Source organism: Pseudomonas sp. TE12508, from assembly GCF_056279485.1.
The window spans coordinates 1-57,671 of the sequence record NZ_JBWCCN010000028.1 but is presented as its reverse complement, the minus strand read 5'-3'; the positions used below and the strand labels follow the sequence as shown (position 1 = coordinate 57,671).

49 protein-coding genes and 1 pseudogene (1 of these 50 running past the window's edge) are annotated in these 57,671 nt (G+C 59.7%); 17 read left to right on the top strand and 33 right to left on the bottom strand.

Annotated features, from left to right (window positions below; all coding sequences use genetic code 11):
* On the top strand, positions 1–573 hold the 3' portion of the coding sequence (locus tag ACZ9IM_RS28940) for a DUF4197 domain-containing protein (protein WP_476225717.1). Its footprint begins 117 nt before the window's first position; 573 of the gene's 690 nt are visible here — the last part of the coding sequence; its start codon lies off the left edge, out of view; its stop codon occupies positions 571–573.
* A 108-nt stretch (positions 574–681) separates the two neighbouring features.
* On the opposite strand, the gene ACZ9IM_RS28935 is transcribed toward ACZ9IM_RS28940, so the two are convergent.
* From ACZ9IM_RS28935 to ACZ9IM_RS28925, 3 genes are all read right to left on the bottom strand, one after another.
* On the bottom strand, positions 682–2,028 hold the full coding sequence (locus ACZ9IM_RS28935; protein WP_192344202.1) for a Fic family protein: 1,347 nt from the start codon (positions 2,026–2,028) through the stop codon (positions 682–684).
* Between the two features lie 175 nt (positions 2,029–2,203).
* Positions 2,204–5,275, bottom strand: a complete 3,072-nt coding sequence (locus ACZ9IM_RS28930) for an efflux RND transporter permease subunit (protein ID WP_476225716.1) — start codon at positions 5,273–5,275, stop codon at positions 2,204–2,206.
* 6 nt (positions 5,276–5,281) lie between these two features.
* A complete protein-coding gene (locus tag ACZ9IM_RS28925) occupies positions 5,282–6,382 on the bottom strand; it encodes an efflux RND transporter periplasmic adaptor subunit (protein WP_427625700.1) in 1,101 nt (366 codons plus the stop codon).
* Positions 6,383–6,475: 93 nt separating this feature from the next.
* Between ACZ9IM_RS28925 and ACZ9IM_RS28920 the strand changes: the two genes are divergently transcribed.
* Positions 6,476–7,120: a TetR/AcrR family transcriptional regulator gene (locus ACZ9IM_RS28920; RefSeq protein ID WP_427625699.1), complete on the top strand. Its 645-nt coding sequence runs from the start codon at positions 6,476–6,478 to the stop codon at positions 7,118–7,120.
* A 120-nt stretch (positions 7,121–7,240) separates the two neighbouring features.
* Here the strand turns inward: ACZ9IM_RS28920 and ACZ9IM_RS28915 are convergent, their stop codons facing one another.
* Positions 7,241–8,023: a class I SAM-dependent methyltransferase gene (locus tag ACZ9IM_RS28915; RefSeq protein ID WP_008012270.1), complete on the bottom strand. Its 783-nt coding sequence runs from the start codon at positions 8,021–8,023 to the stop codon at positions 7,241–7,243.
* Between the two features lie 93 nt (positions 8,024–8,116).
* Here ACZ9IM_RS28915 and ACZ9IM_RS28910 point away from each other — a divergent pair, with 93 nt between their 5' ends.
* A complete protein-coding gene (locus tag ACZ9IM_RS28910; RefSeq protein WP_476225715.1) occupies positions 8,117–8,737 on the top strand; it encodes an energy transducer TonB in 621 nt (206 codons plus the stop codon).
* A gap of 3 nt (positions 8,738–8,740) precedes the next feature.
* Here ACZ9IM_RS28910 and ACZ9IM_RS28905 read toward each other — a convergent pair whose 3' ends face one another.
* From ACZ9IM_RS28905 to ppc, 7 genes are all read right to left on the bottom strand, one after another.
* Complete coding sequence (locus tag ACZ9IM_RS28905) at positions 8,741–9,436, bottom strand: extensin-like domain-containing protein (protein WP_476225714.1); 696 nt, start codon at positions 9,434–9,436, stop codon at positions 8,741–8,743.
* Positions 9,437–9,438: 2 nt separating this feature from the next.
* Positions 9,439–10,260 (bottom strand): isocitrate lyase/PEP mutase family protein, encoded by an 822-nt coding sequence (locus ACZ9IM_RS28900; RefSeq protein ID WP_427625697.1) that lies wholly within the window; start codon positions 10,258–10,260, stop codon positions 9,439–9,441.
* A gap of 190 nt (positions 10,261–10,450) precedes the next feature.
* Entirely contained in the window at positions 10,451–11,311 is an 861-nt protein-coding gene (locus ACZ9IM_RS28895; RefSeq protein WP_476225721.1) for a DUF72 domain-containing protein, read from the bottom strand.
* Positions 11,308–11,613, bottom strand: coding sequence for a hypothetical protein (locus tag ACZ9IM_RS28890; protein ID WP_427625696.1), 306 nt, complete (start codon positions 11,611–11,613; stop codon positions 11,308–11,310). Before ACZ9IM_RS28890 ends, ACZ9IM_RS28895 begins: the two co-directional genes overlap by 4 nt.
* 298 nt (positions 11,614–11,911) lie before the next feature.
* A complete protein-coding gene (gene tsaB / locus ACZ9IM_RS28885; protein ID WP_476225713.1) occupies positions 11,912–12,586 on the bottom strand; it encodes a tRNA (adenosine(37)-N6)-threonylcarbamoyltransferase complex dimerization subunit type 1 TsaB in 675 nt (224 codons plus the stop codon).
* A gap of 94 nt (positions 12,587–12,680) precedes the next feature.
* Positions 12,681–13,328 (bottom strand): adenylate kinase, encoded by a 648-nt coding sequence (adk, locus tag ACZ9IM_RS28880; protein WP_007906266.1) that lies wholly within the window; start codon positions 13,326–13,328, stop codon positions 12,681–12,683.
* 289 nt (positions 13,329–13,617) lie between these two features.
* On the bottom strand, positions 13,618–16,248 hold the full coding sequence (gene ppc / locus ACZ9IM_RS28875; RefSeq protein ID WP_476225712.1) for a phosphoenolpyruvate carboxylase: 2,631 nt from the start codon (positions 16,246–16,248) through the stop codon (positions 13,618–13,620).
* Positions 16,249–16,483: 235 nt separating this feature from the next.
* Here ppc and ACZ9IM_RS28870 point away from each other — a divergent pair, with 235 nt between their 5' ends.
* From ACZ9IM_RS28870 to lptF, 3 genes are all read left to right on the top strand, one after another.
* The gene (locus ACZ9IM_RS28870; protein ID WP_476225711.1) at positions 16,484–16,828 is read left to right on the top strand and encodes a pilin assembly protein; all 345 of its coding nucleotides are present in this window, start codon (positions 16,484–16,486) and stop codon (positions 16,826–16,828) included.
* A gap of 364 nt (positions 16,829–17,192) precedes the next feature.
* A complete protein-coding gene (locus ACZ9IM_RS28865) occupies positions 17,193–17,606 on the top strand; it encodes a DUF4398 domain-containing protein (RefSeq protein WP_476225710.1) in 414 nt (137 codons plus the stop codon).
* A gap of 56 nt (positions 17,607–17,662) precedes the next feature.
* On the top strand, positions 17,663–18,451 hold the full coding sequence (gene lptF, locus ACZ9IM_RS28860) for a lipotoxin F family OmpA-related lipoprotein LptF (RefSeq protein ID WP_427625693.1): 789 nt from the start codon (positions 17,663–17,665) through the stop codon (positions 18,449–18,451).
* Between the two features lie 252 nt (positions 18,452–18,703).
* Here lptF and ACZ9IM_RS28855 read toward each other — a convergent pair whose 3' ends face one another.
* The 16 genes from ACZ9IM_RS28855 to ACZ9IM_RS28780 all read right to left on the bottom strand — a co-directional run bounded on the left by ACZ9IM_RS28855 (position 18,704) and on the right by ACZ9IM_RS28780 (position 38,790).
* Entirely contained in the window at positions 18,704–19,033 is a 330-nt protein-coding gene (locus ACZ9IM_RS28855) for a PA3694 family proteiin (RefSeq protein WP_007897662.1), read from the bottom strand.
* Positions 19,030–19,944 (bottom strand): alpha/beta hydrolase, encoded by a 915-nt coding sequence (locus ACZ9IM_RS28850; RefSeq protein ID WP_476225709.1) that lies wholly within the window; start codon positions 19,942–19,944, stop codon positions 19,030–19,032. Before ACZ9IM_RS28850 ends, ACZ9IM_RS28855 begins: the two co-directional genes overlap by 4 nt.
* A 150-nt stretch (positions 19,945–20,094) precedes the next feature.
* A complete protein-coding gene (locus tag ACZ9IM_RS28845) occupies positions 20,095–21,372 on the bottom strand; it encodes a flavohemoglobin expression-modulating QEGLA motif protein (protein ID WP_007897658.1) in 1,278 nt (425 codons plus the stop codon).
* Positions 21,373–21,408: 36 nt separating this feature from the next.
* On the bottom strand, positions 21,409–21,963 hold the full coding sequence (locus ACZ9IM_RS28840; protein WP_008070395.1) for a hypothetical protein: 555 nt from the start codon (positions 21,961–21,963) through the stop codon (positions 21,409–21,411).
* Positions 21,964–22,123: 160 nt separating this feature from the next.
* On the bottom strand, positions 22,124–22,840 hold the full coding sequence (locus ACZ9IM_RS28835) for a TetR/AcrR family transcriptional regulator (protein WP_253549942.1): 717 nt from the start codon (positions 22,838–22,840) through the stop codon (positions 22,124–22,126).
* 103 nt (positions 22,841–22,943) lie between these two features.
* Positions 22,944–24,446 (bottom strand): lysine--tRNA ligase, encoded by a 1,503-nt coding sequence (gene lysS / locus ACZ9IM_RS28830; RefSeq protein WP_008070398.1) that lies wholly within the window; start codon positions 24,444–24,446, stop codon positions 22,944–22,946.
* 111 nt (positions 24,447–24,557) lie between these two features.
* Positions 24,558–25,653 (bottom strand): peptide chain release factor 2 gene (gene prfB / locus ACZ9IM_RS28825; protein WP_095920368.1). Its coding sequence is split into 2 segments (ribosomal slippage): positions 24,558–25,580 and positions 25,582–25,653, totalling 1,095 coding nucleotides; the frame shifts between segments, so codons are not numbered across the junction.
* A gap of 261 nt (positions 25,654–25,914) precedes the next feature.
* Positions 25,915–26,916, bottom strand: coding sequence for a response regulator (locus ACZ9IM_RS28820; RefSeq protein WP_008070399.1), 1,002 nt, complete (start codon positions 26,914–26,916; stop codon positions 25,915–25,917).
* 48 nt (positions 26,917–26,964) lie between these two features.
* Positions 26,965–27,975: a chemotaxis-specific protein-glutamate methyltransferase CheB gene (gene cheB, locus ACZ9IM_RS28815; protein WP_476225708.1), complete on the bottom strand. Its 1,011-nt coding sequence runs from the start codon at positions 27,973–27,975 to the stop codon at positions 26,965–26,967.
* Positions 27,972–30,260, bottom strand: a complete 2,289-nt coding sequence (locus ACZ9IM_RS28810) for a response regulator (protein ID WP_476225707.1) — start codon at positions 30,258–30,260, stop codon at positions 27,972–27,974. Before ACZ9IM_RS28810 ends, cheB begins: the two co-directional genes overlap by 4 nt.
* Positions 30,257–30,940 (bottom strand): chemotaxis protein CheW, encoded by a 684-nt coding sequence (locus ACZ9IM_RS28805; RefSeq protein WP_476225706.1) that lies wholly within the window; start codon positions 30,938–30,940, stop codon positions 30,257–30,259. Before ACZ9IM_RS28805 ends, ACZ9IM_RS28810 begins: the two co-directional genes overlap by 4 nt.
* On the bottom strand, positions 30,937–32,223 hold the full coding sequence (locus tag ACZ9IM_RS28800; protein WP_476225705.1) for a CheR family methyltransferase: 1,287 nt from the start codon (positions 32,221–32,223) through the stop codon (positions 30,937–30,939). Before ACZ9IM_RS28800 ends, ACZ9IM_RS28805 begins: the two co-directional genes overlap by 4 nt.
* Positions 32,220–32,756, bottom strand: a complete 537-nt coding sequence (locus tag ACZ9IM_RS28795) for a chemotaxis protein CheW (protein WP_427625685.1) — start codon at positions 32,754–32,756, stop codon at positions 32,220–32,222. The genes ACZ9IM_RS28800 and ACZ9IM_RS28795 overlap by 4 nt, the downstream gene beginning before the upstream one ends.
* Positions 32,756–34,378 carry a methyl-accepting chemotaxis protein gene (locus tag ACZ9IM_RS28790; protein ID WP_476225704.1) on the bottom strand — a complete coding sequence of 541 codons (1,623 nt, stop codon included), beginning with the start codon at positions 34,376–34,378 and terminating at the stop codon, positions 32,756–32,758. The genes ACZ9IM_RS28795 and ACZ9IM_RS28790 overlap by 1 nt, the downstream gene beginning before the upstream one ends.
* Positions 34,379–34,656: 278 nt before the next feature.
* The gene (locus ACZ9IM_RS28785) at positions 34,657–35,379 is read right to left on the bottom strand and encodes a tellurite resistance TerB family protein (protein WP_476225703.1); all 723 of its coding nucleotides are present in this window, start codon (positions 35,377–35,379) and stop codon (positions 34,657–34,659) included.
* A gap of 213 nt (positions 35,380–35,592) precedes the next feature.
* Positions 35,593–38,790 carry a hypothetical protein gene (locus ACZ9IM_RS28780; RefSeq protein ID WP_476225722.1) on the bottom strand — a complete coding sequence of 1,066 codons (3,198 nt, stop codon included), beginning with the start codon at positions 38,788–38,790 and terminating at the stop codon, positions 35,593–35,595.
* A 222-nt stretch (positions 38,791–39,012) separates the two neighbouring features.
* On the opposite strand from ACZ9IM_RS28780, the gene ACZ9IM_RS28775 reads away from it, so the two are divergent.
* The 8 genes from ACZ9IM_RS28775 (at position 39,013) to ACZ9IM_RS28740 (ending at position 48,318) form a co-directional block, all read left to right on the top strand.
* Entirely contained in the window at positions 39,013–39,927 is a 915-nt protein-coding gene (locus ACZ9IM_RS28775) for a LysR family transcriptional regulator (protein ID WP_476225702.1), read from the top strand.
* A 129-nt stretch (positions 39,928–40,056) separates the two neighbouring features.
* Positions 40,057–41,514 carry a gamma-aminobutyraldehyde dehydrogenase gene (locus ACZ9IM_RS28770; protein WP_476225701.1) on the top strand — a complete coding sequence of 486 codons (1,458 nt, stop codon included), beginning with the start codon at positions 40,057–40,059 and terminating at the stop codon, positions 41,512–41,514.
* 90 nt (positions 41,515–41,604) lie between these two features.
* Positions 41,605–42,756 (top strand): putative ABC transporter substrate-binding protein YdcS, encoded by a 1,152-nt coding sequence (ydcS, locus tag ACZ9IM_RS28765; RefSeq protein WP_476225700.1) that lies wholly within the window; start codon positions 41,605–41,607, stop codon positions 42,754–42,756.
* Between the two features lie 190 nt (positions 42,757–42,946).
* Complete coding sequence (locus ACZ9IM_RS28760) at positions 42,947–43,984, top strand: ABC transporter ATP-binding protein (protein WP_476225699.1); 1,038 nt, start codon at positions 42,947–42,949, stop codon at positions 43,982–43,984.
* Position 43,985: 1 nt separating this feature from the next.
* Positions 43,986–44,933 carry an ABC transporter permease gene (locus ACZ9IM_RS28755; protein WP_063342605.1) on the top strand — a complete coding sequence of 316 codons (948 nt, stop codon included), beginning with the start codon at positions 43,986–43,988 and terminating at the stop codon, positions 44,931–44,933.
* Complete coding sequence (locus ACZ9IM_RS28750; protein ID WP_123498071.1) at positions 44,923–45,747, top strand: ABC transporter permease; 825 nt, start codon at positions 44,923–44,925, stop codon at positions 45,745–45,747. Before ACZ9IM_RS28755 ends, ACZ9IM_RS28750 begins: the two co-directional genes overlap by 11 nt.
* Before the next feature lie 175 nt (positions 45,748–45,922).
* Entirely contained in the window at positions 45,923–47,347 is a 1,425-nt protein-coding gene (locus tag ACZ9IM_RS28745; RefSeq protein WP_063342604.1) for a gamma-aminobutyraldehyde dehydrogenase, read from the top strand.
* Positions 47,348–47,811: 464 nt separating this feature from the next.
* Positions 47,812–48,318, top strand: coding sequence for a BRO-N domain-containing protein (locus ACZ9IM_RS28740; protein ID WP_123498063.1), 507 nt, complete (start codon positions 47,812–47,814; stop codon positions 48,316–48,318).
* Positions 48,319–48,389: 71 nt separating this feature from the next.
* On the opposite strand, the gene ACZ9IM_RS28735 is transcribed toward ACZ9IM_RS28740, so the two are convergent.
* Positions 48,390–48,575 carry a hypothetical protein gene (locus ACZ9IM_RS28735; RefSeq protein WP_123498061.1) on the bottom strand — a complete coding sequence of 62 codons (186 nt, stop codon included), beginning with the start codon at positions 48,573–48,575 and terminating at the stop codon, positions 48,390–48,392.
* Between the two features lie 412 nt (positions 48,576–48,987).
* On the opposite strand from ACZ9IM_RS28735, the gene ACZ9IM_RS28730 reads away from it, so the two are divergent.
* The gene (locus ACZ9IM_RS28730; protein WP_427625676.1) at positions 48,988–50,613 is read left to right on the top strand and encodes a glucan biosynthesis protein D; all 1,626 of its coding nucleotides are present in this window, start codon (positions 48,988–48,990) and stop codon (positions 50,611–50,613) included.
* Between the two features lie 210 nt (positions 50,614–50,823).
* Here ACZ9IM_RS28730 and ACZ9IM_RS28725 read toward each other — a convergent pair whose 3' ends face one another.
* The 3 genes from ACZ9IM_RS28725 to ACZ9IM_RS28715 all read right to left on the bottom strand — a co-directional run bounded on the left by ACZ9IM_RS28725 (position 50,824) and on the right by ACZ9IM_RS28715 (position 54,604).
* Positions 50,824–51,930, bottom strand: a complete 1,107-nt coding sequence (locus tag ACZ9IM_RS28725; protein WP_427625675.1) for an NADH:flavin oxidoreductase/NADH oxidase — start codon at positions 51,928–51,930, stop codon at positions 50,824–50,826.
* 358 nt (positions 51,931–52,288) lie between these two features.
* On the bottom strand, positions 52,289–53,998 hold the full coding sequence (gene recJ, locus ACZ9IM_RS28720; RefSeq protein ID WP_427625674.1) for a single-stranded-DNA-specific exonuclease RecJ: 1,710 nt from the start codon (positions 53,996–53,998) through the stop codon (positions 52,289–52,291).
* Positions 53,999–54,061: 63 nt separating this feature from the next.
* Entirely contained in the window at positions 54,062–54,604 is a 543-nt protein-coding gene (locus ACZ9IM_RS28715) for a YaeQ family protein (protein WP_095631726.1), read from the bottom strand.
* A gap of 146 nt (positions 54,605–54,750) precedes the next feature.
* On the opposite strand from ACZ9IM_RS28715, the gene ACZ9IM_RS28710 reads away from it, so the two are divergent.
* Positions 54,751–55,950, top strand: coding sequence for a CaiB/BaiF CoA transferase family protein (locus ACZ9IM_RS28710; protein WP_427625673.1), 1,200 nt, complete (start codon positions 54,751–54,753; stop codon positions 55,948–55,950).
* On the top strand, positions 55,931–56,857 hold the full coding sequence (locus ACZ9IM_RS28705; RefSeq protein WP_427625672.1) for a TIGR02285 family protein: 927 nt from the start codon (positions 55,931–55,933) through the stop codon (positions 56,855–56,857). The genes ACZ9IM_RS28710 and ACZ9IM_RS28705 overlap by 20 nt, the downstream gene beginning before the upstream one ends.
* Positions 56,858–57,027: 170 nt before the next feature.
* Here the strand turns inward: ACZ9IM_RS28705 and ACZ9IM_RS28700 are convergent, their stop codons facing one another.
* Together ACZ9IM_RS28700 and ACZ9IM_RS28695 are read right to left on the bottom strand one after the other, a co-directional pair.
* On the bottom strand, positions 57,028–57,315 hold the full coding sequence (locus ACZ9IM_RS28700) for a DUF3509 domain-containing protein (protein ID WP_007897606.1): 288 nt from the start codon (positions 57,313–57,315) through the stop codon (positions 57,028–57,030).
* 134 nt (positions 57,316–57,449) lie between these two features.
* Positions 57,450–57,671, bottom strand: a pseudogene (locus ACZ9IM_RS28695) (hypothetical protein); the annotation flags it as partial.

Below are 57,671 nucleotides of genomic sequence, written 5' to 3'. Positions count from 1 at the left end.
GACGCTCTGACCCAAGGCGCGCAACTGGCCGTTAAACAACTCGGCACACCCGGCGGCTTCAGCAACAACCCGGACGTGAAGATCGAACTGCCGGGTAAGCTGGGTAAAGTCGCCAAGAAAATGAAACAGTTCGGCATGGGCGATCAGGTCGATCAACTGGAAACCAGTATGAACAAAGCGGCTGAAACGGCCGTGACACAGGCTCAGCCGATTCTGGTGGATGCGGTGAAGAAGATGACCGTGGAAGATGCCAAGGGGATCCTCAGCGGCGGCAAGGACTCGGCGACTCAGTACCTGAGCAAAACCAGCCGCGAGCAGATTCGCACCAAATTCCTGCCAATCGTCAAACAAGCCACCGACCAGGTCGGCCTGGCCCAGCAATACAACTCGTTCGCCGGGCAGGCGGCGACCCTGGGCGTGCTGGATGCGAAAAACGCCAACATCGAAAGCTACGTAACCGAGCAGGCGTTGAACGGTTTGTTCGAGATGATTGGCAAGCAGGAACAAACCATTCGCCAGAACCCTGCGGCGGCGGCGACCAGTTTGGCGAAGAAGGTATTTGGTACGCTCTAAGCCTCAACTCCGATCCTGTAGGAGCGAGCTTGCTCGCGATTGCGGTGTGTCAGCCACAGTATGTCGACTGACACGGACTCATCGCGAGCAATCTCACGCCCCCGGGAATCAGACCGCGGACGCTGCCCGCAGGAAGAACACCCACTCGCGCCCCATCCTCCTTTTCTCGAACACCATCAACTCGACCAAACCATTCAGAGTGGCTGACGCGGTGTTGTAAGAGCAGTTCAGATTCTCCTTCACATTGACCGCCGTGAACTCCTTGGCCATGCCACTCTTGGCCACTTGGTATACGGCTCGCTGTTTCTCGGTCAATCGGTCGAAAAAACCAGACTCCAGCAGCCATCGATCAAAGCTTTCGGTATAGGCCAGGCTTTTTCGATAAGCCTCGGTAAAAGCGCTGACAGCCCGGGAGATGACTGAACACTGGAAATCGATGAAGTAGGTCAGGTCCAGATCATCGGCCTCGGTATTCAGATACGAGCGCCCGTATTTCACCGGCGCATTGCGCAGCAACAAGCTGATCGCGATGTAGCGAAAGGCCGAGAAGTCATTCTTGAACATGAACCAGTAAAACAGTGCCCGTGCGACCCGGCCGTTGCCATCGCGAAAAGGATGCTCATAGCCCAGTGCAAAATGCAGCGCGATTCCTTTGATCAATGGATGAAGGTAATCCACTTGACCGGGATCGTCGTGAGACTGGTTGATCCACTTCGACAGCACCTGCAATCGCGACACGAGCCCCGCTGCGGGAGGCGGCGTATGCACGGTATTACCTTCGCCATCCTGCACCACCACGTCATCGTTGACCCTGAAGGCACCCGGTGAATATTGCGGGTCATCGATACCTTCGACGCCGACACGATGCATCGCCGCGATCAGCTCGACGCTCAAGGGCTCATATCGCTTTTCCCAGGCGAAGTTCATCATCTTGTAGTTACCGATGACCATCCTCTCATCCGGCGTACGCGGCAGGCGCTTGCGCTTGAGCATGTCCTTGGCCACCCGGGTGGTGGTTGCCGCGCCTTCGAGCTGGCTGCTGCTGATGGCTTCGTCTTCGATCAGATCGTTGAGCAGATAGCTGAAATGCGCTCGTTCGCCGATCTGGCCAGTCATGTATTCCAGCGCTGCCGTCGTCGCTTGTCGATCGACGGCCGAAACAGCTTTCTGGGCCAATGGGGTCAGCACAAATTGGCCCCATTGAATGGGCTCGCCCAATGGCAAAATGCTGGAATACTGTGCGGTCCGGGCTTTCTTGACCAAGGCCCAGCACAGGTTCGCATCCAGTCCAGGCGCCCAGCGGTAGCGCAACTCATCGAAAGGAAGGTAGCGGCCCTGATCGTCCAGCGGCTTGAGCAGTGCGAGGTAGTCCGAGAGGCGTTCCTTGTGGGGTGACTGCCCCAACAGATCGAACACCGGGTCGGATCTGCCCCTGAGCATGGGCGGTTTTTTCATTATCGGTGTCTCAAAAACTCACGAAGTTGAGTCTTGAGTACAACAGCGCACCTACGTTGACTCAATATCAGACGGATCTGAAATATGTGTAGGAGCTTGGACCGCCTTCGCGGGCGAGCCTCGCTCCTACAATGGAGTGACCATGGTCGGCCCGAAGGCCGCCAGGATCAAACAATCACACCGGCTCTTGCTTGACCCTGAACCAAGCCGCATACAACGCCGGCAAAAACAGCAACGTCAACGCCGTCGCCACAATCAGCCCGCCCATGATCGCCACCGCCATCGGCCCGAAAAACACACTGCGTGACAATGGAATCATCGCCAACACCGCCGCCAACGCCGTCAGCACAATCGGTCGGAACCGTCGCACCGTCGCCTCGATAATCGCCTGCCAAGGCTTAAGCCCGGCAGCGATATCCTGCTCAATCTGATCCACCAGAATCACCGAGTTACGCATGATCATCCCGGACAAGGCGATGGTCCCGAGCATCGCCACAAAACCGAACGGCTGGCGGAACACCATCAGAAACAGCGTCACACCAATCAGCCCCAGTGGCGCCGTCAGAAACACCATCACCGTGCGCGAGAAACTGCGCAGTTGCAGCATCAGCAACGTCAGCACCACCACGATAAACAGCGGCACACCGGCCTTCACCGAGTTCTGCCCGCGAGCCGAGTCTTCCACCGTACCACCGACGTCCAGCAGATAGCCGTCTGGCAGCTCGGCGCGAATCGGATCGAGGGTCGGCATGATTTGCTGCACCAGCGTCGCCGGCTGTTCCTTGCCGTAGATATCGGCGCGAACCGTCACGTTCGGCAGGCGATTACGATGCCAGATGATGCCTTCTTCGAAGCCGTATTCCAGCGTCGCGATCTGCGACAGGGCCACGCTGCGACCGTTGTCGGTCGGCACGGCCAGACTTGGCAGCAACGCCAACTCGGTGCGCTCATGCACCGTGCCGCGCAGCAGGATCTCGATCAACTCATTGTCTTCGCGGTACTGGCTGACGCTGGCACCGGTCAGCGAGCTTCGCAGAAAACCCGAGAGGTTCGTCGTGCTCACACCCAGCGCTCGTGCACGGTCCTGATCGACGTTCAGGTAAACGACTTTGCTCGGCTCTTCCCAGTCCAGATGCACGTTGGCCACGTGTGGGTTCTCGCGAACCTTGGCCGCGACTTTACGGGCCAATGCGCGGACTTCCTCGATGTGCTCACCGGTGACCCGAAACTGCACCGGATAGCCAACCGGTGGGCCGTTCTCCAGCCGTGTAACCCGCGAGCGCAGCGCCGGGAATTGTTCGTTTAGGGTTTCAATCAGCCAGGTGCGCAGGGTTTCGCGGTCCTCGATGGTTTTGGCCAGGACGACAAACTGGGCGAAGCTCGCTGCCGGAAGTTGCTGATCCAGCGGCAGGTAGAAACGCGGCGAACCGGTGCCGACGTAAGCCACGTAGTTGTCGATCCCGGCGTGATCCTTGAGCAGGCCTTCGAGGCGTTTGACCTCCTCGGCGGTGTTACTCAGGGAGGCACCTTCGGCAAGCTTCAGATCGACCATCAACTCCAGTCGCCCCGAAGCCGGGAAGAACTGCTGTGGCACGAAACGGAACAGCACCACTGACGCGACGAACATCACGATGGTCAGGACGATCACCGTTTTGCGCCGGCGCACGCACCACTCCACCAGCCGTCTGACGCGCTGATAGAACGGCGTGCCATAGGGGTCGGGTTGGCCGTCGCCGGTGCCATGTTTGGCGGCGTGAATTTTCGCCAGGTCCGGCAGGAGTTTTTCCCCCAGATAAGGCACAAAGACCACGGCGGCAACCCACGACGCCAACAGCGCGATGGTCACCACCTGGAAAATCGAGCGGGTGTATTCGCCGGTGCCCGATTGTGCGGTGGCTATTGGCAGGAAACCGGCAGCGGTGATCAGCGTCCCGGTGAGCATCGGGAACGCGGTGCTGGTCCAGGCATAGCTGGCGGCTTTGACCCGGTCGAAGCCCTGCTCCATTTTGATCGCCATCATTTCCACGGCGATGATCGCGTCGTCCACCAGCAACCCCAGCGCCAGTACCAGCGCGCCAAGGGAAATCTTGTGCAGGCCTATCCCTAAGTAATACATGCAGGCGAACGTCATCGCCAACACCAGCGGAATCGCCAGCGCTACGACCATGCCGGTGCGTACACCGAGGGAGAAGAAACTCACCAGCAACACAATTGCCAGCGCCTCCACCAGTACCTGAACAAACTCGCCGACACCGGTTTTCACCGCGGCGGGTTGATCGGACACCTTGCGCAGTTGCATGCCAGCCGGGAGGTTTTTCTGGATCCGGGCGAATTCGACTTCCAGCGCTTTGCCCAGAATCAGAATGTCGCCACCGCTTTTCATGGCCACGGCCAGGCCGATGGCGTCTTCAGCCATGAAGCGCATGCGCGGTGCCGGTGGATCGTTGAAGCCACGACGAACGTTCGCTACATCGCCGATGCGGAACGTGCGATCACCGACCCGGATCGGGAAGTTCTTGATCTCGTCTACCGTCTGAAAATTCCCCGAAACCCGTAGCTGCAAACGCTCGCTGGTGGTTTCGAAGAAACCTGCGTTGGACATCGCGTTCTGCTCTTCAAGCGCCTGCTGCACCGCCGCCAACGGCAACCCGAGGGTGGCCAGTTTGACGTTGGACAGTTCGATCCAGATCTTCTCGTCCTGCAGCCCGAGCAGATCGACCTTGCCCACATCCTTGACCCGTTGCAGCTGAATCTGGATACGGTCGGCGTAGTCCTTGAGCACCGCGTAATCAAAACCTTCGCCGGTCAGGGCGTAAATGTTGCCGAAGGTGGTGCCGAACTCATCGTTGAAGAAGGGTCCCTGGATGCCCGGCGGCAGGGTGTGGCGAATGTCGCTGATCTTCTTGCGGACCTGATACCAGAGGTCCGGGATTTCCACCGAATGCATGGAATCCCGCGCCATGAACGTGACCTGAGATTCGCCCGGGCGGGAGAACGAAGCGATCCGTTCATACTCGCCGGTTTCCATCAGTTTCTTTTCAATACGCTCGGTAACCTGGCGCGATACTTCCTCGGCCGTGGCCCCCGGCCAGTTGGTGCGAATCACCATGGCTTTGAAGGTAAACGGCGGGTCTTCACTTTGGCCCAGCTTGGTGTAGGACAACGCGCCGACGACGGCCAGCAAGAGCATCAGAAACAGTACGATCTGGCGGTTACGCAGCGCCCATTCGGAAAGATTGAAACCCATCGGGGATTACTCCTTGTGCGCCAGATTGACCACACGGTTGGAGCGATCCACCGGGCGTACTTGCTGCCCGTCGTGAAGCACATGAACACCGGCCGCCACCACCCAGTCGCTGGCGTTCAGGCCTTCAAGCACCGGCACGGTTTTCTCACCGAATGCACCGACCCGCACCGGAGCTTTCTTCAGGGTGTTGTTGGCGCCGACCACCCACACATAAGTGGCACCGTTTTCCGCAGTGACCGCCGACAGCGGCACCGACAACGACACCACATCGGCAGTCTGGATGAACACCCGGGCGCTCTGGCCAAGTTCGGCGGGAACCTTGCCAGCGGTAAAAGCGATACGGGCGGCGAAAGTGCGGGATTTCGGGTCGGCCGCAGGTGACAACTCACGGATGCGTCCGGGGAAACGTTGATCGGGTTGGGTCCAGAGTTCCACCGAGACCGGCTGGCCGACCTTGAAGCGACCGAAACTCTGCTCCGGCAGGCTGATCAACACTTCGCGCTCGCCATCGGTGGCGAGGGTAAACACGGTTTGCCCGGCCGCCACCACTTGCCCGACTTCAACCGCACGTTTGGCCACCACCCCATCCTGCGGCGCGCGCAGCACCGCGTAACTGGCCTGATTGGTCGATACATTGAATTCGGCTTTGATTTGCTTGAGGCGTGCTTCACCGGAGCGGTAGAGGTTTTCCGCATTGTCGTATTGCGAACGGCTGACCATCTGCCGCTCCATCAGGGTCTTGTAGCGATCACGCTCGGCGCGCACCAGGCTCAGGTTGGCTTCTGCGGCCGCGACCTGGGCACGGGTGGCTTCCAGTTGCAGGCGCACGTCCTGAGGATCCAGTTCCGCCAAGGGTTGATCAGCCTTGACCCGCTGGCCTTCCTCGACCAGTCGTCGGCTGACTTTGCCGCCAATGCGAAAGGCCAGATCTGGCTCATAGCGCGCGCGGACTTCACCGGGATAACTTTCCATGGCCTGGGCCGAGGGCTCTGGCTGTACGACCATGGCCGGGCGGACGGTGACTTGAGGCGCCTCTTCATGGCCACACGCAGACAATAAAAAAGCCAGACTGACCGGCAATGCGAGGGACAAGGCATAGCGGAACATGGTGAAGGACCTTTCGCTAATGGTGCTTTGAATAATTATACTGACCAGTATGTTATTAATAGCAAACTCACCAGTCCAGTATTAAAGCGAAGAATGTCTAACAATCTTTCAACACCCAGTGGTCCGGGTCGCCCCAAGGATCTGGCCAAGCGCCAGGCAATCCTCGACGCGGCGAAAATTCTGTTTCTGAGTAAGGGTTACGCCAATACCAGCATGGATGCCGTGGCGACCGAGGCCGGCGTGTCGAAGCTGACGGTCTACAGCCATTTCAACGACAAGGAGACGCTGTTCTCCGCCGCCGTGGTGGCCAAGTGCGAGGAGCAATTGCCACCGCTGTTTTTTGAATTGCCGGACGGCATTGCGGTGGAAACCGTGCTGCTGAACATCGCACGCGGCTTTCATCAGCTGATCAACAGCGATGAATCGGTGAACCTGCATCGACTGATGATGACGCTGGGTAGCCAGGACCCAAAACTCTCACTGATTTTCTTCCAGGCCGGGCCAGAACGCGTACTTCACGGCATGGAGGGGTTGCTGAACAAGGTCAATCAGAGCGGCGCATTGAGCATCGATAAACCGCGCAATGCCGCCGAGCATTTCTTTTGCCTGCTCAAGGGCGCGGGGAATTTCCGCTTGCTGTACGGCTGCGGCGAGCCGGTGACCGGGGATGCGGCCGAGGCCCATGTGCGGGAAGTGGTGGGGCTGTTTATGCGGGCTTATCGGCCGGAGTCGGCCTGATGATCGTTCCCACGCTCTGCGTGGGAATGCAGCCCGGGACGCTCCGCGTCCCTTTCGAAGCGGACGCAGAGCGTCCATTGAGGCATTCCCACGCAGAGCATGGGAACGATCAGTATCGAATCAGGGTTTGAGCGCTTTCTTCGGATAAATGTCATACCGGCTGGACTTGCCATCCAGCGCATGACTCGGCTTCGGCCCGTCGATGCACGGCGCCTTGCGTGGGCGTTTGACTACCACCCGGTGACTGGCCAGGGCCAATGCCGCTTCGAGCAATGCCGGCGCATCCGGGTCATCGCCGACCAGCGGCCGGAACAGGCGCATTTCCTTCTTCACCAGCGCGGTTTTCTCGCGATGGGGAAACATCGGGTCGAGGTAAATCACCTGCGGTGGCTCGCCTTCCCAGTTGCGCATCACCTCGATCGAATTGCCCTTGAGCAAACGCATCCGCGCCACGATCGGTGCCACGTCGAAATCTTCCGCGCCGCGCGCCAGGCCATCTTCAAGCAAGGCGCCGATCAGCGGCTGGCGCTCGATCAGGCTCATCTCACAGCCCAGGCTAGCCAGCACGAACGCATCCTTGCCCAACCCGGCCGTGGCGTCCAGCACGCGCGGACGCACGCCTTGGGCGACACCGACCGCTTTGGCGATCATCTGACCGCTGCCACCGCCGTACAACCGACGATGGGCCGCACCGCCCTCGACGAAGTCCACCCTCACCGGTCCCGGAGCGTCCGGCCCGAGTTGCTGCAGCTGCAACCCCTGCTCGCCCACCTGCAAGGCAAACTCGCCGTCATCCACCTGCAACGGCAACCCCAGGCGCTCGGCCCATTGTTCGGCCTGTGGCTGAAAGGTCGTGCCCAAGGCCTCGACATGGATGCGGCAGGCCGCAGGTTGCTCAATCATGGGAAAACACGCTCAAAAAATTAATGATCGGCAAAAACGGCCGATAACCAAACTATCGAGCATTTTGCCAGAGCTGAGCGTCGACCGAGAGAAATGTCAGACATTCAACGCACATCGATAGGTTACATCTCGCCCCACGGCGATTTTGGCCTGCGAAATTCCCAAGCACTGAGCGGCGTCAGTCACCTGTGGCAGGATTTTTTTGCCCAGGCCCTGGCCGATCAGTCGGGCGATGTCGTGCCGGAGTCTCTCAACTTTCCGCCGGTTGATCTCGATAGCCCGGTCGAACCGACCGTTGGCAGTGAGCTGCTGGCGCACATCGTTTCCCAGCGCGAATGTGATGTGATCGAAACACCCGTCCGCCCGCCAGAGCCACTGTTTCTGCCGATTGCCGAGTTCGAAATGGACCTGGCCGACAAACCTTCCCCGCCGTTCCCGCCGGAAGAAATCGTCGCGCAACAGAAACAACAGGACTTCGAAAGCGGCTGGGTACGCCCGATCGTGCTCACTGCCGGTCAACCGCTGCCAGAGCCTGGCATCGCACCGCAACCGCGTCTGCTGCACTTGCCGATCGCCGAGTTCGAGCTCGACTTGCTGGACAAACCGTTCCCGCCTTTCTCGCCCGAAGAGCTGGTGGAACAACAGAAACAATTGGATTTCGATAACGGTTGGGCACGTCCGATCGTTCTGCAGAACCTGCGCATCGCCGCATAACCCTCAGCGGCACCGCCACCACGGCCCGACATCCACATGAAAGTGGTTGCGATGGGCGGCGTTGTAGTCCGGGCTCAACACCACACTGAACATATCGCAGGCGCCGTCGCGGACCTGACGCAGAAATCTCGCGTCCTGGTTATCCTTCGGCCAATCCCTGAGCACGCTGATCGATCGGCCGTCCGCCAGCCGGAATCCGCTGATATCCAGCGCATCGGCCGTGGCATGCTGGCTGCGCCTGCCGTTTTCGCGGTTGTAGACGTTGCGACAGGCGAAACTGCCGAGATGGTCGACCCGTTTCACCGCCTGCCCGTAGACCGCCTGAGCCGCCGGTTGCAGGGCGTGGCGCTCAAACAAGGCGAACGCTACCGCCAGGCTGCAACTGGCGAGGAAACTGCTGCTCAGCGCCGCCTCGCCACCTTGCACACGCAAGGTGTTGGTCAACGGGCAAGTCGCGTCCGGGCTATCGACCTGACGGGCCACCCGCAAGCCTGAGCCGCTCAGGACCTGGTCGCATAACTGCGGATCATTGCGCAGACGCATCAATTTGTAGCGGGTCAGCAGGTTCGGTTCGGCCTTCACGTCCAGCGGCGCCCACGGGTTCCATTGCGGGGGAATGGAAACCCAGCCGCGCCAGACGCTCAACCCGGCGACGCCGATGATCAACAGTACCAGCAACAGCCCCCACCGAAACCGCATCGTCAGCCTTTGAACAATTGATTGGCCTTCTGGAACGGCATCGAGCGGGAGGTAAAACCGAAGGTCCCGTGTTGCTGGATTTCCTCGGCTGCGCGGAAGAACTCGCCATACGCCGCCAAGGCCAGGGCCGAACCAACGCTGATGCGTTTGACGCCCATTTCACTCAACTGCTCGACCGTCAGTTTGAGCCCGCCGGACATCAACACATTGACCGGCTTCGGCTCCACGGCACGGACCACTGCCAAGACCTCTTCAGCGCTGCGCAAGCCCGGTGCGTAAAGCACATCGGCCCCCGCCTCGGCGAATGCCTGCAAGCGGCGAATGGTGTCGTCGAGGTCAGGATTGCCGTGCAGAAAGTTCTCGGCACGCGCCGTCAGCACGAAGGGAAAAGGCAAACTGCGAGCCACCGCGACAGCCGCTTCGATACGCGCCACGGCATGCTCGAAGCAGTAGATCGGACCGTCCTCACGCCCGGTGGCATCTTCGATCGAACCACCAACGGCACCAGCCTTTGCCGCACGCACAATACTTTGGGCGCAGTCGTTGGGGGCGTCGGCAAAACCGTTTTCGAGATCCACCGCCACCGGCAGATCAGTGGCTGAAACAATCGCTTCAACGTTCGCCAAGGTCTCGTCGAGCGTCAGCCCACCGTCGGGACGTCCCCGGGAAAAGGCGTAACCGGCACTGGTGGTTGCCAGCGCCTCGAAGCCAAGGCTGGCGAGCATTTTCGCCGAGCCGGCGTCCCAAGGGTTGGGAATGACAAAAGCGCCCTCGCGTTCGTGCAGTGCTTTGAACGCCTGGGCTCGAAGGGTTTGCGCATCCATTGGCAGGCTCCTGGAAAGAGGAAACGAAGCTAATACCAGTCAGTTAAGCGCAATCCCTGTGGGAGCGGGCTTGCTCGCGAAAGCGGAGTGTCAGACGACAACAATGTTGATTGTGCCGCCGTCTTCGCGAGCAAGCCCGCTCCCACAGGTTTCGCATCTCAGCTGACTGGCATCAGGGAACGAGGCCGCTTCAGAGCAAGCCAAGTTGCTCGGCGGCGGGCTCTCTGTATAGCTCAGGCAGCGGCGGCAAGCCAGGCAAACGCAGCATCAGTTGTGCGTGAAAACGTTGGGCGAGTTTTGCCGCCAGCAGGTTATCGGCGGTGTGCAGGAAGATATAGGGCGTGCGGCCCTCTTCGATCCAGGCAGCGATTTTCTCGACCCACGGCACCAGGAATGGATCGTTGGCTTCAAGCACAGGATGGCCGATGAAACGCACCTGTGGGAACTGAGTAAACGCAGCAGGGCGAGGCGGTACCCTGGGCTTTTTCGATTGGGCGTGGAGCACCGAAGGATCGGTCGAGGTGCAGCTGAACAGCGCTCGCGGATCAAGGCAGATACGCTCGACACCACGGTCCAGCAACAGGCGATTGAGCATCCGCTCGGCATCGCCCTTGGCGAAGAACTCATCGTGTCGCACTTCGACCGCCAAGGGCCGATCCACCGCGTCAATAAAACCGGCCAACTCGGACAAACGTTGCGGGGTGAAGCTTTTGGACAATTGCAGCCAGAGGGGAGAAACCCGTTCACCCAGGGGGCTGAGCAATTGCAGGAAGGTTTCGGCGGCGGTCAATTGTTCGCGCAGGTCACCGCTATGGCTGATGTCGCCGGGGAACTTGGCGGTGAAGCGAAAGTGTTCGGGCATGGTTTCGGCCCAGCGCTGCACAGTGGCGGCAGACGGGCTCGCGTAGAAGGTCGTATTGCCTTCCACGGCGTTGAACACTTGAGCATAAAGATTGAGAAACTCGGCAGGCCTGGCGTCTTGCGGATACAAGTAATCGCGCCAGGCGTTTTCACTCCAGGACGGGCAGCCGAGGTAGTAAGGCAGCATCAGATGTACAGGTCGAGACCCAGTACATCCGCATCCCAATCGACAAAAGTGGCGGTGCTCAGGTAACTGGCCAGTGCCATCGCCACACTTTTGCTCATGGCGCGGTGATAAATCATGTCTTGTTGGCGGGCGGGCAGATTGCTCAGGCGTTGTGCGGAAGCTTTGGCGGCGCGGGCGGCCAATTGCTCTTCGGTAGGGAATTCCAGCTCGCCGTCGATATCGACGGAGTCATCCTCGGACACATGGCCTTTGCGAGGCTTGCGCTTGATGGGGTAGGACTGAGAGGAAAGGCCGTCTATACGCATGAGTACATGTCCGGTATCAATGATGGCAGCTTAGTGGCACATGGCCCACTTCGCAAACTGCCGAGTGATAACTAGAACACAGAAAAGTGAAAAGGTTTAAAAGCGCGGGTTAGAAAGTGACGATTGGCTAGAGATGAAATGCTGATTGTGGCGAGGGGGCTTGCCCCCGTTCGGCTGCGAAGCAGTTGCAAAACCAGCCAATGCGGTGTGTCAGGGGAATGTGGTGGTGGTTTTTGGGGTCGCTTCGCGACCCAACGGGGGCAAGCCCCCTCGCCACAGAAGGCCCCATCAACCGGGATTAACGCGCTTTCGGCGTCGCGACTTTATCGCGCAAATACACCGGCTGCGCCTGATCGGCCACGATCGCTTCACCGCGTTCCCAGGCAAAGCGCGCCAGGGTCAGCAGGTCTTCGGCGTGGGGCAGCATGCCCGCGTCCTGCCCGCTCAGGTTGACGGCAATGCGCTCGGAATACCCCCAACCGGTGCCTGCGCCGAACCACTCGCCGCTGGCATCGGCCGGCAACGTAGCGGCTTGCGGTGGCAGTACTGCTTCGTTGCCCACCAACCGCATCTCCCCCGCCGTTTCGCGGTAGCACCCCCAATACACCTCATCCATGCGCGCATCGATTGCCGCCGCGACCTGGCTAACGCCATGTTCGCGATAAGCCCGCTGGGCGAGTACGGCGAGATTGGAGACCGGCAACACCGGGCGATCCAGCGCAAACGCCAGCCCCTGCACCACGCCGATGGCGATCCGCACACCGGTGAACGCGCCCGGACCACGGCCGAACGCAATGGCATCGACCGCTTGCAGCGTGGTCCCGGCATCGGCCAGCAGTTGCTGGATCATCGGCAGCAGCTTCTGCGCATGCAGGCGCGGGATCACCTCGTAATGACTCGTGACTTTACCGTCATGCAGCAAAGCAACGGAGCAAGCTTCAGTCGCGGTGTCCAGGGCCAGCAAGGTGCTCATCGATGTTTCCGTAAGAGAGGTCAGAAAAAAGTGCGTCAGTATAAACAACTACGGCCCGCAAGCGGGCCGTAGAAGATGAAGCCGATCAGACTTTTCAGCTCAGTGCTTCAAGCACCTTGCCGGTGATCACTTCAACCGAGCCAACACCCGGAATATGGCTGTATTTCGGCTTGCCCTGCGCAGAGGCCAGCCCCTGGTAGAACTCTACCAGTGGTTTGGTCTGGGAGTGGTAGACCGACAGGCGATGACGCACGGTTTCTTCGGTGTCGTCCTTGCGCTGCACCAGCTCTTCGCCAGTGATGTCGTCTTTGCCGGCGATTTTTGGCGGGTTGTAGACGGTGTGGTACACGCGGCCGCTGGCCTCGTGAACGCGACGACCGGCGATACGCTGAACGATTTCTTCGTCATCGACGGCGATTTCGACCACGTTGTCCAGTTCCACACCCGCTTCTACCAGCGCTTCAGCTTGCGGAATGGTGCGCGGGAAACCGTCGAACAGGAAACCGTTGGCACAGTCAGGCTGCGCGATACGGTCCTTGACCAGGGCGATGATCAGATCGTCGGAGACCAGACCACCGGCATCCATGATGCCTTTGGCTTTAACACCCAGCTCGGTACCGGCTTTTACAGCAGCACGCAGCATGTCGCCGGTGGAGATTTGCGGAATGCCGAATTTCTCGGTGATGAACTTAGCCTGAGTACCTTTACCGGCCCCGGGAGCTCCCAGCAGAATGACGCGCATCGATGTGCTCCTCAATTTTTTATATAGATAACGTCAGATTCGCCTCTTGGGGCCAATCTCAAAAATAGGATCGCGACCGCCCAAACGGCCAAAGGCTGATCAAGATACACAGCAGGCCCTGCCCACACAAGCCGCCGAAAGTCGGAGAAACCCGCCCCTTACGAGACCCTGCGAAGGGGTAACCCAAGTCGCAACCCCATCATTAACTGTCGCGTGACAGACCTTTTCGACCGCTCGCCAGCAGGCACTCGACGCTCGCGCCGGGTGCCTGTCCCCCACGATGAAAACCTTAGCCGGTATTTCGCAAACCGGCGGCAATCCCCGCCACAGACACCAGTAACGCCTGTTCTACCGGGCTGCCCTGGGCCACATCCTGTTGCCGCGAACGTGCCAACAGTTCGGCCTGCAATAGATGCAGCGGGTCGAGGTAAGTGTTGCGCAGGCGGATGAATTCAAGGGTGGCTGGGCTATGTGCCAGTAGCTGCGACTGACCGGTCAACCCCAGGACCACCGCACACGCCTGCGACAATAGGTCGCGTAAATGCGCCCCCAAAGGGAGCAGATCCGGCTCGACCAAGCGCTCATCGTAAGACTGGGCGATGTCGGCGTCGGCCTTGGCCAGCACCATTTCCAGCATATCGATGCGGGTACGGAAGAACGGCCACTGCTCGCGCATCTGCCCCAGCAACTCACCCTCGCCGCGCTCCAGTGCCTTGCTCAATGCCGCTTCCCAGCCAAGCCAGGCCGGCAGCATCAGGCGCGTCTGGGTCCAGCCGAAGATCCAGGGAATGGCGCGCAAGCTTTCAATTCCACCCGCACGGCGCTTGGCCGGGCGGCTGCCCAACGGCAAACGCCCCAATTCCTGTTCCGGGGTGGACTGGCGGAAATATTCGACGAACTGCGGATTCTCCCGCACCACAGCGCGGTAAGCCTTGACGCCGTCGGCGGCCAATTCGTCCATCAAATGGCGCCAGGCAGGCTCAGGGGGTGGCGGTGGTAGCAAGGTCGCCTCCAACACCGCCGCCAGGTACAGATTGAGGTTTTGCTCGGCGATGTCCGGTAGGCCGAATTTGAAACGAATCATTTCCCCTTGCTCAGTGGTGCGGAAACGCCCCGCCACCGACCCCGGCGGCTGCGACAGAATCGCCGCATGCGCCGGACCACCCCCACGGCCCACGGTGCCACCGCGACCGTGGAACAACAGCAGTTCCACTTGCTGTTCGCGACAGATGTCGACCAAACGCTCCTGCGCCCGATACTGCGCCCAGGCTGCCGCTGTAGTGCCGGCGTCCTTGGCCGAGTCGGAATAACCGATCATCACTTCCTGCGGCCCTTGCAGGCGCGAGCGATAGCCCGGCAACAACAAGAGTTTTTCGATCACCGGGCCGGCGTTATCGAGGTCGGCGAGGGTCTCGAACAGCGGCACCACGCGCATCGGCCGCAATACACCGGATTCTTTGAGCAGCAATTGCACGGCCAGCACGTCGGAAGCGGCGCCGGCCATGGAAATCACATACGAACCAAGGGAAGCCCCTGGTGCCGCGGCGATTTCCCGGCAAGTCGCCAGCACTTCGGCTGTGTCGGCAGATGGCTTGAAGTACGCCGGCAGCAAAGGCCGACGATTGTTCAGTTCGCGCATCAGGAAGGCGATGCGCTCCTCTTCGCTCCAGTCCTCATAACGGCCCAGGCCGAGGTAATCGGTGATTTCGGTCATGGCCGCCGTGTGGCGCGACGAGTCCTGTCGCACATCGAGGCGCACCAGAAACAACCCGAACGTCACCGCGCGGCGCAGGCAATCGAGCAACGGGCCGTCGGCAATGACGCCCATGCCGCATTCATGCAGCGAGTGGTAGCACAGCTCCAGCGGGTCCAGCAGGTCGCGGTTGTTTTGCAGCACATCGGCCGACGCTGGCGTGTTTGCCGTCAGGGATGCGTGGGCCCAATTACGGGTCGCGCGCAGGCGTTCACGCAATTGTTTGAGCACTGCGCGGTAAGGCTCGGCGCTGTCGCCGGCCTTGGCTTTCAACTCGTCACTGGCCTGCTGCATCGACAACTCGGCGGCGAGGTGATCGACATCGCGCAGGTACAAATCGGCGGCCATCCAGCGCGCCAGCAGCAACACTTCGCGGGTTACGGCGGCGGTGACGTTGGGGTTGCCGTCGCGGTCGCCGCCCATCCATGAAGCAAAGCGAATCGGTGCGGCTTCCAGTGGCAGGTGCAGGCCGGTGGCGGCGTGCAGGGCCTGATCGGCCTTGCGCAAATAGTTGGGAATCGCCTGCCACAGCGAATGCTCGATCACCGCGAAGCCCCACTTGGCTTCGTCCACCGGTGTCGGACGGGTACGGCGGATTTCTTCGGTGTGCCAGGCTTCGGCGATCAGGCGCTGCAACTTCGTTTTGATCTGCTCGCGCTCGGCGGTGGTCAGGTCGCGATGGTCCTGGGCGGCCAGTTGCGCGGCGATCGCGTCGTACTTCTGGATCAGCGTGCGACGCGCCACTTCGGTGGGGTGCGCGGTCAATACCAGTTCGATTTCCAGCCGGCCCAATTGCCGCGCCAGGGACTCGGCGTCATGGCCCGCAGTCAGCAGGCGAGCGAGCAATTCCGGCAACACCCGTGCCTCGAACGGCGCAGGCTGCGATTCTTCACGGCGATGAATCAGCTGATATTGCTCGGCGATATTGGCCAGGTTGAGGAACTGGTTGAACGCCCGCGCCACCGGCAGCAACTCGTCTTCGCTCAACTGGTTGAGGCTGGCGCTGAGTTCGGCGTCCATCGAACCGCGACGGTCGGCCTTGGCGCCTTTGCGGATCTGCTCGATTTTGTCGAGAAAATCGTCCCCGTACTGTTCACGAATGGTGTTGCCCAACAGCTCACCCAACAGGTGAACGTCCTCGCGCAAGCGTGCATCAATATCGGTCATCAGCAGTTCTCCAGCGAAAATCCGGGCGGCTATGCTTTGATAGTAAAGACGTTGAAATAGAAGCTCTGTTAAAGAGAGTGCCGTCGTAAAGCGCTTCTTACAAGCAGACGACGCCAAGGACTTCAAACACCGAGCGTTACAGCTAATCTCAACCATAAGCCGTACAACGGCGTATCACCGGCCACCGCCGGACACTCACCCGGCCTGCCACGAGCAGGTGCGCAACGAGGTCATCATGAAAATCCGCGAGCTCGCCAAGCATTGGGAAGAAAACGCCAAGGGTCGTCTGACCGACTCTGGCTACGCGATTCATCTGGACGTGGAAGCCGCCGCACGGCTGGCGGCAATTATCGAGATGTACCCCAAGCGGCACCCCGAAGAACTGCTCGGCGAGCTGATCGGCGCTGCGCTGGAAGAGCTCGAAGCGAGCTTTCCATATGTGAAAGGGTCAACGGTGGTGGCCACTGACGAAGAAGGCGATCCGCTGTACGAAGACGTCGGCCCGACCCCGCGCTTTCTCGCCTTGTCCCGGCGTCATTTGCATGATTTGTCGGGCGATAACGACAAGCAGAAACACTGATTCCTGTGGGAGCGAGCCTGCTCGCGATAGCGGTTTAACAGTCAACGTTGATGTTGAATGATATGGCCCCATCGCGAGCAGGCTCGCTCCCACAATTTGATCGCATTCTTCCTGCTGAACGGTGAACTTGCGGGTCACTTAAAGCCCTGTGAATACCCCTGTGCCGCCCGAAAGTTCCCGATGTAGAGCCTTGTCCGCTCGATCAAGTTTTTTCGGGCGATAGGCCATCTTCTCTGAACTTTTGAAAAACACTTTGGGTCAACCCAATAACCACGCCTGGGACGGCCGATTCAAAATGCTCTGGAAATTGTAGGTTGCGGCTCCTTGCCCAGGATGGATTCAGATGTTTTTCAGGAGTTATCCAATGGAGTTGAAGACCATGAAGACCAGCATCGCATCATCCTCGTTCCCCCATCTGCGCGATCTCAAACTGGCGGCCCTGGCCATCGGCGGCAGCTTCGTTCTGGCCGGTTGCGCCGGTAACCCGCCGAGCGAGCAATACGCCGTGACCCAATCCGCCGTGAACAGCGCTGTCAGCGCCGGCGGTACCGAATTCGCCGCTGTGGAAATGAAGGCCGCTCAGGACAAGCTCAAACAAGCCGAAATCGCCATGCACGACAAAAAGTATGACGAAGCCAGAATGCTGGCCGAGCAAGCCGAGTGGGACGCCCGCGTCGCCGAGCGCAAGGCCCAGGCGATGAAAGCCGAACAAGCTGTGAAGGACTCCCAGAAAGGTGTTCAGGAACTGCGTCAGGAAAGTCAGCGCACCGTGCAGTAAGCGCCCATCCCGATTTTCAGACCTGAAACACTTATCGATAGAAAGGACGAACTATTATGCGCAAACAATTGATGATCCCCGCCCTCCTGGCCGCAAGTGTTGCACTGGCTGCCTGCTCCACACCGCCCAACGCGAACCTGGAGCAAGCTCGCACCAACTACACCGGCCTGCAAGCCAACCCGCAAGCCAGCAAAGTCGCAGCGCTGGAAACCAAAGACGCCAGCGAATACCTGGACAAGGCCGACAAGGCTTACCTGGATAGGGAAGACCAGGCCAAGGTCGACCAACTGGCTTACCTGACCAATCAGCGTGTTGAAGTGGCCAAGCAGACCATCGCCCTGCGCACCGCTGAAAACAACCTGAAAAATGCCGCGGCACAACGGGCCCAGGCTCGTCTGGATGCCCGCGACCAGCAGATCAAACAGCTGCAGGACAGTCTGAACGCCAAACAGACCGATCGCGGCACGCTGGTGACGTTTGGTGATGTGCTGTTCGCCACCAACAAGGCGGACCTGAAGTCCAACGGTTTGGTGAATATCAACAAACTGGCGCAGTTCCTTCAGGAAAACCCGGACCGCAAAGTGATTGTCGAGGGTTACACCGACAGCACTGGCTCGGCGTCGTACAACCAGTCGCTGTCCGAGCGTCGCGCGACCTCGGTGCAAGTGGCCCTGATCAAGATGGGTGTAGATCCTGTGCGCATCGTGGCCCAGGGTTATGGCAAGGAATACCCGGTTGCGGAGAACGCCAGCGTCTCGGGCCGTGCGATGAACCGTCGGGTGGAAGTGACCATTTCCAACGACAACCAGCCTGTCGTACCGCGTTCGGCGATCAGCTCGAACTAAATTGAACCTGCGGTAACGCAAAAGCCCCGCCTGAGTTGATCAGGCGGGGCTTTTTATTGGCTGAACACTCGATCTGCGGGTAAACACCCTGTGGCGAGGGGGCTTGCCCCCGTTCGGCTGCGAAGCAGTCGTGAGACCATCCCCCAAGGTATTACCGACAAAACGCGAATGCAGGTTTCAGGGCCGCTTCGCGACCCAACGGGGGCAAGCCCCCTCACCACAAGGGTTCATCGTTGCCGATGGATGCGAGACTTATTGTTCAAGTTTTTGCGGCGTTTCCTCGCCCATGCAGCGCACGGCTTTTTTCTTGCTGTTGATCAGCACGCCGGTCAGGCCTTTCTGGTCGGTGTCGAACAGCACCAGCACGCCATCGATGCACTGGGCCACTTGCGGGGCCGGTTCCAGGGAGACCTTGTAGTCTTCGCCCGGCACGGTCTTGAGCATGGTGAAGTCGCTGAGCAGTAGCGCATCTTCGGGTTTGGCGAAGTGCAGGTAGCCGTACCACCACAGGGCGCCAACGGTGCCGAGGATGCTGCAAATACCGGTGATGATCAGCGGGATGGCGTTACGTTCTTCACTCATTGCGGACTCTCTGGTGGTTCATCTTCAGAATTCGGGGGCGCCGGGTAATTCGGGATTTCACCCAGGCGGCGCAAGCCGTTGAAATGCTGCGGGTCTTCGAGGTAGCGCAGCATGACCTTTTGCCAGACCGGGTCGGCGAAGGTTTGCACATGACCGCCCCGGGTCAGTTGCAGCACTCGCGGCGGCGGCGCAGCTTGATACAGTCGGATGCCGTTGGAAAGGGGCACCAGTTGATCATCAATACTGTGATAGATCAGTTTCGGTACGCCGTTGAGCTGTTTCATGGAATGGATCGCGCTGTCGCCGTCCGGCACCAACCAGGACAACGGCACCTGGAACGGCCAGGTCATCCACGACGTACTCAAGGCGAAACGCCCGACATCACGGTAACTGGCAGGCACGCCATCGAGCACGAAAGCCTTGAGTTGCCGCTGGCGCTCGGGATGTTGGGCCAGGAAATGCACGGCCATCGAACCGCCAAGGCTCTGACCGAGAAGGATCAGTGGCTTGCCCTTGACCTCCGGGGCCTGGTCGAGCCATTTGAACGCGGCATCGATGTCCTGATAGATCGCCGGCAACGCCGGTTTACCTTCGGACCAACCGTACCCGCGATAGTCCACCAGCAACACTTGATAGCCCTGCTCCGGCAACCACCAGCTCCCCCCCAAATGCCACGCCAGGTTGCCGCCGTTGCCGTGCAGATGCAACACCGTGCCTTTGACCTCGAGACCTTTTTTCGCCGGCAACCACCAGCCATGCAGCTTGAGGCCGTCGGCGGTGGTCAGGGTGACGTCGCGGAATTCGAGTTTGGCTTTTGCCGGGGTGAACGGCTGGCCGGGCTCGGGATAGAACAGCAGAGAGTCGCAACCGCCAAGGGCCAGGAGCAGGCAAAAGATGCCGAGGATTCTCATCCGGTGAAGCCTCGCGAAAAATGGGGGATTGGAATACACCCCCCTGTGGGAGCGAGCCTGCTCGCGATGGCGGTGTGTCAGACAACATCGATGTTGAATGTTAAGCCGCTATCGCGAGCAGGCTCGCTCCCACAGGGGATCTCATCATGGTTAGAGGATATTGGAATAATCCGCTTCGATCCGGTCCAGGCTCAGGTGGTTGAGGAAGTTGGAGAAGCACATCCAGGCCGATAGCGCGTTCATGTCGCGGAATTGGTCAGGCAGGTACTTGGGCGGCACCACCAGGCCTTCGTCCACCAACTGGCGCAAGGTCCGCATGTCTTCCAGCGTGGTCTTGCCGCAAAACAATAGCGGTATCTGCTCCAGCTTGCCTTTACGCACGGCCAACTGAATGTAGTTGTAAACCATGATAAAGCCCTTGAGGTAGGACAAGTCTTTGGTAAACGGTAGACCGGTCGGCACCGAGCCACGGAAAACCCGACTGGCGTTGCCGTAGCTTTCGGCCATTTCGAAGCCTTGCTCACAGAAAAATTCGTAAATCTGCAAGAAGTCCGCGCCCTCCTCCACCATATGAATGGCGCGGGTACGGTTAGTCAGTTTGCGCAGGCGGCTCGGGTAGGAGGCGAAGGTGATGATTTCCATCAGGATCGCCAAGCCTTCCTGGGTCACGGTAGACGACGGCGGGCCTTTGGACAGGAAGGTGCAGATCGGCTGATTCAGGCCGTTGAGCGTGGTGCCCACATGCACCAGCCCTTCGTGGACTTCCAGCGCACGCACGTCACGGTCGTTGAACATCGCGTCGGCGCGGATCTTGATGTAGTCGGCGCCGGCCGCCGCATCGGCGACGATCCCGTCGGACTCGAACACCCGAATGGTTTCTTCGTTCTCGCCAAACACCTTGTTCAACCGATGTTGCAGCAGGTCGACGGCTTCCTTGGCGGTAAGGATTTTCGGTTCGTCCTTGAGGTCGCCACGGCCGTCGATGTTGTTCAGGTAATCGGAGAGCATCAGCCCCAGGTCGGCCAGGGTCGGGTCACCCGCGTGGAACGCATCGGACGCCGCGCCATACAATTCCTGGGAAATCAGCCCGAAATCCTCGGTGCCGCGCGCTTCGAGCATGCGCACCACCATCCGGTATTCCTTGCACATGCGGCGCATGATCTGGCCGACCGGATTGAACTGGCCGAGCTGGCGAGTGATGTCGCGCTCGATGTTCTGGAATTCCAGCTTCACTTTGCTGGAATCAAATGCCAGCGGTCGATTGAGGTAATAGTCGCGGTCCACGGCCGGCATTTCCTTGCCCTTGCCTTTGAAGAACCCCTTGCGAATGCTGTCGTCCCACTTGACCGCATCCAGAACGCGAATCGGCGTCTGCGCCAGCACTATGCGATCGGACAAAATGCGTATCGTCTGCTGGTATTCGTCCACCCGAAACTCCTGTAGTAAAACCGTTACGTGCTGGGTTTATTTGGTTTTGGCCAGGCGCTGGTAGCGCACCGCTTCGACGAAAACATCGGAATTGGCCGGGTCATCGAGGTAGGCAAACACCTGATCCAGGCTGTTGTTGATCAACACCCCGTCGCCGTCGTCGGTCCGGAAGCCTTGGCCACTGAGGGCTTCTTGGCCCATGGCCTGTTTGATCTGCTCGAGGTCGAGGTTGTAGACCACCAGTTCGTGCTTATCGTTGAGCTCGAAACCGGTGATGGTGAAGTTTCCGCCGAACTGCGCCGGCACCTTCGCCGACAGGTACCAGCGATTGCCATGGCGCGACACGGTGAAGGGATAGGCTTCACGCTCATGGGGCTTGGCCTTGAAGTAGCTGACCGCCTGATAGCGATTGTCGCCGATGCGCGTCAGTTCCAGGTTCATCGGCTCGCCCCAGGCATTGGTGCTGGTCCACTTGCCGAGCAATCCTTTGGGCGCGGGCTCGCTGGCGGGCAGCGGCTCCTTGAAGGTCACCAGACAGCCACTGAGCAGCAGGATCGACAAGGCGATCACAATGACGCGCCAGGCTTTCATTCAACACTCCCTATCGATACACGACGACTTTTGCGCATTGATCGTTCCCACGCTCTGCGTGGGAATGCATCCGGTGACGCTCTGCGTCACGTCAGTAAGGGACGCGGAGCGTCCCGGGCGGCATTCCCACGCAGAGCGTGGGAACGATCGGAGTACCGGGTTACACCGACGCCAGCACCAAATGCATGTAGCGGTTGAGGATGCCGAGCATTTCCTCTTCGGCTACAGGCTCGGCGTCGTTGAGCAGGCCCTGATATTCCATCCGTCCGATAATAGCAGTCAACACTTTGGCATCCTGTTGTGGCTCACGGGAACCCAATACTTCGAAAAGCTGGCAGGTGCCCTGCAGGAGAATTTGCTGATGGGAGCGCACCAACAAGGCCAGGCGCGGGTTGAGCAAGGCTTCCTGGCGGAAGGCTTGCTCGGCCATCAAGTGCTCGCGGCGATTGATCAATTGCCGATGAACATAGTCAGCCATCAGCCGGGCGATATCGTCCGCCAACTGTGAGCGGGACTCGGCGGTGCCATCGCCGCTGACAACCATCTCGCGCAACAGGCCTTCGTTGCTGGCCCATAACCGGGCCATGAACGCCGCGCTGCGTTCCACGTATTGGGCGAAGGTATCGGTGAGCAGGTCATCGATGTCTTTGAAATAGTAGGTCGTGGCCGACAGCGGCACACCCGCTTCAGCGGCCACAGCACGGTGCCGCACGGCCCGCACACCATCGCGCACAACAATGCGCATCGCTGCGTCGAGAATGTCCTGTCGACGCTGTTCGCTGCCCTGTCGGCTGGCCTTGCGGCCCTGGTACTGAACACTTTCAGCGACCGCAGTGGCGATACCCGCTGCACCTTCTTGAGCCATTGCACGATTCACGACAGGTATTCCTCTCTAAACGTCAAAAGTAACCAATTGATACGTTTGTACCAGACAGGCAATAAAAAGCCGCCTGTTATAGGCGGCTTTTTAATTGAAACACTTACGCTTGTGGCCGCATGTGCGGGAACAGAATCACGTCGCGGATGGACGGTGAGTTGGTCAGCAACATCACCAGACGGTCGATGCCGATCCCTTCACCGGCCGTTGGCGGCATGCCGTACTCCAGCGCGCGAACGAAGTCGGCGTCGTAGTGCATGGCTTCGTCGTCGCCGGCATCCTTGTCGGCCACCTGCGCCATGAAACGCTCGGCCTGGTCTTCGGCGTCGTTCAACTCAGAGTAGGCGTTGGCGATTTCACGGCCACCGATGAACAGTTCGAAACGGTCGGTGACGTTCGGGTTCTCGTCGTTACGACGGGCCAGCGGCGACACTTCGAACGGGTACTGGGTGATGAAGTGCGGCTGCTCCAGCTTGTGCTCGACCAGCTCTTCGAAAATCATTACCTGCAGCTTGCCCAGACCTTCGAAGCCCAGCACCTTGGCGCCGGCCTTCTTGGCGATGGCGCGGGCCTTGTCGATATCGGTCAGGTCGTCAGCGGTCAGCTCAGGGTTGTACTTGAGGATCGAGTCGAATACCGACAGACGCACGAACGGCTCGCCGAAGTGGAACACCTTGTCGCCGTACGGCACGTCGGTGCTGCCCAGAACCAGCTGAGCCAGTTCGCGGAACAGCTCTTCGGTCAGGTCCATGTTGTCTTCGTAGTCGGCGTAAGCCTGGTAGAACTCCAACATGGTGAATTCAGGGTTGTGACGAGTCGAAACGCCTTCGTTACGGAAGTTGCGGTTGATCTCGAAGACTTTCTCGAAACCGCCGACGACCAAACGCTTGAGGTACAGCTCAGGCGCGATACGCAGGAACATTTCCATGTCCAGCGCGTTGTGATGCGTCTCGAACGGCTTGGCCGCCGCGCCGCCTGGAATGGTTTGCAGCATCGGCGTTTCCACTTCCAGGAAGTCACGCTTCATCAGGAAGCTGCGAATGTGCGCAATCACTTGCGAGCGAACGCGGAAGGTCTGGCGCACCTCTTCGTTGACGATCAGGTCGACGTAACGCTGACGGTAGCGCTGCTCGGTGTCGGTCAGGCCGTGGTGCTTGTCCGGCAGCGGGCGCAGGGATTTGGTCAGCAGGCGCACGCTGGTCATTTCAACGTACAGGTCGCCTTTGCCGGAACGCGCCAGGGTGCCTTCGGCGGCAATGATGTCGCCCATGTCCCAGGTTTTCACCGCGGCCAGGGTGTCTTCGGACAGGGTTTTACGGTTGACGTAAACCTGAATGCGACCGGTCATGTCCTGAATCACCATGAACGAGCCACGGTTGAGCATGATGCGACCCGCCACCTTGACCGGGATTGCAGCCTCTGCCAGCTCTTCCTTGGTCTTGTCCGCGTACTGTTTCTGCAAGTCTTCGCAGTAATTGTCGCGGCGGAAGTCGTTGGGGAAGGCATTGCCCTTGGCGCGCTCGGCAGCAAGCTTTTCCTTGCGCAGGGCGATCAGGGAGTTTTCTTCCTGTTGCAGGGCTTGCGGGTCGAGTTGTAGGTCGCTCATGTCTTTAAATATTCCATCACAGGTTCGTTGCCCCCAGCCTTCGGCTGGGGATCGCGGGCAAGCCCGCTCCCACAGGATCGCGGTGAATCAGCTGATCACTGCATGCATGTCTTACAAGCCTTGTTTCAGGCTGGCCACCAGGTATTCGTCGATGTCGCCGTCGAGCACCTTGTCGCAGTCGCTGCGTTCGATGTTGGTACGCAGATCCTTGATCCGCGAGGCATCGAGCACATACGAACGGATCTGGTGACCCCAGCCGATATCCGACTTGGTGTCTTCCAGAGCCTGGGAAGCGGCGTTGCGCTTCTGCACTTCCTGCTCGTACAAGCGCGCCCGCAACATTTTCATCGCGGTGTCTTTGTTCGCATGCTGGGAACGTTCGTTCTGGCAGCTGACCACGGTGTTGGTCGGTACGTGTGTAATCCGTACGGCCGAGTCGGTGGTGTTAACGTGCTGACCACCGGCACCGGAGGAGCGGTAGGTGTCGATGCGCAGGTCCGACGGGTTGATGTCGATTTCGATGTTGTCATCGATTTCCGGCGACACGAACACGGCCGAGAACGAGGTGTGACGACGGTTGCCGGAGTCGAACGGGCTCTTGCGCACCAGACGGTGCACGCCGATTTCGGTACGCAGCCAGCCAAAGGCGTATTCGCCCTTGATGTGCACGGTAGCGCCTTTGATACCGGCGACTTCACCGGCCGACAGCTCCATGATGGTCGCGTCGAAACCGCGTTTATCCGCCCAGCGCAGGTACATGCGCAGCAGGATGTTGGCCCAGTCCTGAGCTTCGGTACCGCCGGAGCCGGCCTGGATGTCCAGGTAGGCGTTGTTGGCGTCCATCTCACCGCTGAACATGCGACGGAATTCGAGTTTTTCCAGGGACTCGCGCAGGCGCTCGACTTCGGCAGCGACGTCATCGACGGCGGCCTGGTCTTCTTCTTCGGCGGACATCAGCAGCAAGTCTTTGGCATCGGCCAGACCGCTGTGCATTTCGTCGAGGGTTTCGACGATCTGAGCCAGCAGCGACCGCTCGCGGCCCAGTTCCTGAGCGTACGACGGGTTGTTCCAGACAGACGGATCTTCAAGCTCGCGATTGACTTCAGTCAGACGCTCATGCTTTTGATCGTAGTCAAAGATACCCCCGAATAGTTTCGGAGCGCTCGGACAGGTCCTTGATACTGTTAAGGATCGGGTTGATTTCCATGGCGGGCAGCACTCGTTGGCGAACTTTTGAAAGCCGGCGAGTATAACGTAATCAAGCTGTCACGGCAGCCCGCCCGGCGGCTTTAGGCGCAACATAAACCAGTGGCGAGGGGGCTTGCCCCCGTTCGGCTGCGAAGCGGTCGTAAAACCTGATTGCTGGGTTTGACTGAAAGAATGCTGGGGCCGCTTCGCGACCCAACGGGGGCAAGCCCCCTCGCCACAGTGTTTATGCCAGTCTTGGGAGCTTCACTTAATCTGAAGACTACTCGATCCCCACTTGATTACGCCCATTGTTCTTCGCCAGATACAGCCCCTTGTCCGCCGCCGAGATCAATTGCCGGCAGTCACTGCCCGGCTGCGGAATCATGGTCGACAGGCCGATGCTGATGGTCAGGCTCGAACCCTCGGTCGGGAAAATGTGCGGGATTTTCAACCCGGCCACGGTCTGGCGCAGTTTTTCCGCCACCATTCGTGCACCGCCCGGCGAAGTGTTGGGCAAGACCAGGACGAACTCTTCGCCGCCGTAACGGGCCGGCAAGTCCGAAGGTCTGGAGCTGGCGTCGCGAATCGCCGTGGCGACTTTGCGCAGTGCTTCATCACCTTCGAGGTGGCCAAAGCTGTCGTTGAAGGACTTGAAGTAGTCGACATCGATCATCAGTAGCGACAATTGAGTCTGGTCCCGCAGCGAACGCCGCCACTCCAGCTCCAGGTATTCGTCGAAATGCCGGCGATTCGACAGCCCGGTCAGGCCGTCGGAGTTCATCAAGCGTTGCAGCACCAGGTTGGTGTCGAGCAACTGCTGCTGGCTGACCCGCAGCGCGCGGTACGCCGCGTCACGTTGCAGCAGGGTCATGTAGGAGCGCGAGTGATAGCGGATACGCGCTACCAGTTCGATGTTGTCCGGCAGTTTGACCAGGTAATCGTTGGCACCGGCGGCAAACGCCGCGCTCTTGATCAGCGGGTCTTCCTTGGTCGACAGGACAATGATCGGAATGTCCTTGGTCGCCGGGTGATTACGGTATTCGCGCACCAGGCTCAGGCCGTCGAGGCCAGGCATGACCAGGTCCTGAAGGATTACGGTCGGCTTGATGCGAATCGCCTGGGCGATCGCCTGGTGCGGGTCGGCACAGAAATGGAAGTCGATGTTTTCTTCGTTCGACAAACCACGCCGCACTGCCTCGCCGATCATCGCCTGATCGTCCACCAACAACACCATGGCGGCGTTTTCATCGGTTTTGAAGTCGTCGAGCTGTAATTCATTCATGTGCGGTCACCTGAGTACTGCCTTGGCCACGATTGCTGCTAATGATAGTCATTTTGAGAAGATCTCCATCAATCGTGGCGCTATCTTGTCCAGTGGGCGAACTTCCACAGCCGCGTCGATGGCCGCGGCCGCTTTCGGCATGCCGTACACCGCACTGCTTTGTTGGTCCTGAGCGATGGTCAGGTAGCCCTGTTGGCGCATGAGTTTAAGCCCCTGCGCGCCGTCGCGCCCCATACCGGTCAGCAGAACGCCCACGGCGTCACCGCTCCAGTAACTGGCCACACTTTCGAAAAACACATCGATCGAAGGTCGATAGATCTCGTTGACCGGTTCGGCGGTGTAGGCGAGCGTGCCGTTTTTCAGCAATCGAATGTGATGGTTGGTGCCCGCCAGCAGAACCACGCCGTTTTGCGGCGGTTCGCCTTCCTGGGCCAGCCGCACGTCCAGGCCACTGGCGCTGGCAAGCCATTCGGCCATGCCAGCGGCGAACACCTGATCCACATGTTGGACCAACACGATGGCCGCCGAAAAATCTCGAGGCAGGCCCTTGAGCAGCACTTCGAGCGCCGCCGGCCCGCCGGCGGATGAACCGATGGCTACCAGGCGCTGGCGCGAGGCCGAATGGCGGTGTGGGCTCGGTGCCGATCGCACCCGATTGCTGTGGTCACCAATCAGCCAGCCAATGTTCATGATCTTGCGCAGCAGCGGTGCGGCGGCTTCCTGAGGATTGCCGCCGCCGATAGCCGGGGTATCGACCACATCCAGCGCGCCGTAGCCCATGGCTTCGAATACCCGGTGTACGTTCTGCTCGCGGTCGACGGTGACAATGACAATCGCGCACGGGGTCTCGGCCATGATCCGCCGGGTCGCTTCCACACCGTCCATCAACGGCATGATCAAATCCATCAGGATCAGATCCGGGGTGTATTCAGTGCAACGTTGCACTGCCTCGGCCCCATTGCCGGCGACCCAGATCACCTCGTGCGCCGGTTCGAACGCCAAAGCGCGGCGCAAGGCCTCTACCGCCATGGGCATGTCGTTGACGATAGCGATTTTCATGCCCGCGCGCCTCCAATGAGCTCAACCACTGCATCCAGCAAAGCGTCATCATGAAAACTCGCTTTGGCTAGATAATAGTCGGCTCCGGCGTCCAGTCCACGGCGGCGGTCTTCTTCGCGGTCCTTGTAGGACACCACCATCACCGGCAGGGATTGCAGACGGTTGTCGCGGCGCACCAAAGACACCAGCTCGATGCCATCCATGCGCGGCATGTCGATGTCGGTGATCAACAGATCGAAGTCCTCCGAACGCAGGGCGTTCCAGCCATCCATGCCGTCCACCGCCACCGCGACGTCATAGCCGCGATTGAGCAGCAGCTTGCGCTGCAACTCACGAACGGTCAGCGAGTCGTCCACCACCAGAATCCGTTTACGCGCCGCTTCGACGGCCTGATTGGCATGCCGGGCAATGCGCTCCAGACGCCCGGTATTGAGCAGTTTGTCCACCGAACGCAGCATGTCTTCGACGTCGACGATCAGCACCACCGAGCCGTCGTCGAGCAAGGCCCCGGCGGAAATGTCCTGCACCTTGCCCAGGCGCTCGTCCAGCGGTAGTACCACCAATGTGCGCTCGCCGACGAAGCGCTCGACTGCCACCCCGTAGATCGCCTCGCGCTCGCGGATGACCACGACTTTGAGGGTTTGCGCGTTGTTCTGGCTCGCCGGGCGATGCAACAGCTGACTGGCGGCAACCAGCCCGACATGCCGGCCTTCGTACCAGAAGTGCTGCCGGCCTTCGACCTGCACGATATCTTCCGGCGCCAGGTCGCACATGCGCTCGATGTGCGCCAGCGGGAAGGCATACGCCTCATCACCGACTTCCACCACCAGGCTGCGCACCACCGACAGCGTCAGCGGCACTTCGAGATGGAAACGACTGCCCGCGCCTGCCGTCTGCTCCAGCACCACGGCACCGCGCAACTGGCGAACCATGTGCTGAACCGCATCCAGCCCCACGCCGCGCCCGGAGACTTCAGTTACGGAGTCGCGCAGGCTGAAACCCGGCAGAAACAGGAACGTCAGCAGCTCCTCTTCGCTCAACTGAGCGGCGGTTTCGGCTGGGGATAACTGCCGTTCGACGATGTTGCGCCGAAGCTTTTCCAGGTCGACGCCGTTGCCGTCATCGCTGAGTTCCAACACCAGCAGACCGGCCTGATGGGACGCTCGCAAACGGATCACGCCTTCTTCCGGTTTGCCGGCCAATAGTCGTTGTTCCCGGGTTTCGATGCCGTGATCCACCGCATTGCGCAGCAGGTGCGTCAGCGGCGCTTCGAGTTTTTCCAATACGTCGCGGTCGACCTGGGTCTTATCGCCCTCGATCTCCAGTCGCACCTGTTTGCCCAGGCTGCGGCCGAGGTCGCGGACCATGCGCACTTGCCCGCTCAGCACGTCGGCGAATGGCCGCATGCGACAGGCCAGCGCCGTGTCGTACAGCACCTGCGCACGCTGGCTGGCGTGCCAGGCGAACTCGTCCAGCTCGGCGTTTTTTTCCACCAGCAATTGCTGAGACTCGGCCAACAATCGGCGGGCATCGCCCAAGGCTTCCTGGGCTTCGAGACTCAAGGCATGGTCCTTGAGATGGACGTTGAGGTTTTCCAGCGCCCGCAGGCCGTTGCTCTGCATGCGTTTGAGGCGCTGCATGGTGGCCAGGTGCGGCTTGAGCCGCTGGGTTTCCACCAGGGATTTACTCGACAGGTCGAGCAGGCTGTTCAAGCGCTCGGCCGTGACGCGCAATACGCGTTCGCCACTTTCGGTGGTGCGTTTAGTCGTGGGCGCTGGCTCGGCGGGCGCTGCCGGGGAGGCTTCGGCGGTGGCCGGCATGGGCGGCTCAACCTTGGGCGTTGGCGGTTCCATCTGAAGCTCTGCCATCGGCGGCGCGATGGGGGCAGTGGCCGCCATATGATCAAGCAGCCGTCCCATCAAGACGACGTAAGCGTCGATATCCGCAGGCGCCGGAGCGTTGCCCGGCGTCGCAATCCGCATCAGCAGATCGGTGCCTTGCAACAGTGCATCAATGTGTTCGGGCCGCAGGTACAGGCGCCCTTCCTGGGCGCTGACCAGGTAATCTTCCATCACATGGGCAACGCTGACCCCGGCATCGACACCGACAATCCGCGCCGCGCCCTTGAGCGAATGGGCGGCGCGCATGCACGACTCAAGGTAATCGGCTTGGGTCGGATCACGCTCAAGCGCCAAAAGACCTGCGCTCAGCACCAGGGTCTGGGCCTCGGCTTCGAGGCTGAACAGTTCCAGCAAAGAGGCGTCACGCATTTGCTCGGGGGTCATGTGAGGCTCCGGGTCACGGCGGATAGCAGCTGCTCTTCATCCAGCCAACGCAGGCTGCGACCTTTGAATTGCAAGACGCCACGGGTGTATCTGGCGCTGGCCTGGGTGCCGGATTGGGACGCCGCATCGAGAATGCGCTCCTCGATGGCGTGAATCCCGTCCACCTCATCCACCGGTACCACCACCGGCCCGCCGTGGGCGGCGATGATCAGCATCCGCGGCATCACCCGCGCGCCGGATGCCACGCCACTGGTGCCGTCGAGCCCCAGCAACTCCACCAGCGACAGGCACGCTACCAAGGCACCGCGCACATTCGCCACGCCGAGCAACGCCCCGGAGCGCTGGTGCGGCAAGGAGTGAATCGCTTGCAACGGCGCCACTTCGACCAGGCTGCGAGTGGCCAGGCCCAACCATTCTTCGCCGAGGCGAAACATCAGCAGCGAGCGGGTTTTCACATCGCTGCCGGCCACCGTGGAAACTTGCTCGCGGTCGTCCTGCTGCAAGGCATAGCGATCGAGCAAGCGCGTGGCGGCAGCCGAATACACCGCACAGTTGCGGCAATGAATGTGCTCGCTCAGCAATGGGCAGGACTTGTCGCCGTGGATACCTATTCGGTTCCAGCAGTCGTCGATGGCCTGGGCATCTTCATGGGTGACGCTCAAGGTGTCGGCGGCGCTCATCGTTTACGCTCACTGTCTGCGGCGCGCTCGCTGCGGGCGGCGCGGGCCTGTAATCGTCGGGCTCCCGCCGTGTCGCCCTGGGACTGGAGCAAGGCGGCCAGGTGCATCAGCGCATCGGGGTGTTGCGGCTCGAGGTACAACGCCTTGCGATAAAAGCCCTGGGCCTCGAGGGCGCTGCCGGCGACATCGCTGAGCAGCCCCAGCCAATAGAACACCTGCGCCACCGGCTCGTGACTGCGCAAAAAACTGTCGCACGCGGCGCGGGCCTCGGCGCTTTTGCCTTCATTGGCCAGCGCGGCGATGTTCGCCAGCAGCGTAGCGGCGTCTGAAGGGGTGGCCGAAGGGGTGGCGGCAACCTGAGGCATCGGCACGACCGTTGCGAAAGGCCGACTGCGCACTGGCGGCGGTGTCACGCTGCGCACCGGTTGTTGCACCGGCAGCGGCAGCGGCGTCGGAGTAGGCACGAAGGTCGCGAGCGGTTCCGGCGCACTTTGACGACTGAAGGCAAACGACTGCGGGATACCAATCGAACGCATGCCGAAACGCCCCAGCAGACTGCCCTCCGCCGGGCCGATAAACAGCACGCCGTCGACGTGGGTCAGGCGCTTGAGCACTTCGAACACTTGCTGCTGGGTCGGCTGATCGAAATAGATCAGCAAATTGCGACAGAACACGAAGTCATAAGGTGGCTCACTGGCCAGCAAGGCCGGATCCAGCAGATTGCCAACCTGCAAACGCACCTGTTCAAGCACGCGCCCGCTGAGGCGATAGTTGTCGTTTTCAGCCGTGAAATGCCGCTCGCGAAAGTCGATGTCCTGGCCGCGAAACGAATTCTTGCCATACAGCGCGAGCCTGGCCTTCTCCACCGACAGCGGGCTGACATCCATGCCGTCGACCTTGAACTGGTGCGGCGCCAGCCCGGCATCGAGCAATGCCATGGCGATGGAGTACGGTTCTTCACCGGTGGAACACGGCAGACTGAGAATCCGCAGGGCGCGCATGTTATTGATCGCCGCCAGCCGCTTGGCCGCCAGTTTCGCCAGCGTGGCGAAGGATTCCGGGTAACGGAAAAACCAGGTCTCGGGGACGATTACCGCTTCGATCAGCGCCTGTTGTTCGTCGCGCGAGCCCAGCAAGGCGTGCCAGTACTCATCAGTCGTTAGCGCCCGAGCCGCCGTGCAGCGCTGGCGCACCGCGCGTTCGATGATCGCCGGGCCGACCGAGCCCACATCCAGACCGATACGTTCTTTGAGGAAATCGAAAAACCTTTGATCGCTGCTCATCCCTGCTCCTCAAACTGCGCCAGGTCCAGCGGCGGCGAGGGAAACAACAAGGCGCGGACCTGTTCGTCCAGCAAATCGGCAACCCGCACCCATTGCAGTAAACCCTGGGCATCTTCGCGCACCGGCCCCAGGTACGGCGCCTGGCGATTGTCCAGGCCATAAGGCTGAAAGTCCGCCGGGTTGCAGCGCAACGTGTCGGTGGCCTGCTCCAGAATCAACCCGAGCAATTGCGCAGGCGTCGCCTCATCCGGCCGATAGTGCACCAGCACCAGCCGCGTGCTGGTGCGGGCCTGGGCCGGTTGGCCGAACGTCAGGGCGCTGAGGTCAATCACCGGCACCACCGCGCCGCGACAGGCAAACACCCCCGCCACCCAGTCCGGGGCCTGGGGAATCGGTTTCAACGGCAGCTGCGGCAGCACTTCGGCCACCTCGATGGCCTGCAACGCGTAACGCTCGTTGCCGATGCGGAACACCAGAAACAACGACTGTTTCACCGGCATCACCGCGCCGCGCTTGACCGCGAGCTCGCTCATCAGACTTTGAATCGCGAAACGCCGCCACGCAGCCCCACGGCCACCTGGCTCAGTTCATCGATGGCAAAACTGGCCTGACGCAGGGACTCGACAGTCTGGCTGCTGGCATCGCCCAACTGCACCAACGCGTGGTTGATCTGCTCGGCGCCGGTGGCCTGGGCCTGCATGCCTTCGTTGACCATCAACACCCGTGGTGCCAGTGCCTGAACCTGATGAATGATCTGCGACAACTGCTCGCCCACCGACTGCACCTCGGACATGCCACGGCGCACTTCTTCAGAAAACTTGTCCATGCCCATCACCCCAGCTGACACCGCCGACTGGATCTCGCGCACCATCTGCTCGATGTCGTAGGTGGCCACCGCAGTCTGGTCTGCCAGGCGCCGTACTTCGGTAGCGACCACGGAAAACCCGCGACCATATTCACCGGCCTTCTCGGCTTCGATCGCGGCATTCAGGGACAACAGGTTGGTCTGGTCGGCGACTTTGACGATGGTCACCACCACCTGATTGATGTTACCGGCCTTCTCGTTAAGGATCGCCAGTTTGGCGTTGACCAGATCGGCCGCGCCCATCACCGAGTGCATGGTGTCTTCCATGCGCGCCAGGCCTTGTTGACCGGAACCTGCCAGCACCGACGCCTGATCGGCGGCGGTGGAAACTTCGGTCATGGTGCGTACCAGATCCCGCGAAGTGGCGGCAATTTCCCGCGATGTCGCGCCGATTTCGGTGGTGGTGGCAGCGGTTTCGGTGGCGGTAGCCTGTTGCTGCTTGGATGTCGCAGCGATTTCCGTGACCGACGTGGTGACCTGCACCGAGGAGCGCTGCGCCTGGGACACCAGCGAAGTGAGCTCGGTCATCATGTCGTTGAAGCCGGTTTCCACTGCGCCGAACTCGTCCTTGCGATCAAGATCCAGGCGACTGCTGAGATCGCCGGTGCGCATGACTTCGAGGATATCCACGATGCGATTCATTGGGGCCATGATCGCGCGCATCAGCAGCAGGCCACAGAGGCCGGCGACGATGATCGCCACCAGTAAAGAGACGCCCATACTGATTTTGGCGTCGGTCACCGCTTCGCCGATGGCCAGTGTGGCTGCTTCAGCTGCATCGTGATTGCGCTCGATGAGGCTGTTCAACTGCTTACGCCCGTTGATCCAGGCCGGTGTCAGCTTTTGCTCCAGGGCAATGCGCGCTTGCTCGTACTCTTTGCGCTGGTAGAGGTCGAGGACGTTGCTCATTTCTTGATTGAAGACCTGATGACGAACTTCGAATTCGTCGAAAATGGCCTGATCGTCCGGTTGAAAAATGGTCTTGCGGTAGTAGGCCATTTGCTCGTTCAAGCGCTCTTCGAAGCTCTTGTACATGGCCTGGTCGGCAGCGGTCAGTGCGCGATTTCCGGAAAGACCGACAATCTGCTGGGTCAGGTTATAACTGTCGACCCAGGCACCGCGCATCATCGAACTGAAATACACCCCCGGCACCGAGTCAGTGCGGACCTTTTCTTCGCTGACCTCGATCTTGATCAGGTGAGAAAAAGACATCACGACCATCAACAACATGATCGCGATAATCACCGCAAAGCTCGCCAAAATGCGTTGGCGCAACGTCCAGTTCTTCACAGTCAGTCCTCGGTGCGGTTCGAATTGCGGGGGAGTATAGCCGAGGGTCTGTGGGAACGGGCTTGATCACGAAGAACGAAAACGCGGTACTCCTGACCAACCTTTGTGGCGAGGGGGCTCGCCCCCGCTCGGCTGCGCAGCAGTCGCAAACCCGGCCAATGAGTGCGCAAAAAGATCGCAGCCTTCGGCAGCTCCACCGACAGCGTTCACCCGTCCCTAACGGATAAACGCGATCCCGTAGGAGCCGCCGAAGACTGCGATCTTTTAAAAAGCGCCGCTTACACCGAAGCCTGCCGCACCTGCTTCTCAAGCTCGGCCTTCAACCCCGGTTCCAGCTTCAACTGCCGCGCCAGTTCATCGAGGTAGGACTTTTCCATGAAGTTCTCTTCGTCCACCAGCATCACACTGGCGATGTACATTTCAGCCGCCATTTCCGGCGTACTCGCAGCACGGGCGACGTCGGTCGGGTCCAGCGGTTTGTTGAGTTCAGCATGCAGCCACTGCTGCAGTTCCTGATCGTTGTCGAGCTTGGAGAACTCGCCTTCGATCAACGCACGCTCGCGCTCATCCACATGACCATCGGCTTTGGCCGCCGCCACCAGCGCCTTGAGAATCGCCTGGCTGTGCTGCTCGACTTGCGCCGCCGGCACGCGGTCGAGGGTTTGTGGTTCGGTCTTCGGCGCGGTGCCTTGCTGGGCCTGCCAATTTCCGTAAGCCTTATAGGCAATAACCCCCAGCGCGGCGAGGCCGCCGTAAGTCAGGGCCTTGCCGCCCACACTGCGAGCCTTCTTGCTGCCCAGCAACAGGCCCATGGCCCCGGCCGCCAAAGCACCGCCGCCGGCGCCCGAAAGCACACTGCCAAGCCCGCCAGCCCCACCACTACTGCCAAGCAAGCCGCCCAGCCCACCGGCAGCCGATTTGTTCTTCGCACCGCCAGCCTTGTTCTGCAACAGATCCTGACCGGACTTGAGTAACTGATCGAGCAATCCACGGGTGTTCATTTGCTGCCTCCACGAATTCGGGTTAACCGGATCATTAAGGCCATAGGACTGAACCGAAAGTGCCCGGTGTCGTGGGCGAGAGTGCTTCAGGATGTTGCTTGCCCTCGTGGCTGCTGATTTCAAATAAAAAACGGGGTGGATTTATTAATGAAATAAATCCACCCCGATTATTTTTTATTGCTTTGCCTATTACAGGTCCTCTCCTTAAAACCCTTAGACTTTTAGTTGCTGTTTAAGCGCCTCAAGCGCCTTTTCCTTATCAAACGGCGCAATTCCCGCAAGTTCCTCAAGAGCATTAAGTCTTTTAAGCTCGTCTAACCCCTCAAGCTCCTTACGTTCTTCAAGCATCTCAGCCCCCACAAATTCCTCAAGTTTCTTAAGTCTCTCAGCTCCCGTAAGCCCCTCGAATGCCTTAAGTCTCTCACGCCTCTCAGTTTCCATACGATCCACAATAACTTCAGGAGTTTCAGGCGCAGGCGCAGGCGCGTCAAGCCCTCTTGCTGCTACCGCTTCTTCCATTGTGATATTGTTGAACCTGAAGTCATTTCCGTAGTGGTGAGCGACATGGTTGAAGAATTTCAGCATGACTGAGCCGGTGGCTAATGCTTTGTATTGACCGGAACCAGACACCGGCCCAATGATATTATAGTTAACACCGACCGGTGACCCAATTGCTTCCTCTTTAACTGGATCTTTGATATGCAGGGTAACTGTAGTGCCATTCACGTTCGCGTTCCCGGTGCGAACAAAGCGAAGTTGATAAGTAAACTTGTATGTTTTTCCATTCTCCACCTGAATTGGACAAGCCATGATCATGCCCTGCCAATTTTTATTTGAATCACTAGTGTTTGATCCAACTCCCCCATGATTATTATATAGAGTACCTACATAGTTACCTTGAGCAACCCAACCTTGAAATAAGCCATTAATAAAATTCCACAGAGCCTTTTGATTGAAAGTCCTTGGAGTGGATACTGGGTAATCACCATATTTCGCAATGGCCGTGAAACTGTGCATACCCACCTTCACAGTCACTGGTGTGCTCCAGATTCCTAGAGCATCGACCGGCACAATGATGCCCGTCGAAATGTTTTTATCAAAAATCTCTACCTTAAGATTAGCGGTCGCGGTACCGGTCAATGTCACCACGGTATCAGTGCGGCCGATAACATTAAGGGTTGTGCCATTACCAACCTCGGTACTGTTGTTTGTTATCGAAGTGATTTCTGGCTGAACCAAGACAATCGACTTGATGGTATAGGTGCGCAAAGGAAAATTAACCTGTTTATCATCCTTGCTAAACGAAGCCTTAAATTCCATGGTCAACGTGCTGCCGTCTTTCAGGTTTTTCAACTCGCTGAGCGCAATGCTGCGAGTGTAAAAACCCTGAGTCATCCATTGTTGGTTGACATAAGAGCCGGGCGCCTGATGAATAACTTTACGGTAAGGAGTGTCATTGATGTTTGTACCGTGCAGGATCAGCCATACGTACTGGCCAGTGGCAATCAAAGGCCAAGTACCCATATGGTAAACGGCATTAGCCGTCAGGTTAGCGACATTCAGCTCCGAACCTTCGCCATTATTGGCGGCTTGTCTAATTATCGGTTTGGGCAGATCTTTCTGGTCAATAGCCTGCACAGCCAACGTCAACGTCTGCGACGGTATTGGATCGCCGTCTCCTCGGGTGATGGTATAGGACACCGTCACACTCAAGCCCAGGTTGAACGCCACCACGGTATTGGGGATTCTTATTTCCAGTCCGGCGCTGACCAGTGTGGCAGGTGATGTGTAAGAACCACCAGCTTGGGTACCGGGGGCACCGGTCCAGCTGACGCTCAGTTGACTATCTGGCGGCAGGGGCGGGGTCTTGGGCACGATAATGGTCACGTAGTTCTGGACCGGAGCCGAAACCACCAGCGGATCCAGGCTGTTGTTCGGCGCTTCCTTGACGGTAGGCGGGTTCAACTCTAGCAAACCCGTCACATTCACCACCCACGCTGCCGAAACCTGACCACTGCCATACAGCGCCTTAGCCGTCAGGCGACGCACACCGACCGCGACGGACACAGTTGCGGTCCAAGTCCCGCCCACTGCGGTGAGTGCGCCTCCTATTGGGGCATCTCCATCATAGAGCTGCACTTTTTGGCCAGCACTGGCACTACCCGTGATCGTGATCGAGGTCTCGGTCGTGGTGCCACCATTGGCGATTTCACCCTTTGAATCCCTCACGCGGTTGATTACTGGTGGCACAGTTACGGCCTCACCAATCACCTGCGCCTTGGCCTCCCTCGAGGAATATTTCTGCTCGCCGTTTCTTTTCAGCACATACTTCACGGTCACGGTCTTGGCGGAAATAACCTTGTCATTTGGGATCTCCAGTACGACACGCACCGGATCCCCGAAGTCGTCCGCCTGAACATTCCCTCTTACGGTCAGCACCACATCCGGCAGCCCCGGTGATTGGCCGGTGTAGGTTGCGTCGATGAGGTCGCCCACTTTGAAGCGAGGGTCTCTCACCAGGATAATCACATACAGGTAAGCCCCCAGTTTTTCCAGGTTGATGAAGTGTGACAAGTCTTCGGCTTCACTCAGAATTTCGCGCAGAATCGCAGCTGGCAAGCGCGCGCCCGCCAGATCCACGTCCACGGTCTGCGTGGCCGACCAGGGCGAATCGGTGTCTGGACCGTTGCCGAGTTGGTCGGTCACGGTGTAGGAAAACGGGAAGTGCTCATGGTCTCGACCGGCCACTAGGTCGGCGCGCGTAACGAAGAAGCGCACCGTGGTCGGAACGGGCAAGCCATGACTTGGTGGCGTCGGGGCTTCGTCCTCGGTGACGTTGTAATACACATCATAACCGTTGCAGTTCAGCCAAATGCGGTCATACGCCCGGCAGTAAGGGTACGACACGCTCACCTCAGCCCCATCCACGGGGAAGTCAGCGCCGACGCCGTTCTTGATCGCGTCCGGCAGGATCAACTCCAGCTCGGAGTGTCCGCCGTCACCTGGGGTACTGTCCTCAATGCCGGGCCGGATGGCGTTGTACAGCAACGTCAGCGCCGGTGTGGAGCTGCCAAGGTTCTGGCTGCGGCGAATCACGGTGTACACCAGTTGGTTGACGCGGCCGGGCAGCAACAGGCCCTTCGGAATATACAACGTGACGCCCGTCGTATCGTCCAGGGTTTGTGTGCTGTCGATGCCCGGCTGACCGTTGAGATCGAGCCTGACGGTATCGCCCGCAGCCTGCCCCAGGTAAGGGTCAACCTGTACCGCCAGCCCCTTGGGTTTAGCGTTATAGCTGTGGAGGGACACCCCATAATGGGCGCCCTTTACCGATTCCGTACCAAGCGGGATTTGGGGTAGATACAACGTCAGCACAGTGTTATCGAATTCCCCAGACAGATCGCTAGCCATGAGAAGACTCCTTGTTATGGATGAGGCGGTTGGGCGACAAGTGGACAGGGGTTATCAGACGCCCGACAAGGAGGGGTTGGCTACTGTCAGAACTAACAGGTAGGGGTTTTTTCCAGACGAGCGGTAGAGGGTTTGCCCTCCCGCCCCGCACAAACCAACCCATCGATTTAAAAGATATACACTCGGATGAATCGATAAAAACCGCCCACCCGGTAATTCCCCATGATGACCCTGCGTCAGATCCGCCACTTCATCGCCGTGGCCGAGACCGGTTCGATCTCCGCCGCCGCGCAAACCGCCTTCATTTCCCAGTCCACCCTGACCCTGGCCATCCAGCAACTGGAGCAGGAAATCGGTGTCGGCCTGTTCAATCGCCACGCCAAGGGCATGACCCTGACCCACCAGGGGCATCAATTCCTGCGTCAGGCACACCTGATTCTGGCCACGGTGGACAATGCCAAACGCAGCCTGCAACAGAGCACCGATCAGGTTGCCGGGCAGTTGATCATCGGCGTGACCAGCCTGGTCGCCGGTTATTACCTGGCGGATTTGCTCACCCGATTCCAGCGCGCTTACCCCAACGTTGAAATACGCGTGATGGAAGATGAGCGGCCGTACATCGAGCATTTGCTGGTCAGCGGTGAAATTGATGTGGGCGTGCTGATCCTCTCCAATCTGGAAGACCGCCACGCCTTGCAGACCGAAGTGTTGACCCATTCGCCCCATCGACTGTGGCTACCGGCCCAGCATCCGCTGCTGGAACACGACAGCATCAACCTCGCCGATGTCGCTCGCGAGCCGCTGATTCAGCTGAACGTCGATGAAATGGACCGCAACGCCCAGCGCATGTGGTCGGCGGCCTCGCTGCAACCGCGCATCACCTTGCGAACAGCCTCGACGGAAGCGGTACGAAACCTGGTTGCCGCGGGCTTGGGCGTTTCCATTCAGCCGGACATGACTTACCGCCCGTGGTCCCTGGAGGGCGACATCATCGAAGCGCGGTCGATCGCCGACCTGAGCCAGCCCCTCGATGTCGGTCTGGCGTGGCGTCGCGGCACTGCCCGGCCCGCGCTGGTGGACCCGTTCCTGACCGTCGCTCGCGAACAACCCCATGGCGGGCGCAAGCCATCTATTTAATCGAACGCCACCTTCAGTATTTAGTATTTGTCGACCACAAGCCCGGCCACTAGTCTTGAGGCATCTATAAGACGGCCGGGCCCAGTCACAGGGAATCCCATGGCCACACAAGAAAAGAGAACCCGAAAAATGACTGGCGCGCAGACTCCGTTGTTCACCGCGTTGTTGATCGACGGCGAGTTGGTCGCGGGCCAGGGTTTCGTCGAACCCATCCTCAACCCGGCCACCGGAGAAGTGCTGACGCACATTGCCGAAGCCAGCACCGAGCAGGTTGAAACCGCGATCCTCGCCGCCCACCGCGCCTTTGCCAGTTGGTCGCGGACCACGCCGCAGCAGCGCTCGAACCTGCTGCTGGACATCGCCAACGCCATTGAAAAAAACGCCGACCTGCTCGCCCGCCTCGAATCGCTGAACTGCGGCAAGCCATTGCACCTGGCACGTCAGGACGATTTGAGCGCCACGGTCGATGTGTTCCGTTTCTTCGCGGGTGCCGTGCGTTGCCAGACCGGCCAGCTCAGCGGCGAATACTTGCCGGGTTACACCAGCATGGTCCGTCGCGATCCGATTGGCGTGGTCGCATCGATTGCGCCGTGGAACTACCCGATCATGATGGCCGCCTGGAAAATCGCCCCCGCCCTCGCCGCTGGCAACACGCTGGTGTTCAAACCGTCGGAACACACGCCACTGTCGATTCTGGCGTTGGCACCGGCGCTCGCCGAGATCCTGCCGCGCGGGGTGATCAACATTATTTGCGGTGGCGGTGAAGGCGTCGGCAGCCATTTGGTCAGCCACCCGAAAGTGCGCATGGTGTCGCTGACTGGCGATATCGTCACCGGGCAAAAAATCCTCCAGGCCGCGGCGAAAACCCTGAAACGCACCCACCTCGAACTCGGCGGCAAGGCGCCGGTGATCGTCTGCAACGACGCGGATATTCAAGCGGTGGTCGAGGGCGTGCGCACCTACGGCTATTACAACGCCGGCCAGGACTGCACCGCCGCCTGCCGGATTTATGCCCAGGCCGGGATTCATGACCGCTTGGTGGCGGAACTCGGCGCAGCGGTCGGCAGCCTGCGTTTTGCCGGTAAACGTGATGCCGACAACGAGATCGGCCCGCTGATCAGCACTCGCCAGCGCGACCGCGTGGCCAGTTTCGTCGAGCGTGCCCTCGGCCAGCCGCACATCGAACGTGTGACCGGCGCGGCGGTGCATTCCGGTGCCGGCTTCTATTACCAGCCCACTTTGCTGGCCGGTTGCAAACAGAGCGATGAAATCGTCCAGCGCGAAGTGTTCGGGCCGGTGGTCACCGTGACCCGCTTCAATGAGCTCGAACAAGCGGTGGACTGGGCCAACGACTCGGAATACGGCCTCGCCTCCTCGGTCTGGACCCAGAATCTCGACAAAGCCATGCAGGTCGCAGCGCGTTTGCAGTACGGCTGCACCTGGATCAACAGCCATTTCATGCTGGTCAGCGAAATGCCCCATGGCGGCCTGAAGCGCTCGGGCTATGGCAAAGACTTATCCAGTGATTCGCTGCAGGACTACAGCGTGGTGCGCCACATCATGGCCCGTCACGGACAGCATTTATAAAAGCGCACTACGCTAACAATTAGCCATAACGGCATTGGCTTCACCCCGTTCAGAACTGCCCCGACCATAATTTAAAGAAGAGGGTTCACCATGCTTGTGCACAAGACCGCACTGCTCAGTGCAATCACCACGGCACTGCTGGCCAGCGCCAGCCTGCAGGCCGCCGAGCCGCTGAAAGCCGTCGGTGCCGGCGAAGGTCAGCTGGATATCGTCGCCTGGCCCGGCTATATCGAACGGGGCGAAACCGACAAGACCTACGACTGGGTGACCGGCTTCGAGAAGGAAACCGGCTGCAAGGTCAACGTCAAGACGGCCGGCACGTCCGATGAAATGGTCAGCCTGATGGCCAAGGGCGGTTACGACCTGGTGACGGCGTCCGGCGACGCCTCCCTCCGTCTGATCGCCGGCAAACGTGTGCAACCGATCAATACCGCATTGATTCCCAACTGGAAAAATCTCGATCCGCGCCTCAAGGATGCGCCGTGGTATGTGGTCAACAACCAGACTTACGGCACTCCCTATCAATGGGGCCCGAACGTGTTGATGTACAACACCAAGGTGTTCACGCAGCCACCTACCAGTTGGGGGGTGCTGTTCGAAGAGCAGAAGCTGCCTGACGGCAAATCCAACAAGGGCCGCGTGCAAGCGTATGACGGCCCGATCTACATCGCCGACGCGGCGCTGTACCTGAAAACCGCCAAGCCGGAACTGGGCATCACGGATCCTTACCTGCTCGACGAAAAACAGTACAAGGCCGTTCTCGACCTGCTGCGCGCCCAGCAAAAGTTGATCCATCGCTACTGGCACGACACCACCGTGCAGATGAGTGACTTCAAGAACGAAGGCGTGGTGGCTGCCAGCGCCTGGCCCTATCAGGTCAACGGCCTGATGAACGAGAAACAGCCGATCGCCTCGACCATCCCGAAAGAAGGCGCCACCGGATGGGCCGATACCACCATGCTGCACGCCGAGGCCAAGCATCCGAACTGTGCCTACAAGTGGATGGACTGGTCGCTCACGCCGAAGGTCCAGGGCGATGTGTCCGCCTGGTTCGGCTCATTGCCGGCGGTTCCGGCGGGGTGTAAGGCAAGCGAACTGCTGGGCGCCGAGGGTTGCAAGACCAACGGTTTCGACCAGTTCGAAAAGATCGCCTTCTGGAAAACTCCGCAGGCTGAAGGCGGCAAGTTTGTGCCTTATAGCCGCTGGACCCAGGATTACATTGCGATTATGGGTGGTCGCTAACACCAACTGATCGTTCCCACGCTCTGCGTGGGAATGCATCAACGGACGCTCCGCGTCCATTCGCGCAGAGCTGACGCAGAGCGTCACGGGCTGCATTCCCACGCGGAGCGTGGGAACGATCATCAATGAAGATTTCAGAAGTCCAGGCAAGGCCACTGTGACAATCCTCGCCTTTTTGGAGCTCCGCACCATGACGCTTGCAGTCCAGTTCACCAACGTTTCCCGGCAGTTCGGCGAGGTGAAGGCCGTTGACCGGGTTTCCATCGATATCCAGGACGGCGAGTTCTTTTCCATGCTGGGCCCCTCCGGCTCGGGCAAAACCACCTGCCTGCGCCTGATCGCCGGTTTCGAACAACCAAGCGCGGGTTCCATCCGTATTCACGGCGCCGAAGCTGCGGGGTTACCGCCGTATCAGCGTGACGTGAATACTGTGTTCCAGGACTACGCGTTGTTCCCGCACATGAACGTACTCGACAACGTCGCCTACGGTTTGAAAGTCAAAGGTGTCGGCAAGTCCGAACGCCAGAAACGCGCCGAAGAAGCCCTCGATATGGTCGCCCTCGGCGGCTACGGCGAGCGTAAACCGGTGCAACTCTCCGGCGGCCAGCGCCAGCGTGTGGCCCTGGCCCGCGCGTTGGTCAATCGCCCGCGTGTGTTGTTGCTCGACGAACCCTTGGGCGCCCTCGATCTGAAACTGCGCGAGCAAATGCAAGGCGAGCTGAAGAAGCTGCAACGCCAGCTCGGCATCACGTTTATCTTCGTCACTCACGACCAGACCGAAGCGCTGTCGATGTCCGACCGCGTGGCCGTGTTCAACAAGGGCCGCATCGAACAGGTCGACACGCCGCGCAACCTGTACATGAAACCGGCAACCACGTTCGTCGCCGAATTCGTCGGCACGTCCAACGTGATTCGCGGCGATCTGGCGCAGCAGTTGAGCGGCAATCCACAGCCGTTTTCGATCCGCCCGGAACACGTGCGTTTCGCCGAAGGTCCGTTGGCCAGCCATGAAATCGAAGTCAGCGGCCTGCTGCACGACATCCAGTACCAAGGCAGCGCCACCCGCTATGAACTGAAACTGGAAAACGGCCAGACGTTGAACATCAGCCAGGCCAACGTTCAGTGGCTGGATGTCAGCACGCAACACCAGACCGGGCAACGCATCAGCGCTCGTTGGGCGCGCGAAGCGATGATTCCGCTGCACGACAATATTGTGGGCGGGGTATGAGATGAACAGCGTGGCCGCTCCTCAAACCCCTGCCAGCGGCTCGCCGTTGCGCCGGTTTTCGAACGTGCTGTACCGGCGGCCGAACCTGTATCTGTCGCTGCTGCTGGTGCCGCCGCTGCTGTGGTTCGGTGCGATCTACCTCGGTTCGCTGTTGACGTTGTTGTGGCAAGGCTTCTACACCTTCGATGACTTCACCATGACGGTCACGCCCGACCTGACCCTGGCGAATTTCACCGCACTGTTCCAGCCGTCGAACTTCGACATCATCCTGCGCACCCTGAGCATGGCTGTCGTCGTGTCGATCGCCAGTGCGGTCGTGGCGTTCCCGATCGCCTACTACATGGCGCGCTACACCAGCGGCAAGACCAAGGCGTTTTTCTACATCGCGGTGATGATGCCAATGTGGGCCAGTTACATCGTCAAGGCGTATGCCTGGACTTTGCTGCTGGCCAAGGGCGGAGTGGCCCAGTGGTTTGTTCAGCACCTGGGGCTGGAGCCGGTGTTGCAGTTCGTGCTCGGGATTCCGGGCGTCGGCGGCAGCACCTTGTCGACCTCGCATCTGGGGCGGTTCATGGTGTTCGTCTACATCTGGCTGCCGTTCATGATCCTGCCGATCCAGGCCTCACTGGAACGCCTGCCGCCGTCCTTGCTGCAAGCCTCGGCGGACCTTGGTGCCAAGCCGCGTCAGACCTTCATGCAAGTGATTCTGCCGCTGTCGATTCCGGGCATCGCCGCCGGTTCGATCTTCACCTTTTCCCTGACCCTGGGCGACTTCATCGTGCCGCAACTGGTGGGCCCGCCGGGTTACTTCATTGGCAGCATGGTCTACGCCCAGCAAGGAGCGATCGGCAATATGCCGATGGCGGCGGCCTTCACGCTGGTGCCGATCGTGCTGATCGCCATTTACCTGTCCATCGTCAAACGTCTGGGGGCTTTCGATGCGCTCTGATACTTCATCTCAAGATCGGGCATCCCTGGGCCTGCGCATCGCTGCCTGGGGCGGGTTGGTGTTCTTGCACTTCCCGATCCTGATCATCTTCCTTTACGCCTTCAACACTGAAGACGCGGCGTTCAGCTTTCCGCCCAAGGGCTTCACCCTGAAGTGGATCGGCGTGGCGTTCTCCCGGCCCGACGTGCTGGAAGCGATCAAGCTGTCGTTACAAATCGCGGCGGTCGCCACATTGATTGCGCTGGTCCTGGGCACTCTTGCGTCGGCGGCGTTGTACCGGCGGGACTTCTTCGGCAAGCAAGGCATCTCGCTGATGCTGATCCTGCCGATTGCCCTGCCCGGGATCATCACCGGGATCGCGCTGCTGGCGACGTTCAAAACGCTAGGGATCGAACCGGGGATGTTCACCATCATCGTCGGCCACGCGACCTTCTGCGTGGTGATCGTCTACAACAACGTCATCGCCCGCTTGCGCCGCACTTCATACAGTTTGATTGAGGCCTCGATGGACCTCGGCGCCGACGGCTGGCAGACCTTCCGCTACATCGTCCTGCCGAACCTCGGCTCGGCGATGCTGGCCGGTGGCATGCTGGCGTTTGCGCTGTCGTTCGACGAAATCATCGTCACCACCTTCACCGCCGGCCATGAACGCACCTTGCCACTGTGGCTGCTCAACCAGCTCAGCCGCCCACGGGACGTGCCGGTCACCAACGTCGTCGCGATGCTGGTGATGATGGTGACCATGTTGCCGATCCTCGGCGCTTATTACCTGACCCGGGGCGGGGAAAGCGTTGCGGGCAGTGGCGGGAAATAACGGACAACTCATTTCCAAGGTGGAAACCGGATCCTGTGGGAGCGGGCTTGCCCGCGATAGCGGTCTTACAGTCGACATTTCAGTTGAATGTCAGTCAGTCATCGCGGGCAAACCCGCTCCCACAGGGGGCCGGTTTCAGCAGGAACACATAAGCAGCTTCGATGAGGACATAGCCATGCAAACCAAACTCTTGATCAACGGCCAACTCGTCAATGGCGACGGCCCCGCCCAAGCCGTGTTCAACCCGGCCCTGGGCCGTGTGCTGGTAGAAATCAACGAAGCCAGCGAAGCCCAGGTCGACGCCGCCGTGCGGGCCGCCGACAACGCCTTCCAAGCCTGGTCGCAAACCACGCCGAAAGAACGCTCGTTGCTGCTGCTCAAACTCGCCGACATCATCGAAGCCCATGGCGAAGAGCTGGCCAAACTGGAGTCGGACAATTGCGGCAAACCCTACAGCGCCGCGCTGAACGACGAGATTCCGGCGATTGCCGACGTGTTCCGTTTTTTCGCCGGCGCCAACCGTTGCATGAGCGGCGCGCTGGGAGGGGAATACCTGCCCGGCCACACCTCAATGATCCGCCGCGACCCGGTGGGCGTCATTGCCTCCATCGCGCCGTGGAACTACCCGCTGATGATGGTCGCCTGGAAAATCGCCCCGGCCCTGGCCGCCGGTAATACCGTGGTGCTCAAGCCGTCGGAGCAAACCCCGCTGACCGCCCTGCGCCTGGCAGAACTGGCGTCGGACATCTTCCCGGCCGGTGTACTTAATCTGGTGTACGGCCGTGGTTCTGCAGTCGGTACCGCACTGGTCAATCATCCGAAAGTGCGCATGGTGTCGCTGACCGGCTCGATCGCCACTGGCTCGAACATCATTTCCAGCACCGCCGGCAACGTCAAACGCCTGCACATGGAACTGGGCGGCAAGGCACCGGTGATCATCTTCGACGATGCGGACATCGACGCCGCCGTGGAAGGCATTCGCACCTTCGGTTTCTACAACGCTGGTCAGGATTGCACCGCCGCCTGCCGTATTTACGCGCAAGCAGGCATCTACGACCAGTTCGTCGAGAAGCTCGGTGCGGCCGTCAGCAGTATCAAGTACGGCTTGCAGGACGATCCCTCGACGGAGCTTGGCCCGTTGATCAGCGCACAACATCGCGACCGCGTGACCGCGTTGGTCGAACGTGCCATGGCGCAACCACACATCCGTTTGATCACTGGCGGCAAAGCGGTGGAAGGCAATGGCTTCTTCTTTGAGCCAACGGTGTTGGCCGACGTGCAACAGGACGACGAGATCGTGCGCCGCGAAGTGTTCGGGCCGGTAGTGTCGGTCACCAGGTTCACCGATGAAGCGCAGGCGCTGGCCTGGGCCAACGATTCAGACTACGGCCTGGCGTCATCGGTCTGGACCACGGACGTCGGCCGCGCGCATCGCCTGTCCGCCCGCTTGCAATACGGCTGCACGTGGGTGAATACCCACTTCATGCTGGTCAGCGAAATGCCCCATGGCGGTCAGAAACTGTCTGGTTACGGGAAGGACATGTCGATGTATGGGCTGGAGGATTACACCGTTGTGCGGCACGTGATGTTCAAGCATTGAAAGCTTCGCGGGCAAGTCGGATCGCCGCACCGCTCGCTCCTACAGGATTTGCGCAATCTCTGTGAGAGCGGGCTTGCTCGCGAATGGCGCTGTCTCCCTGCACCTCGTACAAAAACAGGAAATTCCTACAGATAGAGCCTTCCAGAAAAGGCAACGATTCCTACAACAAGCGTCGCCAGAGTAGACTTGGCGCCGCGAGCGCCTGAACGATAGGCTTTACCTCGTCGCTGCCAAATCAGCGACCCGGGGTCGAAGCCGGAACATCATCAACATGGCGCATCCGCGCCCCCATATGAACTGGGGCAATTTTTGCCTTTCAGCTTCGCTTTATGGTGGGCCGTGTGGCGCGGGCCTCTCGGCTTACATGTTGATCGAGAATGTTCCGACTTCGAACGCCGCGCGGTCCGCCACCCCAATCTGTCGAAGGATTAGTGGCGGCTTCCTTTTCAACATGGAGTCGAAAAATGCTTGAGCACACGCTAAATCCCTCTGAAATCCATCCTCATTACACTCCTACTGTCTTCACCCGCCACAATCGCTTCCTCCACGCCTTCATGCAGGACAACCAAGCCTGGTTCTGCGTCCAGGACCTCGGTCGCCTGATGGGTCGACCGATGGACCAACGACTCACCCTGAAGCTCGACCCTGATCAACGCCAATATGTCTGGCTGCTGAAGAACGGCAAAACGACCGAGTCACTGATGGTTAGCGAATCAGGGATGTATGCCCTGCTCGTTCATCATTTCGTCCCGGAAAACCGAAACCTGCGCCAGTGGCTGAGCAACGAGGTCATCCCAATGCTGCGTGATTCGAAAGCGACATCTGTGGATAACATTCCCAGCCTGAGTTCGTTGCAATGGGCTGGGGTTTCTGTGCCGCTGCTGCATTGGCAGCATCAGGCCTGGATCAAGTGGCGGGACATGCCTGACCTGATGCAGGCACAGCGGCCATTCACGATTTGTAGCCGTTGAACTGATGCACAAAGGGACGGACTTTTACAGTCCGCCCCTCTGGTTTTCCAACATCACTCGATCTCCTACCGTTAAAACCGCGAAACACTGCGCATCGCATCCACCAGATACCGCATCGCAATCCGGTCATTCTCCGACAGCTCGCGATACCGCTCCACCAACTTCAACTCCTCCGAACTGAGCCGACGCCTTCGCCGACCGGTGGTCAGCCAGGGAAAGATTCCTAATATTTCAGTGATGCCTTGTACTTTCGACATGGACGATGTCCTTCTATACGTCAGAGAAAACTGCAAAACCGCATCGCCCTATCACTTTCAGCGGCCGTCTTGTACGCGCTGAACCCACCGGCCTGAAGGGCCGAAACCGGTCATGCCCATAGAATAGAAATTAAATCGGCGCTGAAAAGCGGTTTTTAGAGTAATTAGTCGAAAAAAGCAGATATGCCCTATAAATCAGAAAGTGTTGTGAGAAACGTTACCTGACATGTCTTGTTTCATTGCTGCGCTGTCGCGGTGCCATCAAACATTTTTGCTCTGCAACTGAACGGTTTAAGCTTATTGGCATCTGCTCTAAAGTCCGTTGCGTTTGGCCGAAGGCATGTCCGAACCGTTATTTCTGATCCAGCACGTGCCAGGAACGGCGCGGGATTGTTCACGACAGGTTGTACTTATGCACCGCAGGAATTTGCTCAAAGCCTCCATGGCCATCGCGGCTTACACTGGTCTTTCGGCCACCGGCCTATTGACCGCACACGCCTGGGCTGGCAGCAGCACGGCTGATGGCGACGCCGTGGCGTTCGACTTCGAAGCGCTGAAGAGCCAGGCCAAACAGCTCGCCGGCAAGCCTTATCAGGACACCAAACAGGTACTGCCGCCGACGCTGGCGACCATGACACCGCAGAACTTCAACGCGATCCGCTACGACGGCAATCACTCGCTGTGGAAGGACTTGAAAGGTCAGCTGGACGTGCAGTTTTTCCACGTCGGCATGGGTTTCAAGCAACCGGTGCGCATGTACAGCGTCGATCCCAAGACTCGACTGGCGCGCGAGGTGCATTTCCGCCCGTCGCTGTTCAACTACGAAAAAACTACCGTCGACACTAAACAGCTCAAAGGCGACTTGGGTTTTTCCGGGTTCAAGCTGTTCAAGGCCCCGGAACTGGATAAGCACGACGTGTTGTCGTTCCTCGGCGCCAGCTATTTCCGCGCGGTGGATGCCACCGGCCAGTACGGGTTGTCGGCCCGCGGCCTGGCGATCGATACGTACGCCAAGAAGCGTGAAGAGTTTCCGGACTTCACCAAGTTCTGGTTCGAGACACCAGACAAGGACAGCACCCGTTTCGTGGTTTACGCCCTGCTCGATTCGCCGAGCGCCACTGGCGCCTACCGTTTTGACATCGATTGCCAGGCCGAGCGTGTGGTGATGGAGGTCGACGCCCACGTCAATGCCCGCACCGCCATCGAGCAACTGGGCATCGCACCGATGACCAGCATGTTCAGCTGCGGCACTCACGAACGGCGCATGTGCGACACCATTCACCCGCAAATCCACGACTCTGATCGCCTGGCGATGTGGCGCGGCAACGGCGAATGGATCTGCCGCCCGCTGAACAACCCGGCCACCCTGCAATTCAATGCCTTTGCCGACACCGACCCTAAAGGTTTCGGCCTGGTGCAGACCGATCACGAGTTCGCCAATTATCAAGACACCGTCGACTGGTACAGCAAGCGCCCGAGTCTGTGGGTAGAGCCTACAACCGCTTGGGGCGAAGGCTCTATCGATTTGCTGGAAATTCCTACAACCGGCGAAACCCTGGATAACATCGTTGCGTTCTGGACGCCGAAAAAACCGGTCGCGGCCGGGGACTCCCTCAATTACGGCTACAAGCTCTATTGGAGCTCCCTGCCACCGGTGAGTACGCCTCTGGCGCGGGTCAACGCTACCCGTTCGGGCATGGGCGGTTTCATTGAAGGCTGGGCGCCGGGCGAGCATTACCCAGAGGTCTGGGCACGACGCTTTGCCGTGGACTTCACCGGCGGCGGACTGGACCGCTTGCCCGAAGGCGCGGGGATCGAGCCGGTGGTGACCTGCTCGAATGGCCAGGTGAAGGACTTCAACGTGTTGGTGCTCGATGACATCAAGGGCTACCGCATTACCTTCGACTGGTACCCGACCAATGACAGCGTGGCCCCGGTGGAGCTGCGGTTGTTCATTCGCACCAATGACCGGACGTTGAGTGAAACCTGGTTGTACCAGTACTTCCCGCCAGCGCCGGAAAAGCGTAAGTACACCTGAGAGTTAGTCGGGGTCTGAAATGGCCCCTTCGCGAGCAAGCCCGCTCCCACATTGGATCTCCATGAGACACATATTTTGTGTACGACAAAGATCAACTGTGGGAGCGGGCTTGCTCGCGAAGACGGCCGAACCGCCGACCAACATCCCGAACCAGAAATCAAAAAGCCCTGGTCAACACGACCGGGGCTTTTTGGTTTTTACAGCGGCCTTCTAGTCACGCAAATCCGATTCATGAATCGGCTGGTCGCGATGGGTAGCCCGCTGGTATTGCGCCGGCCAGACAGCCTTGTGCCCGCCCAGATCATCATCGGCATGCAGCGCCCAATACGGATCACGCAACAGTTCCCGGGCGAGGAAGATGATGTCGGCCTGACAGGTACGCAGAATGTGCTCGGCCTGGGCCGGTTCGGTGATCATTCCTACAGTGCCAGTGGCAATACCTGACTCCTTGCGTACGCGCTCGGCGAAACGGGTCTGATAACCGGGGCCTGTAGGAATCTCGGCGTTTACCGCCGTCCCGCCCGATGAGACATCGATCAGGTCCACGCCCAGATCTTTGAGGCGTCGCGCCAGCTCCACAGTTTCGTCGGGGTTCCAGCCATCTTCCACCCAATCGGTGGCCGACACTCGCACAAACACCGGTAACTCCTCAGGCCACACCGCACGCACCGCTTCGGTGACTTGCAGCACCAGCCGAATTCGATTCTCGAACGAACCGCCGTACTGATCGCGCCGCTGATTGCTCAGGGGCGAAAGAAATTGGTGCAACAGGTAACCGTGGGCGGCGTGTACTTCGACCACTTTGAAACCGGCGGTCAGCGCCCGTTTGGCCGAATCGACGAAGGCCTGAATGACGCCAGCGATCTCGCCCTCATCGAGCTGCTTGGGTGGTGTGTGCTGGGGGTCAAAAGCGATCGGCGAAGGGCCGACCGGGGTCCAGCCGCCATCTTCCGGCTTGACGCTGCCATGCTTGCCGAGCCACGGCCGATGCGTACTGGCCTTGCGCCCGGCGTGCGCCAACTGGATGCCGGCAACGGCGCCTTGGGCGGCGATGAAGCGCGTAATACGTTGCAAGGGTTCGATCTGTTGATCATTCCAGAGGCCGAGGTCCTGGGCGGTAATCCGCCCGTCGGCGGTGACCGCCGTGGCTTCGGTGAACACCAGACCAGCGCCGCCGATAGCACGGCTGCCGAGGTGGACCAGATGCCAGTCATTGGCCAGCCCATCGACGCTGGAGTACTGGCACATCGGGGATACCGCGATGCGGTTAAGCAGGGTCAATTGACGAAGGGTATAGGGTTCAAGCAGCAGACTCATGGGGCACCTCTCGAATCAGTGGGCAGGCTCCAGGGTTCTGTTTGAATAGTCGACGAGTGACAGGAAAAAGAGTGCAGCACCCGCCCCCGCGGGCAAAAAATTCGACAAGACGTCACAAGGATAATCAAGCAGTGCTTAGAGACTAGTCGACTTCGCGGGATGAGGGAGGGTTCAAGAAATGAAACACCCAAATTTGAGGTCCGGGTGATACCTGTGGCGAGGGGGCTTGCCCCCGTTGGGCTGCGAAGCGGCCCTGAAACTTGTAATCGAGTCCCTTCAGACAAACCACACCGAATGCGCTACGACTGCTTCGCAGCCGAACGGGGGCAAGCCCCCTCGCCACAAAGGCATCGTGCCGTTATCGCGGTTCGATGTGGGCAATCATCAACTGAACGGTCTCGTTCCCACGGAACTCGTTAAGGTCGAGCTTGTAAGCCAATTCAACCCACTTGATGGTCGGATTCGGCCAGATATCACGGTCGATACCGAAGGCAATGCCGTCAAGCTTCACCGAACCGCATTCACTTTTCAGCACCACTTTGAGGTGCCGTTCGCCGACCACCCGCTGCTCGACCAACTGGAACACCCCATGAAACAGCGGCTCCGGGAAGTGTTGCCCCCAAGGCCCGGCGTGGCGCAGGGCGCGGGCCAGTTCCAAGTGAAATTCTTCGACCGCCAACGTACCGTCCGACAGCAGGCGCCCGGTCAGGTCTTCTTCGCGCAGTTGCCTACGCACTTCAACGTCAAAGGCCTCGGCAAATAACGGAAAATTCGCTTCCGGCAACGTCAGGCCTGCCGCCATGGCGTGGCCGCCGTATTTGCTGATCAGATTCGGATGCTGCGCCGCGACCACGCTCAAAGCGTCGCGAATATGAAAGCCCTGAACCGAACGCCCCGAGCCCTTGAGCAGGCCATCGCCGGCATCGGCAAAGGCAATGGTCGGACGGAAATAGCGCTCTTTCATACGAGAGGCGAGGATTCCGATGACGCCCTGGTGCCACTCGGGATCGAACAGGCACAGACCGAACGGCATCGACTCCACCGGTAAATCCTTGAGCTGGGCCAGCGCCTCACGCTGCATGCCCTGCTCGATGGATTTGCGGTCCTGGTTCATGCCATCCAGCTGAGCAGCCATTTCACGGGCAGCACCCGTGTCTTCGGTGAGCAGGCATTCGATGCCCAGGCTCATGTCATCCAGACGCCCTGCAGCGTTCAGACGCGGGCCGAGGATGAAGCCAAGATCAGTGGAGGTGATGCGCGAATGGTCGCGCTTGGCCACTTCAAGGATCGCCTTGATTCCCGGCCGCGCGCGCCCGGCACGAATCCGCTCCAGGCCCTGATGCACCAGAATCCGGTTGTTGGCATCCAGCGGCACCACGTCGGCGACGCTGCCCAGTGCCACCAGGTCCAGCAGCTCGCCAATGTTCGGCTGCGGCTTGCTCTCGTACCAACCCAGGCTGCGCAAGCGCGCGCGCAGGGCCATCAGTACATAGAAGATCACCCCGACTCCGGCCAGGGCTTTGCTCGGAAACTCGCAACCCGGCTGGTTCGGATTGACGATGGCATCGGCCAACGGCAGTTCATCGCCGGGCAAGTGGTGATCGGTGACCAGCACCTTGAGCCCGGCCTTTTTCGCCGCTGCCACGCCTTCGACGCTGGAGATGCCGTTGTCCACGGTGATCAGCAGGTGCGGCTCACGGGTCAGCGCCACCTCGACGATCTCCGGCGTCAGGCCATAGCCATACTCGAACCGGTTCGGCACCAGATAGTCGACATGCGCCGCGCCCAACAGACGCAACCCCAGCATGCCCACGGTACTGGCCGTCGCCCCGTCGGCGTCGAAGTCGCCGACGATCAGTATCCGCTGACGTTGCTCCAGCGCCGTCACCAGCAAATCTACCGCCGCATCGATGCCTTTGAGCTGTTGATACGGAATCAACCGCGCCAGGCTCTTGTCCAGTTCAGCCTCGGACTGCACGCCCCGCGCCGCGTAAAGGCGGGTCAGCAGTGGTGGAATATCACCGAGGAACGGCAGGGTGTCGGGCAACAGGCGAGGTTCGATGCGCATGGGGTGACAGGTGCTTCTCTTGAATACGTAGGATAAAACCGGGTAACGCGGTTCAGTGGCGAATCAGCCGCGCTCACCGCTCAGCCATTGCAACTGCACTTCGTGCTGACCACGGTCGTCGGTGACGAAAATCGTTCCTTCGCTGATCATCACATCCCACTTGATAACGCGCGGCATGTCCTTGGCCAGGGTTTCCAGCACGTCCTGAGGCACAGCGGCGATGTGAACGTTTTTCAGGTTTTTGATCGCCGGGATCACTTTGGTTTCCCAGACCCGCAGGCTGCCGTAAGCCAGCAGGCTGGTGCGCTCGGTGCGGCGCGAGCACCAGGTCAGGCGATCGGCGTCTGGCTGACCGACTTCGATCCAGTGCAGGACACGATCATCCAGGCTCTTTTCCCACAGCGCTGGCTCATCCACGTCTGACAGACCGCGACCGAAGGACAGCTGTTCGTTGTACCAGAAGGCGTAGGCCAGCAGCCGCACGGTCATGCGCTCTTCGGTTTCCGAAGGGTGACGGGCGATGGTCTGCTTCACGTTCTCGTAGACGCTGCGGTCGAGGTCGGTGAGGTTCAGTTCAAACTTGTAGGTCGTGGACGGCTGGGCCATGAACGGGCTTCTTGATACGAGGAAAGGCGGCAAGTCTAACCGATGCAACAGGCAATCAACGAATTGAAGGCATCAACTTTGGGCGATGGACGTCGGCCTATGTTAAAACTCTGTATCCGCTCAGCCTTTGTCCTACAGGATTCAGCATGCCGTTTTCCAACAAACCGCTCTCCGGTCTGAAAGTCATCGAATTGGGTACGTTGATTGCCGGGCCGTTTGCCTCGCGTATTTGCGGCGAGTTCGGCGCCGAAGTGATCAAGATCGAGTCCCCGGACGGCGGCGATCCGCTGCGCAAATGGCGCAAGTTGTATGAAGGCACTTCGCTGTGGTGGTTTGTTCAGGCGCGTAACAAGAAGTCTTTGACCCTGAACCTGAAACACCCGGATGGCTTGGCGATTCTCAAACAGCTGCTCAGCGAAGCGGACATTTTGATCGAGAATTTTCGCCCCGGCGTGCTGGAAAAGCTTGGCCTGGGCTGGGACGTCTTGCATGCACTGAACCCGAAACTGGTGATGGTGCGGCTTTCGGGCTTTGGCCAGACCGGGCCGATGAAAGATCAGCCAGGCTTCGGCGCGGTCGGTGAGTCCATGGGCGGCCTGCGCTACATCACCGGGTTCGAGGACCGGCCGCCGGTGCGCACCGGGATTTCCATCGGCGATTCGATTGCCGCGCTCTGGGGCGTGATCGGCGCACTGATGGCCTTGCGGCATCGCGAGGTCAACGGCGGCTTGGGGCAAGTGGTGGACGTGGCGTTGTACGAAGCGATCTTCGCCATGATGGAAAGCATGGTCCCGGAGTTCGACGTGTTCGGCTTCATCCGCGAACGCACCGGCAACATCATGCCGGGCATCACGCCCTCCTCTATCCATACCAGCGCTGATGGCAAACACGTGCAGATCGGCGCCAACGGCGATGCGATCTTCAAGCGTTTCATGCTGATCATCGGTCGCGAAGACCTGGCCAACGACCCTGTGCTGGCCAGCAACGACGGACGCGACAGCCGTCGCGACGAGATTTACGGAGTGATTGATCGCTGGGTCAACTCACTGCCGCTGGACGCGGTGATCGAGCAACTGAACCAGGCCGACGTTCCGGCCAGCCGGATCTTCAGTGCCGAAGACATGTTCAGCGATCCGCAGTACCTGGCCCGGGAAATGTTCTTGCAAGCCAAGCTGCCCGACGGCAAGGACTTCAAGATGCCCGGCATTGTGCCAAAACTCTCTGAGACGCCCGGCAGCTCCGAATGGGTCGGGCCGCAGCTGGGTGAACACAATGCGCAAGTACTCCACGACCTTGGCTACGACCCGGCACAGATCGCACGGTTGCGTGAAGACGGGGCCATTTAAGCTGAAGCGCCTGCTTTCATCCGCAATCGATTACGCCGGCATCGGGCGTGTGCTGGCGGTGCTCGGGCTGTTGGCGGGGCTGATGTCCCCGGCCCTGGCGCAACCTAAAGAGCATTTGCTCTGGCTGCTGCGCGATCTGCCGCCCGTGACGATCTTCGAAGGCCCGAAAAAAGGCCAGGGGGTTATCGATCAACTGATGCCGCTGTTGATCGCCGGCATGCCGCAGTACGAACACACCCTGATGCGGGTCAATCGCGCCCGCGGCATGCAAATGCTCCATGAAGAATCCTTCACCTGCGACCCGTCGCTGATCTGGAGCAAGGAGCGCGAACAATGGATCGCCTTTTCCATTCCGGCCTTCCGGGCGGTCAGCAATGGGCTGGTGATTCGACGTGAAGATCGGTCGGTGTTGGAGCCCTTTCTCTTTGGCGATGAAGTCGATTTGGCAGCACTGTTGGCCAGCCGTCGAGAGAAAGTCGGTGTAGTGGCCGAGCGCCGTTACGGTCAGTTCCTTGACACACTGCTGCAACAGGCGCCGCCCGGCGCGCTGATGCCCCACTACGGCAACAACGCCCTCGGCAGTCTGTTGCAGATGCAGCGCCTGGGTCGTTTGCAGGTGGTCTTGGGTTACTGGCCGGAAATCCGCTATCAGGCTCGTCAGGAACATATTGCCGACGATCAGTTAGAGTTTTATCCGGTCAAAGGCACGGGCAAATACTTGTCCGGGTACATCGGTTGCTCGAATACGCCCCAGGGGCGACAGGCAATCAGTGAAATCAATCAGCTATTGCGCGCCCTGCCCCGCGAGCGCCTGGACCCGCTGTACGCCGACTGGCTCGATCCGCAAAGACGCAAGGACTACCTGGAAGAAACCAGGGCCTTTTTCGAGCGTCAGGCCGCGCAGTGACAAATCGCAGACAAAAAGAAACCCCGAGAAGTGGGGAGACGACTCGGGGTTAAACGTGGCCTACATAAAGACCAGTAGCAACAAGCTACAAGCACCGGAGCACAATGCTTGATCCTGCTGTTACATGGTCTGACTGACCTTGGCGCAGGAAGGTTCCCACAAAAAACAATTCAATTTCGGCTGGCCAGGATCTTGTCCTGCGCAGCATTGCGCAACGCCGCGATGACACAGGGCTCCAGGCGTCCTTCAGCGATCAGCACGTCACGGTGCAGCCCGTCGACGACATCCGTCAGCAGACGTTTATCGGTTAACTGGGCCTGATTGAACGTCCGTTCGACCACCGTAGCGCCGCTAGCACTTTTCAGTGTCACCAGACATTCGCCATGGGCACCCGATGGGGTCAACGTGACCTGATACGGGCTTAGAGCCTCACCGAGCAATAGACTGATACTTTCCATCTCGATCACCACTCAATAGTCCGAAAACAAAGTGCCTGGGGTGTGTCCACAGTAGATGACCACAGGCCCGAGAAGAAAGTTCTGGATTCCAACGGCAGGCGCACCGGCGCCTCTGGTAGATAGAGCATGCACGGTCAAGATGACAGTAAAAAAACAGCTGATTCATGCTTAATGCCAGATGCAGAACCTGTGGGAGCGGGCTTGCTCGCGAAGGCGGTGTGCCAGGCAATATTAATGTCGACTGACACTCCCTCTTCGCGAGCAAGCCCGCTTGTATGCTGGGACTTGAAGGGAGGAGGAGGGACAAAGCCCGATTCTGACTGTTGACGCAGTACAGATCCGTGGGAGATTTCGCC

Coding starts and splice junctions, on each gene's coding strand:
- ACZ9IM_RS28795 (WP_427625685.1), bottom strand. CDS start 32,756: ATGAGCGAGCTCGCGGTCAAGCGCGGCGCGGTGATGCCGGTGAAACAG.
- ACZ9IM_RS28710 (WP_427625673.1), top strand. CDS start 54,751: ATGCCGTTTTCCAACAAACCGCTCTCCGGTCTGAAAGTCATCGAATTG.
- ACZ9IM_RS28925 (WP_427625700.1), bottom strand. CDS start 6,382: ATGTTCCGCTATGCCTTGTCCCTCGCATTGCCGGTCAGTCTGGCTTTT.
- ACZ9IM_RS28755 (WP_063342605.1), top strand. CDS start 43,986: ATGAACAGCGTGGCCGCTCCTCAAACCCCTGCCAGCGGCTCGCCGTTG.
- ACZ9IM_RS28935 (WP_192344202.1), bottom strand. CDS start 2,028: ATGAAAAAACCGCCCATGCTCAGGGGCAGATCCGACCCGGTGTTCGAT.
- ACZ9IM_RS28725 (WP_427625675.1), bottom strand. CDS start 51,930: ATGAGTCTGCTGCTTGAACCCTATACCCTTCGTCAATTGACCCTGCTT.
- ACZ9IM_RS28760 (WP_476225699.1), top strand. CDS start 42,947: ATGACGCTTGCAGTCCAGTTCACCAACGTTTCCCGGCAGTTCGGCGAG.
- ACZ9IM_RS28800 (WP_476225705.1), bottom strand. CDS start 32,223: ATGAGCAGCGATCAAAGGTTTTTCGATTTCCTCAAAGAACGTATCGGT.
- ACZ9IM_RS28715 (WP_095631726.1), bottom strand. CDS start 54,604: ATGGCCCAGCCGTCCACGACCTACAAGTTTGAACTGAACCTCACCGAC.
- lysS (WP_008070398.1), bottom strand. CDS start 24,446: ATGAGCGACCTACAACTCGACCCGCAAGCCCTGCAACAGGAAGAAAAC.
- ACZ9IM_RS28770 (WP_476225701.1), top strand. CDS start 40,057: ATGACTGGCGCGCAGACTCCGTTGTTCACCGCGTTGTTGATCGACGGC.
- ACZ9IM_RS28930 (WP_476225716.1), bottom strand. CDS start 5,275: ATGGGTTTCAATCTTTCCGAATGGGCGCTGCGTAACCGCCAGATCGTA.
- ACZ9IM_RS28840 (WP_008070395.1), bottom strand. CDS start 21,963: ATGAAAGCCTGGCGCGTCATTGTGATCGCCTTGTCGATCCTGCTGCTC.
- ACZ9IM_RS28750 (WP_123498071.1), top strand. CDS start 44,923: ATGCGCTCTGATACTTCATCTCAAGATCGGGCATCCCTGGGCCTGCGC.
- cheB (WP_476225708.1), bottom strand. CDS start 27,975: ATGAAAATCGCTATCGTCAACGACATGCCCATGGCGGTAGAGGCCTTG.
- ACZ9IM_RS28890 (WP_427625696.1), bottom strand. CDS start 11,613: ATGCGTATAGACGGCCTTTCCTCTCAGTCCTACCCCATCAAGCGCAAG.
- ACZ9IM_RS28785 (WP_476225703.1), bottom strand. CDS start 35,379: ATGAACACCCGTGGATTGCTCGATCAGTTACTCAAGTCCGGTCAGGAT.
- ACZ9IM_RS28745 (WP_063342604.1), top strand. CDS start 45,923: ATGCAAACCAAACTCTTGATCAACGGCCAACTCGTCAATGGCGACGGC.
- ACZ9IM_RS28820 (WP_008070399.1), bottom strand. CDS start 26,916: ATGAATGAATTACAGCTCGACGACTTCAAAACCGATGAAAACGCCGCC.
- adk (WP_007906266.1), bottom strand. CDS start 13,328: ATGCGCGTCATTCTGCTGGGAGCTCCCGGGGCCGGTAAAGGTACTCAG.
- tsaB (WP_476225713.1), bottom strand. CDS start 12,586: ATGAGCACCTTGCTGGCCCTGGACACCGCGACTGAAGCTTGCTCCGTT.
- lptF (WP_427625693.1), top strand. CDS start 17,663: ATGCGCAAACAATTGATGATCCCCGCCCTCCTGGCCGCAAGTGTTGCA.
- ACZ9IM_RS28805 (WP_476225706.1), bottom strand. CDS start 30,940: ATGAGCGCCGCCGACACCTTGAGCGTCACCCATGAAGATGCCCAGGCC.
- ACZ9IM_RS28905 (WP_476225714.1), bottom strand. CDS start 9,436: ATGCGGTTTCGGTGGGGGCTGTTGCTGGTACTGTTGATCATCGGCGTC.
- ACZ9IM_RS28775 (WP_476225702.1), top strand. CDS start 39,013: ATGATGACCCTGCGTCAGATCCGCCACTTCATCGCCGTGGCCGAGACC.
- ppc (WP_476225712.1), bottom strand. CDS start 16,248: ATGACCGATATTGATGCACGCTTGCGCGAGGACGTTCACCTGTTGGGT.
- ACZ9IM_RS28735 (WP_123498061.1), bottom strand. CDS start 48,575: ATGTCGAAAGTACAAGGCATCACTGAAATATTAGGAATCTTTCCCTGG.
- ACZ9IM_RS28700 (WP_007897606.1), bottom strand. CDS start 57,315: ATGGAAAGTATCAGTCTATTGCTCGGTGAGGCTCTAAGCCCGTATCAG.
- ACZ9IM_RS28850 (WP_476225709.1), bottom strand. CDS start 19,944: ATGAGAATCCTCGGCATCTTTTGCCTGCTCCTGGCCCTTGGCGGTTGC.
- recJ (WP_427625674.1), bottom strand. CDS start 53,998: ATGCGCATCGAACCTCGCCTGTTGCCCGACACCCTGCCGTTCCTCGGT.
- ACZ9IM_RS28810 (WP_476225707.1), bottom strand. CDS start 30,260: ATGACCCCCGAGCAAATGCGTGACGCCTCTTTGCTGGAACTGTTCAGC.
- ACZ9IM_RS28910 (WP_476225715.1), top strand. CDS start 8,117: ATGTCAGACATTCAACGCACATCGATAGGTTACATCTCGCCCCACGGC.
- ACZ9IM_RS28920 (WP_427625699.1), top strand. CDS start 6,476: ATGTCTAACAATCTTTCAACACCCAGTGGTCCGGGTCGCCCCAAGGAT.
- ACZ9IM_RS28915 (WP_008012270.1), bottom strand. CDS start 8,023: ATGATTGAGCAACCTGCGGCCTGCCGCATCCATGTCGAGGCCTTGGGC.
- ACZ9IM_RS28740 (WP_123498063.1), top strand. CDS start 47,812: ATGCTTGAGCACACGCTAAATCCCTCTGAAATCCATCCTCATTACACT.
- ACZ9IM_RS28780 (WP_476225722.1), bottom strand. CDS start 38,790: ATGGCTAGCGATCTGTCTGGGGAATTCGATAACACTGTGCTGACGTTG.
- ACZ9IM_RS28900 (WP_427625697.1), bottom strand. CDS start 10,260: ATGGATGCGCAAACCCTTCGAGCCCAGGCGTTCAAAGCACTGCACGAA.
- ACZ9IM_RS28730 (WP_427625676.1), top strand. CDS start 48,988: ATGCACCGCAGGAATTTGCTCAAAGCCTCCATGGCCATCGCGGCTTAC.
- ACZ9IM_RS28855 (WP_007897662.1), bottom strand. CDS start 19,033: ATGAGTGAAGAACGTAACGCCATCCCGCTGATCATCACCGGTATTTGC.
- ydcS (WP_476225700.1), top strand. CDS start 41,605: ATGCTTGTGCACAAGACCGCACTGCTCAGTGCAATCACCACGGCACTG.
- ACZ9IM_RS28865 (WP_476225710.1), top strand. CDS start 17,193: ATGGAGTTGAAGACCATGAAGACCAGCATCGCATCATCCTCGTTCCCC.
- ACZ9IM_RS28870 (WP_476225711.1), top strand. CDS start 16,484: ATGAAAATCCGCGAGCTCGCCAAGCATTGGGAAGAAAACGCCAAGGGT.